Annotated in this window: 48 protein-coding genes (1 of these 48 cut by a window edge); 28 read left to right on the top strand and 20 right to left on the bottom strand. The window is 65.0% G+C overall.

Going from position 1 to position 56,795, the window contains the following annotated elements; translation table 11 throughout:
- From ACZ1JC_RS05995 to ACZ1JC_RS05980, 4 genes are all read left to right on the top strand, one after another.
- A protein-coding gene (locus tag ACZ1JC_RS05995) for a glycosyl hydrolase 115 family protein (RefSeq protein ID WP_465138843.1) crosses the window boundary here: on the top strand, window positions 1–201 show its final stretch. Its footprint begins 2,226 nt before the window's first position; the window shows 201 of its 2,427 coding nt (coding positions 2,227–2,427); its start codon lies off the left edge, out of view; it ends in the stop codon at window positions 199–201.
- 52 nt (window positions 202–253) lie between these two features.
- Window positions 254–1,831 carry an MFS transporter gene (locus tag ACZ1JC_RS05990; protein WP_465138844.1) on the top strand — a complete coding sequence of 526 codons (1,578 nt, stop codon included), beginning with the start codon at window positions 254–256 and terminating at the stop codon, window positions 1,829–1,831.
- A 137-nt stretch (window positions 1,832–1,968) separates the two neighbouring features.
- Window positions 1,969–2,283, top strand: a complete 315-nt coding sequence (locus ACZ1JC_RS05985; protein ID WP_465138845.1) for a hypothetical protein — start codon at window positions 1,969–1,971, stop codon at window positions 2,281–2,283.
- Between the two features lie 48 nt (window positions 2,284–2,331).
- Window positions 2,332–2,622 (top strand): hypothetical protein, encoded by a 291-nt coding sequence (locus ACZ1JC_RS05980; protein ID WP_465138846.1) that lies wholly within the window; start codon window positions 2,332–2,334, stop codon window positions 2,620–2,622.
- Window positions 2,623–2,714: 92 nt separating this feature from the next.
- Here the strand turns inward: ACZ1JC_RS05980 and ACZ1JC_RS05975 are convergent, their stop codons facing one another.
- Window positions 2,715–3,497: an IclR family transcriptional regulator gene (locus ACZ1JC_RS05975; RefSeq protein WP_465138847.1), complete on the bottom strand. Its 783-nt coding sequence runs from the start codon at window positions 3,495–3,497 to the stop codon at window positions 2,715–2,717.
- Between the two features lie 349 nt (window positions 3,498–3,846).
- On the opposite strand from ACZ1JC_RS05975, the gene ACZ1JC_RS05970 reads away from it, so the two are divergent.
- Both ACZ1JC_RS05970 and ACZ1JC_RS05965 read left to right on the top strand, forming a co-directional pair.
- Window positions 3,847–5,418, top strand: a complete 1,572-nt coding sequence (locus tag ACZ1JC_RS05970; RefSeq protein ID WP_465138848.1) for a GH39 family glycosyl hydrolase — start codon at window positions 3,847–3,849, stop codon at window positions 5,416–5,418.
- Between the two features lie 17 nt (window positions 5,419–5,435).
- Window positions 5,436–7,061, top strand: a complete 1,626-nt coding sequence (locus tag ACZ1JC_RS05965) for a family 43 glycosylhydrolase (RefSeq protein ID WP_465138849.1) — start codon at window positions 5,436–5,438, stop codon at window positions 7,059–7,061.
- Window positions 7,062–7,065: 4 nt separating this feature from the next.
- On the opposite strand, the gene ACZ1JC_RS05960 is transcribed toward ACZ1JC_RS05965, so the two are convergent.
- A complete protein-coding gene (locus ACZ1JC_RS05960) occupies window positions 7,066–7,989 on the bottom strand; it encodes an SMP-30/gluconolactonase/LRE family protein (protein ID WP_465138850.1) in 924 nt (307 codons plus the stop codon).
- A 169-nt stretch (window positions 7,990–8,158) separates the two neighbouring features.
- Between ACZ1JC_RS05960 and ACZ1JC_RS05955 the strand changes: the two genes are divergently transcribed.
- From ACZ1JC_RS05955 to ACZ1JC_RS05935, 5 genes are all read left to right on the top strand, one after another.
- Window positions 8,159–9,139, top strand: a complete 981-nt coding sequence (locus tag ACZ1JC_RS05955) for a hydroxyacid dehydrogenase (RefSeq protein ID WP_465138851.1) — start codon at window positions 8,159–8,161, stop codon at window positions 9,137–9,139.
- A complete protein-coding gene (locus tag ACZ1JC_RS05950; protein ID WP_465138852.1) occupies window positions 9,112–9,846 on the top strand; it encodes a 4-carboxy-4-hydroxy-2-oxoadipate aldolase/oxaloacetate decarboxylase in 735 nt (244 codons plus the stop codon). Before ACZ1JC_RS05955 ends, ACZ1JC_RS05950 begins: the two co-directional genes overlap by 28 nt.
- 113 nt (window positions 9,847–9,959) lie before the next feature.
- Window positions 9,960–11,282 (top strand): NtaA/DmoA family FMN-dependent monooxygenase, encoded by a 1,323-nt coding sequence (locus ACZ1JC_RS05945; protein ID WP_465138853.1) that lies wholly within the window; start codon window positions 9,960–9,962, stop codon window positions 11,280–11,282.
- Entirely contained in the window at window positions 11,282–12,457 is a 1,176-nt protein-coding gene (locus ACZ1JC_RS05940) for an alpha-hydroxy acid oxidase (protein ID WP_465138854.1), read from the top strand. The genes ACZ1JC_RS05945 and ACZ1JC_RS05940 overlap by 1 nt, the downstream gene beginning before the upstream one ends.
- Window positions 12,454–13,131: a GntR family transcriptional regulator gene (locus ACZ1JC_RS05935; RefSeq protein ID WP_465138855.1), complete on the top strand. Its 678-nt coding sequence runs from the start codon at window positions 12,454–12,456 to the stop codon at window positions 13,129–13,131. Before ACZ1JC_RS05940 ends, ACZ1JC_RS05935 begins: the two co-directional genes overlap by 4 nt.
- Before the next feature lie 53 nt (window positions 13,132–13,184).
- On the opposite strand, the gene ACZ1JC_RS05930 is transcribed toward ACZ1JC_RS05935, so the two are convergent.
- Both ACZ1JC_RS05930 and ACZ1JC_RS05925 read right to left on the bottom strand, forming a co-directional pair.
- The gene (locus tag ACZ1JC_RS05930; protein WP_465138856.1) at window positions 13,185–13,835 is read right to left on the bottom strand and encodes a twin-arginine translocation pathway signal protein; all 651 of its coding nucleotides are present in this window, start codon (window positions 13,833–13,835) and stop codon (window positions 13,185–13,187) included.
- A gap of 200 nt (window positions 13,836–14,035) precedes the next feature.
- Window positions 14,036–15,142 carry an acyltransferase family protein gene (locus ACZ1JC_RS05925; RefSeq protein ID WP_465138857.1) on the bottom strand — a complete coding sequence of 369 codons (1,107 nt, stop codon included), beginning with the start codon at window positions 15,140–15,142 and terminating at the stop codon, window positions 14,036–14,038.
- 442 nt (window positions 15,143–15,584) lie between these two features.
- Between ACZ1JC_RS05925 and ACZ1JC_RS05920 the strand changes: the two genes are divergently transcribed.
- The 6 genes from ACZ1JC_RS05920 to ACZ1JC_RS05895 all read left to right on the top strand — a co-directional run bounded on the left by ACZ1JC_RS05920 (window position 15,585) and on the right by ACZ1JC_RS05895 (window position 24,932).
- Complete coding sequence (locus ACZ1JC_RS05920; RefSeq protein WP_465140282.1) at window positions 15,585–16,730, top strand: AAA family ATPase; 1,146 nt, start codon at window positions 15,585–15,587, stop codon at window positions 16,728–16,730.
- A 145-nt stretch (window positions 16,731–16,875) separates the two neighbouring features.
- Window positions 16,876–17,940 carry a ParB/RepB/Spo0J family partition protein gene (locus ACZ1JC_RS05915; protein ID WP_465138858.1) on the top strand — a complete coding sequence of 355 codons (1,065 nt, stop codon included), beginning with the start codon at window positions 16,876–16,878 and terminating at the stop codon, window positions 17,938–17,940.
- Between the two features lie 622 nt (window positions 17,941–18,562).
- Entirely contained in the window at window positions 18,563–19,867 is a 1,305-nt protein-coding gene (locus ACZ1JC_RS05910) for a replication initiator protein A (RefSeq protein ID WP_465138859.1), read from the top strand.
- Window positions 19,868–21,578: 1,711 nt separating this feature from the next.
- Window positions 21,579–22,568, top strand: coding sequence for a KpsF/GutQ family sugar-phosphate isomerase (locus tag ACZ1JC_RS05905; RefSeq protein ID WP_465169047.1), 990 nt, complete (start codon window positions 21,579–21,581; stop codon window positions 22,566–22,568).
- A 35-nt stretch (window positions 22,569–22,603) separates the two neighbouring features.
- Complete coding sequence (locus ACZ1JC_RS05900; protein WP_465140283.1) at window positions 22,604–23,425, top strand: 3-deoxy-manno-octulosonate cytidylyltransferase; 822 nt, start codon at window positions 22,604–22,606, stop codon at window positions 23,423–23,425.
- 214 nt (window positions 23,426–23,639) lie between these two features.
- The gene (locus ACZ1JC_RS05895; RefSeq protein WP_465138861.1) at window positions 23,640–24,932 is read left to right on the top strand and encodes an MlaA family lipoprotein; all 1,293 of its coding nucleotides are present in this window, start codon (window positions 23,640–23,642) and stop codon (window positions 24,930–24,932) included.
- Between the two features lie 38 nt (window positions 24,933–24,970).
- Here the strand turns inward: ACZ1JC_RS05895 and ACZ1JC_RS05890 are convergent, their stop codons facing one another.
- Window positions 24,971–26,422 (bottom strand): CYTH and CHAD domain-containing protein, encoded by a 1,452-nt coding sequence (locus ACZ1JC_RS05890; protein ID WP_465138862.1) that lies wholly within the window; start codon window positions 26,420–26,422, stop codon window positions 24,971–24,973.
- A gap of 117 nt (window positions 26,423–26,539) precedes the next feature.
- Window positions 26,540–27,820 carry a Xaa-Pro dipeptidase gene (locus ACZ1JC_RS05885; protein WP_465138863.1) on the bottom strand — a complete coding sequence of 427 codons (1,281 nt, stop codon included), beginning with the start codon at window positions 27,818–27,820 and terminating at the stop codon, window positions 26,540–26,542.
- A gap of 533 nt (window positions 27,821–28,353) precedes the next feature.
- On the opposite strand from ACZ1JC_RS05885, the gene ACZ1JC_RS05880 reads away from it, so the two are divergent.
- From ACZ1JC_RS05880 to ACZ1JC_RS05870, 3 genes are read left to right on the top strand one after another with little or no spacing between them, the layout of a single operon-like run.
- Window positions 28,354–30,150: a hypothetical protein gene (locus ACZ1JC_RS05880; RefSeq protein WP_465138864.1), complete on the top strand. Its 1,797-nt coding sequence runs from the start codon at window positions 28,354–28,356 to the stop codon at window positions 30,148–30,150.
- Window positions 30,147–30,527, top strand: coding sequence for a hypothetical protein (locus ACZ1JC_RS05875; RefSeq protein WP_465138865.1), 381 nt, complete (start codon window positions 30,147–30,149; stop codon window positions 30,525–30,527). The genes ACZ1JC_RS05880 and ACZ1JC_RS05875 overlap by 4 nt, the downstream gene beginning before the upstream one ends.
- A gap of 1 nt (window position 30,528) precedes the next feature.
- A complete protein-coding gene (locus tag ACZ1JC_RS05870) occupies window positions 30,529–33,051 on the top strand; it encodes an Hsp70 family protein (protein WP_465138866.1) in 2,523 nt (840 codons plus the stop codon).
- 53 nt (window positions 33,052–33,104) lie between these two features.
- On the opposite strand, the gene ACZ1JC_RS05865 is transcribed toward ACZ1JC_RS05870, so the two are convergent.
- The 6 genes from ACZ1JC_RS05865 to ACZ1JC_RS05840 all read right to left on the bottom strand — a co-directional run bounded on the left by ACZ1JC_RS05865 (window position 33,105) and on the right by ACZ1JC_RS05840 (window position 38,888).
- Window positions 33,105–33,959, bottom strand: coding sequence for an acid phosphatase (locus ACZ1JC_RS05865; protein WP_465138867.1), 855 nt, complete (start codon window positions 33,957–33,959; stop codon window positions 33,105–33,107).
- Between the two features lie 3 nt (window positions 33,960–33,962).
- The gene (locus tag ACZ1JC_RS05860) at window positions 33,963–35,507 is read right to left on the bottom strand and encodes an arylsulfatase (RefSeq protein WP_465138868.1); all 1,545 of its coding nucleotides are present in this window, start codon (window positions 35,505–35,507) and stop codon (window positions 33,963–33,965) included.
- Between the two features lie 99 nt (window positions 35,508–35,606).
- On the bottom strand, window positions 35,607–36,698 hold the full coding sequence (locus tag ACZ1JC_RS05855; protein WP_465138869.1) for an AI-2E family transporter: 1,092 nt from the start codon (window positions 36,696–36,698) through the stop codon (window positions 35,607–35,609).
- Window positions 36,695–37,615: a formylglycine-generating enzyme family protein gene (locus tag ACZ1JC_RS05850; protein ID WP_465140284.1), complete on the bottom strand. Its 921-nt coding sequence runs from the start codon at window positions 37,613–37,615 to the stop codon at window positions 36,695–36,697. The genes ACZ1JC_RS05855 and ACZ1JC_RS05850 overlap by 4 nt, the downstream gene beginning before the upstream one ends.
- A 74-nt stretch (window positions 37,616–37,689) precedes the next feature.
- The gene (locus tag ACZ1JC_RS05845) at window positions 37,690–38,352 is read right to left on the bottom strand and encodes a YidH family protein (protein ID WP_465138870.1); all 663 of its coding nucleotides are present in this window, start codon (window positions 38,350–38,352) and stop codon (window positions 37,690–37,692) included.
- Window positions 38,352–38,888: a DUF4136 domain-containing protein gene (locus ACZ1JC_RS05840; protein ID WP_465138871.1), complete on the bottom strand. Its 537-nt coding sequence runs from the start codon at window positions 38,886–38,888 to the stop codon at window positions 38,352–38,354. The genes ACZ1JC_RS05845 and ACZ1JC_RS05840 overlap by 1 nt, the downstream gene beginning before the upstream one ends.
- A gap of 267 nt (window positions 38,889–39,155) precedes the next feature.
- Here ACZ1JC_RS05840 and ACZ1JC_RS05835 point away from each other — a divergent pair, with 267 nt between their 5' ends.
- Together ACZ1JC_RS05835 and ACZ1JC_RS05830 are read left to right on the top strand one after the other, a co-directional pair.
- The gene (locus tag ACZ1JC_RS05835) at window positions 39,156–39,968 is read left to right on the top strand and encodes a DUF2092 domain-containing protein (protein WP_465138872.1); all 813 of its coding nucleotides are present in this window, start codon (window positions 39,156–39,158) and stop codon (window positions 39,966–39,968) included.
- A gap of 1 nt (window position 39,969) precedes the next feature.
- Window positions 39,970–40,704 carry a hypothetical protein gene (locus ACZ1JC_RS05830; RefSeq protein ID WP_465138873.1) on the top strand — a complete coding sequence of 245 codons (735 nt, stop codon included), beginning with the start codon at window positions 39,970–39,972 and terminating at the stop codon, window positions 40,702–40,704.
- A gap of 234 nt (window positions 40,705–40,938) precedes the next feature.
- Here ACZ1JC_RS05830 and ACZ1JC_RS05825 read toward each other — a convergent pair whose 3' ends face one another.
- On the bottom strand, window positions 40,939–41,700 hold the full coding sequence (locus ACZ1JC_RS05825) for an EF-hand domain-containing protein (RefSeq protein WP_465138874.1): 762 nt from the start codon (window positions 41,698–41,700) through the stop codon (window positions 40,939–40,941).
- A 125-nt stretch (window positions 41,701–41,825) separates the two neighbouring features.
- On the opposite strand from ACZ1JC_RS05825, the gene ACZ1JC_RS05820 reads away from it, so the two are divergent.
- Window positions 41,826–42,476: a response regulator gene (locus ACZ1JC_RS05820; protein ID WP_465138875.1), complete on the top strand. Its 651-nt coding sequence runs from the start codon at window positions 41,826–41,828 to the stop codon at window positions 42,474–42,476.
- Here ACZ1JC_RS05820 and ACZ1JC_RS05815 read toward each other — a convergent pair.
- Complete coding sequence (locus ACZ1JC_RS05815) at window positions 42,418–43,503, bottom strand: sensor histidine kinase (RefSeq protein WP_465138876.1); 1,086 nt, start codon at window positions 43,501–43,503, stop codon at window positions 42,418–42,420. The genes ACZ1JC_RS05820 and ACZ1JC_RS05815 overlap by 59 nt on opposite strands.
- A 725-nt stretch (window positions 43,504–44,228) precedes the next feature.
- Between ACZ1JC_RS05815 and ACZ1JC_RS05810 the strand changes: the two genes are divergently transcribed.
- On the top strand, window positions 44,229–44,891 hold the full coding sequence (locus ACZ1JC_RS05810) for a M24 family metallopeptidase (protein ID WP_465138877.1): 663 nt from the start codon (window positions 44,229–44,231) through the stop codon (window positions 44,889–44,891).
- A 127-nt stretch (window positions 44,892–45,018) separates the two neighbouring features.
- On the opposite strand, the gene ACZ1JC_RS05805 is transcribed toward ACZ1JC_RS05810, so the two are convergent.
- The 5 genes from ACZ1JC_RS05805 to ACZ1JC_RS05785 form a co-directional block, all read right to left on the bottom strand.
- Entirely contained in the window at window positions 45,019–45,876 is an 858-nt protein-coding gene (locus ACZ1JC_RS05805) for a Na+-dependent transporter (RefSeq protein WP_465138878.1), read from the bottom strand.
- Between the two features lie 117 nt (window positions 45,877–45,993).
- On the bottom strand, window positions 45,994–47,220 hold the full coding sequence (locus ACZ1JC_RS05800) for a BamA/TamA family outer membrane protein (RefSeq protein WP_465138879.1): 1,227 nt from the start codon (window positions 47,218–47,220) through the stop codon (window positions 45,994–45,996).
- Window positions 47,221–47,321: 101 nt separating this feature from the next.
- Window positions 47,322–48,347, bottom strand: a complete 1,026-nt coding sequence (locus ACZ1JC_RS05795) for a SphA family protein (RefSeq protein WP_465138880.1) — start codon at window positions 48,345–48,347, stop codon at window positions 47,322–47,324.
- Window positions 48,348–48,460: 113 nt separating this feature from the next.
- Complete coding sequence (locus ACZ1JC_RS05790; protein ID WP_465138881.1) at window positions 48,461–49,111, bottom strand: response regulator; 651 nt, start codon at window positions 49,109–49,111, stop codon at window positions 48,461–48,463.
- Between the two features lie 334 nt (window positions 49,112–49,445).
- On the bottom strand, window positions 49,446–51,767 hold the full coding sequence (locus ACZ1JC_RS05785; RefSeq protein WP_465138882.1) for an arylsulfatase: 2,322 nt from the start codon (window positions 51,765–51,767) through the stop codon (window positions 49,446–49,448).
- Window positions 51,768–52,125: 358 nt separating this feature from the next.
- On the opposite strand from ACZ1JC_RS05785, the gene ACZ1JC_RS05780 reads away from it, so the two are divergent.
- The 4 genes from ACZ1JC_RS05780 (at window position 52,126) to ACZ1JC_RS05765 (ending at window position 55,569) form a co-directional block, all read left to right on the top strand.
- The gene (locus tag ACZ1JC_RS05780) at window positions 52,126–53,010 is read left to right on the top strand and encodes a hypothetical protein (RefSeq protein WP_465138883.1); all 885 of its coding nucleotides are present in this window, start codon (window positions 52,126–52,128) and stop codon (window positions 53,008–53,010) included.
- 174 nt (window positions 53,011–53,184) lie between these two features.
- Window positions 53,185–53,991 (top strand): DUF2092 domain-containing protein, encoded by an 807-nt coding sequence (locus tag ACZ1JC_RS05775; RefSeq protein WP_465138884.1) that lies wholly within the window; start codon window positions 53,185–53,187, stop codon window positions 53,989–53,991.
- Window positions 53,988–54,605, top strand: a complete 618-nt coding sequence (locus tag ACZ1JC_RS05770) for a hypothetical protein (protein ID WP_465138885.1) — start codon at window positions 53,988–53,990, stop codon at window positions 54,603–54,605. The genes ACZ1JC_RS05775 and ACZ1JC_RS05770 overlap by 4 nt, the downstream gene beginning before the upstream one ends.
- 106 nt (window positions 54,606–54,711) lie before the next feature.
- The gene (locus tag ACZ1JC_RS05765) at window positions 54,712–55,569 is read left to right on the top strand and encodes a hypothetical protein (protein WP_465138886.1); all 858 of its coding nucleotides are present in this window, start codon (window positions 54,712–54,714) and stop codon (window positions 55,567–55,569) included.
- 93 nt (window positions 55,570–55,662) lie between these two features.
- Here the strand turns inward: ACZ1JC_RS05765 and ACZ1JC_RS05760 are convergent, their stop codons facing one another.
- Window positions 55,663–56,529, bottom strand: coding sequence for a YfaZ family protein (locus ACZ1JC_RS05760; RefSeq protein WP_465138887.1), 867 nt, complete (start codon window positions 56,527–56,529; stop codon window positions 55,663–55,665).
- Window positions 56,530–56,795 lie beyond the last annotated feature (266 nt).

The following is a 56,795-nucleotide window of genomic DNA, read 5'->3' as shown; positions in this document are numbered from 1 at the left end:
GCGGTGCAGACGCTCGAAATTCCGCGCCATACCGGCGACCATACATGGGCGCTCGCCGTGCTCGACAACCGCATTTCCATCCCGCTGTCCGGCTCGCTGGCTGGCGGACGCCACCAGTTCACCCTCGAATCCGGCGATCCTGCCGTGATGGTCGAGGCCATCCGTTTCTTGCCTGCTGACAAGTCAATTACTCCGACATAATAATCGCGCGACGAGGCTGCCCACGAAGGCAGCCCGCACAAGAACATATACGGTGAAGGATCCTGTAGTGCCCGAAAGCCAGCAAGTGGCCGTGCGCCCCGTGCGCCTGAGAAACTACCTCGCCTATGGCTCGAACGATGTGCTCGGGGCCGGGTCGATGGCGGTCATCTCCGGCTGGGTGCTGATCTTCTACACCCAGTTCTGCGGGCTTTCGGCGGCGCAGGCGGCCATGATCTTCGCAGTGGCGCGCGTGCTGGACGCTTTCGCATCGCCGATGATCGGGTACATCTCCGACCACTTCGGCACCACCGCACTCGGCCGCAGGTTCGGGCGGCGGCGCTTCTTCATCCTTGCCGCGATTCCGCTGTTGCCCAGCTTCGCCCTGATGTGGCTGCCGGGGCAGAGCTTCTGGTATTACCTTGTCAGCTACGTGCTGTTCGAACTGGTCTATGCGATGGAGATCATCCCGTTCGAAACGCTCGCCGCCGAAATGTCGAGCGACTATCGCACCAAGGCCAAGTTCGCCGGATCGCGCATCCTGTTCGGGCAGGCATCCGCGATCCTCGCCGGTTTCCTGCCGCTCTGGCTGATCGAGGCGCTGGGGCGGGATAGCGCCGATACCTTCTTCTACATGGGCCTGATCTTCGCCGCGCTGTTCATGGTGACGGCGGCGATGCTCTATCTGTTCAGCTGGGAGCGGCATATGCCGGGCGGAGCGCCGCCACCCGCCGAACAGCGCCATTCCGCCGGCCCGCTGGAGGCCCTGAAAGCGCTCTACCGCAACCTGTTCTCCACGATGCGCATCCGCGCGTTTCGCCTGCACCTTGGCATGTATCTGGGCGGCTACATCAGCCAGGACGTGTTCAATGCGGCTTTCACCTTCTTCGTGATCTTCGCGCTGGCGGGCACCACCGCCGTCGCCTCCGGCCTGCTGGGGACGATGTACATCGTCCAGTTCGTGGCGGTGATCGTCGCCATCAACATGGCCCTGCGCGCCTCACCCAGTCGCGCCTACCAGATCGCCGCCGCCAGCTTCGGCGCCGGCGCGCTGACGCTGATCGGCCTGTGGACCTTCGGGATCACCGCCACCAGCCCCATGATCTGGCTGCCCATCGCATTGGCCGGCCTTGGTCGCGGTGCGCTCAACTACATCCCCTGGGCGACCTACAACTACATGGCCGACGTGGACGAGATCGTCACCGGCCGCCGCCGGGAGGGCGCCTTTGCCGGCGTCATGACCTTCGTGCGCAAGGCCACGCAGGCCGCCGCCGTCGCCGGAGTCGGCTTCGTCATGCAGGCGGGCGGGTTCGTTTCCGGCGCCCCGCAGCAATCGCATGGCGCGATCCTCACCATCGCCGTCCTGCTGGGCCTCGGCACCGTGGGCATGTTGCTGTTCGGCGTGCTGGTATCGCGCCGCTTCCGCCTCTCCCCCGCCACCCACGCCGTGCTGATGCGCGAGATCGAACACTTGCGCTCCGGCGCCCGCACCCCAAGCAGCCCCGAAGCCGGCGCGATCGTGGAAGACCTGTCCGGCTGGCGCTACGACCAGCTCTGGGGCCGCAATCCGCTGGTCGAACAGGAAGAGCGCAACGGCGGCGATCTGGGCAATCCGGTCAATGCGGGCCACTGAGTGGGTTTGCGCGCTAGAGCAGTTGATCCGATTGCATCGGATCAACTGCTCCAAGTTTTTGGTTGGCCGCATTTTCCGAGTCATCAGATGATTCCATCTGATTAGAAAATGCTCCAAGACCTGCTACGCATGCTGCCATGAGCAACAAGTCAGCCGGTATCGTTGAGGTCGATGGACTTCACTATGAATGGGAACTGCGGAGCGAGCCGCAGTGGGGTGATGCCGATGGCTGGAGGGGCATGACGATCGCCTTGCTGCAGAAGCACACCCAGCGCGGGGCCCTGTTGGAGTTTCCCCCGCCAAAGCGTTTGCTGAAAGGCATGCAGCGCGGGCGTCTTCAGATCAGCGACCCGGTCATAGCGCGGGGGATCCGGGCGGCGCTGGCGGCCGGCTGGGAGCCTGCTTCGCGCGGAAAACCGATGGTTTTTACCGTCGATGCGGATGGTAACTAGGCCACATCCGGGCGAGCACCCTGCATTGCCTCATGCGCAGGAAAGCTTATGGCAACGACAACACATCGACAGGCGGATACAATGACAGCACCTTCCATCGACGAGCGACGCGAGCATTTTGCCTATTGCGTCCAACTTTTCGGCGGCACCACGGCATTCTCGCGGCGCCTTGGCATAGACGAGCGGGCGATCCGGCGTTTCATCAATGGCGAGCGCCCGCTTGGCGACGGCCTTCTGGAAGATACGGCGAAGGCCCTGCGTCAGCTTGCCACTGAAGCGACTGCCGCCGAAAAAGAGATCGCAGCGACCTTGAGCGCTGGACCGAACAGTCCGTCATAAGGCGCAGAGGGGCACACGAACGAGCGGATAAGGGCCCGTGATCTGCCACGGGCATCCCGCCTCCTTCCGGTGATCGTGCCCGCCCAGCGCCCTTACCGCCGCGGCGCGCGGTAGCCCACAGCCTCACCGATCTCCCCCGCCGTCGCGACGATGGCGGCGACAAGATCATCGACGATGTCGTCGGTCAGGTAATGGGCGGCGCTGGCGATGGAGAGGGCGATGCAGATCTGGCGGCGCGCGTCGCGGATCGGCGCCGCGATGGAACGGACGCCGTCGCCCAGTTCGCTGTCGTGAAGCACATAGCCGCGCGCCTTGTGCTCGCGCATCTGGGCGACATATTCCTTCATCGCCTTGGCCGAAACCTTGCCGCCATTGGCCTGGCGGTAGAGTTCTTCCCAAACCTCTTCCGGCTCATCCAGCAGCAGTGCCTTGCCAAGGCCGGTCTCGGCGATAGGGCGGCGGTCGCCCGGAGCCGTGGCCACGCGCAGGCGCTGGCGGCCGGTCACGCGGTCCAGGTGGCGGGACCAGTCGCCCTCCCGCTTGCCGACGAAGACGCAGAAACCGGTCTCGTCCGACAGTTTTTCCATGAACGGGCGCGCCACGCGCACATAGTCGATCTGTTCGGTGGCCATCACCCCCAGTTCCAGCAGCTTGGGGCCAAGCCCGAAGCCGTCGCTGGTCACCGAAAGATAGCCACGCGATTTCAGCGCCTGCGCCAGACGGTGCGCCGTCGTCTTGCTCATGCCCAGTTTGCGGGCGAGATCGGCGGCCCGGATCGGCCCGTCGATCACCTCGTCCATGATGTCGAGCGCGCGCATCAGCGTCTGCGTGCCCTTCACTTCGACATCGGCCTTTTCTTCGCGCAGTGCCGTCATTGTCAGCAATCCGTTCTCGCGCCCCACTTAGAGGGACGCATACCCACCTGTCCCACCGATCTATAGTCTGCCGGGCCAAGGTCAACTCAATTGCGATCTCATCGAAGCCCCGTTCCCGTGGCCGAGAATAGGTCGATCCTTCTTCGATTGAAGACAGCCATGCGCCCTGCCCGGCCACGAGGAGTGGTGTCCGGGAGAGGTTCAGCGTGCGTCCAACCGCTTTTTCCGGGGCTTCGCATGGTTTCGCAGCGCCTGCGAAAACTTCTTTTCGACCCTCTTGCGGGGAAAAATGTTTGCGCTACCATAAAGCGGTAAACGGCGCCGCGAAGGATGCCGGGAGGGGAAAATCGTGAAATCCATCGGCCTGTCCGCCATCGCTCTGGCCTTAGCCTGTTCCGCAGCCAGTTCCGCACGTGCCGAAGACGCTGCCTCCCCGCGCAAGGTCCGTATCGACGCCGCCGCTTCGACGGGCCCGGTCGATCGCTTCTTCGATCTTTCGGTGGGCTCCGACTTTCCCGGCACCCTGAAGCGCGCCGACAGTCAGGCGCAGCTGAAGATCGCGGCCGACGAACTGGGCTTTCGCTACATCCGCTTTCACGACGTGTTTCATGACGTGCTCGGCACCGTGCGCAAGGTGGACGGCAAGATCGTCTATGACTGGAGCGGGATAGACGCGCTCTACGATGCGCTGCTGGCCAAGAAGATTCGGCCTTTCGTGGAACTGGGCTGGACGCCGGCGGCCATCCGCACATCGGACCAGCAGCTGTTCTACTGGAAGGGCAACACTTCCCACCCCGATCCGGCCCAATGGCGCGATCTGGTCCATGCCTTCGTCACCCACATGCGCGCGCGCTACGGGGCGGAGGAAGTGCGCAGCTGGTATTTCGAGCTGTGGAACGAGCCCAATCTGGACGGCTTCTGGGAAGGCGCGGACCAGGGCGCCTATTTCAGCCTCTATGCCGACACCGTCCGGACCATCAAGGCCATCGATCCGCGCCTGCGCGTGGGCGGCCCGGCCACGGCGGGCGCGGCGTGGGTGCCGGAATTCCTGGCCTATGCCGCCAAGAACACGCTGCCAGTCGATTTCGTGACGACGCATACTTACGGCGTCGAAGGCGGGTTTCTGGACGAACAGGGCAAGCAGGACACCAAGCTCTCCCCCTCCCCCGATGCGGTGATCGGCGACGTGCGGCATGTGCGGGAGCAGATAGAGGCCTCCGCCTATCCCGGCATTCCGCTCTATTTCACCGAGTGGAGCACTAGCTACACCCCGCGCGACTTCGTGCACGACAGCTATGTCAGCGCGCCCTACATCCTCACCAAGCTGAAGAAGACCGGCGGGCTGGCCCAGGGCATGAGCTACTGGACTTATACCGACCTGTTCGAGGAACCCGGCCCGCCGCCCACGCCGTTTCATGGCGGCTTCGGCCTGATGAACCGTGAAGGCATCCGCAAGCCGGCGTGGTTCGCCTACAAGTACCTCCACGCGCTTCGGGGCCGGACGATTCCGGTCACCGACGAATTCACGCTGGCCGCGCGGGAGGGGAAGGCGGTTTCCGCCGTGGTGTGGGACTGGCACCAGCCCACCCAGACGCTGAGCAACAAGCCGTTCTACACCCGCCTCCAGCCCGCGCGCGCCAGTGCGCCGCTCGATATCCGGTTCGACCACCTTGTGCCCGGCAAGTACCGGGTGGAAACGCGGCGAACCGGCTATCGGCACAACGATCCGCTCTCGCTCTATATCGACATGGGCATGCCCGATGCGGCCAATGAGGCGCAGCTTGCGCAGTTGCGTGCCGAAACCGAAGACAAGCCGGAAGCGGCGAAGTTCATCACCGTGGGCCGCGACGGCACGGCGGCGCTGACCGTGCCGATGCAGACGAACGATGTCGTGCTGGTGACGCTGAAGCCCGCATCATGACCAAAGAAGGAACCACCATGAGCCTTACGCGCCGCACCGTGTTCAAGGGCGCGCTTGCCGGGGCGGCGCTGCCTGCCCTGCCCGCCTTGGCCGCGCCGCTTGCCACGCGCGAGACCGGCTCTGCCGCCGCCGCGAACTGGGGCGAAGGCGCAGAGGGCCAGCGCAAGGCCGATCTGGGCAACGGCACGTATCGCAACCCGATCCTGTCCGGCGATCATCCCGACCCGACGATCCTGAAGGATGGCGACGTCTATTACATGACGTTCTCCTCCTTCGACTATTATCCCGGCCTGGTGATCTGGCAGTCGCGCGATCTGGTGAACTGGTCGCCGATCGGGCCGGCGCTGCAGCACAATCTGGGCAGCGTCTGGGCCGTAGATCTGGTGAAGCACAAGGGGCGCTATTTCATCTACCTGCCCGCGGCGCCGGACGGAAAGCCCTGGGGCATCTACGTGATCTGGGCGGACGACATTTGCGGGCCGTGGAGCGATCCGGTGGACCTGAACATCCCGGGCTGCATCGATCCGGGCCACGTGGTGGGTGAGGATGGGCGCCGCTATCTCTTCACCAACGGCATCCGCAAGGTGCGCCTGACCGACGACGGCCTCGCCACCGATGGCCCGGTGGAAAAGGCCTACGATCCCTGGCGCTATCCCGACGACTGGATCGTCGAGAACTTCGCGCCGGAGGGCCCCAAGCTGCTTCGGCACAACGGCTGGTTCTACCTCGTCACCGCGATCGGCGGCACGGCGGGGCCGGTGACGGGGCACATGGTGATCGCCGCGCGATCCCGATCGGTGAACGGGCCGTGGGAGCATTGCCCGCACAACCCCATCGTGCGTACCCAGAGCACCGCAGAACCCTGGTGGTCGCGCGGCCATGCCACGCTGGTGGAAGGTCCGGCCGGGGACTGGTGGATGGTCTATCACGGCTATGAGAACGGCATGCGCACACTGGGCCGGCAGACCCTGCTGGAGCCGATCGAATGGACGGCGGACGGCTGGTTCCGGGCCAAGGGCGGCGATCTCTCCCGCCCGCTGCCCATGCCTGCGGGTGGCAAGCCCTCCCCTTCCACGCCTGCGCTTTCCGACGATTTCTCGAAAGACCGGATGGGGGTGCAATGGACCTTCTTCGCGCCGGAAGCGGGCGCGCCGCGCGCTGCCTACCGCCCCGGCGGGCTGGTGCTGACGGCTGCGGGCACCTCCCCCGCCGACTCCGCGCCGCTCACCTGCATCGCCGGGGACCGCCGCTATCAGGCGGAAGTGTCGCTGGACCTGCTGGGTGACGAGGCCGAGGCGGGGCTGCTGCTGTTCTACAACCACAAGGCCTATGTCGGCCTTGGCTTCACGCCGTCGGTGCTGAAGATCTTCGAATATTCGGAGGAGCTGAAGTGGGCCGGGATCGCGCACCAGACGCGCAGCATTCGCCTGCGGCTGACCAGCGACGAGAACGTGATCACCTGGCACTACTCGCACGACGACGGCCGCACGTGGAAGCGGCACGACACGCGCATGGAAGTCTCCGGCCTGCATCACAATACGTTCGGCGGCTTCCTCAGCCTGCGCCTCGGCATCTATGCCGCGGGCAAGGGCGAAGTGCGGCTGCGCGATTTCCGCTATCGCGCCAATGGCGCGATAGTGTGAAGGCTCAAATGCTGGCTGAGTAGATAGGTCTTCCCGGCACCGGCATCTCTACGCGGTAGACGGTGCCGGTGCTCGATTCCGTGAAGTAGAGCCAGCGGTTGTCCGGCCCGCCATAGGCGGCGTTGGTGGTGTAGCGCCCCTCCGGCACATCGATGCGCAAGATCGGCTCGCCCCGGTTGCTGAACAGCCAGACCGCCCCGAAGCCGACGTGGCAGACGACAAGATTGTCGTCCTCATCGATAGTCAGCCCGTCCGGGCCGGAGCCGCCCGACATCTGGATATAAGTGCCGACCTTGCTGACGACCTCTCCGTCCTCCACCAGCGGGCAGCGCCAGACGGCATTGGCGCGGGTGACGGCCAGGAACAGCGCGGTTTCGGCCTTGTTGAGCACCAGTCCATTGGGGCTGGGGATGCTGCCAAGCAGCAGTTCGAGCCGCCCCGTACCGGCACGCACGCGAAACAGGCGGCCATTGGGGTTCTGCCAGCCGGACTGGCCCTGATCGGTGAAGTAGATGTCTCCATTGCGGGCGATGGTCAGGTCGTTGCAGCCCAAAAACGGCTCCAGCAGATAGCGGTCGAACCAGACTTCCGACTTCCCACTGGCAGGGTCGCAGATCACCATGCCCTTGTGATGGTCCGCCACCAGCAGGCGCCCGTCGGAGAGGAATTTCATGCCGTTGGGTTGGCCGTCATATTCGAAGCCGACCTCGCAAGTGCCGTCCGGCGCGATGCGAAACAGGCGGCCCCAGGGGATATCCGTCACCCACAAGTTGCCCGCCGCATCGAACACCGGCCCTTCAAGGAATACCGGCGCCGGGGCACCGTGAAGCTGCACGCGCGCCCATTCGCTGCTTTCGCCGAAGCGGCGGAATTCATCGGGAATGCGGCAGAAAACTTCCGCCATGACGGCGGGCGGCGCAGCGAACATCTCTCTCTCCTCATCCCGCCCCGCTCTTCGCAGGGCATCGCTCTGACGGCATTCGATGCCTGCCGGGCGCCCCACAGACCTATTGCCCATTGACCGTTCTGAAAAGAGGCTTCACCACTCGAACAGCCCATGAAAGTATACATAACGGGCGAGGAGAGGCGAAATCCCCATGAGTTCTGGCGAACTCGTATGCATTATCGACCCTATCCATCCCCTCGGCGTGGAGCGGATGGCGGGGGCGCACGATATCATCGCTCCGGCGAACTGGCGGGACGACCCCCGGCTGGCCGAAACCAGTGTGATCGTGATCCGCACCAGCCCGCTCGGCCTCGAGGTTTTCGGGGCGATGCCCCGCCTGAAGGCGATCGTGAAGCACGGCGCCGGGGTGGACAATATCGACATTCCCGCCGCCACCGCGCGCGGCGTGCTGGTGGCCAATACGCCGGGCGGCAACAACGCCTCCGCCGTCGCCGAAGGGGCCGTCTCGATGATGCTGGCGCTGCTGCGCCGCACGCGCGAGATGGATACACTTGTGCGCCGCAATCGCTGGGACGAGCGCTGGGGCGTGCGACTGGGAGACCTGACCGGCGCGCGCGTGGGCCTGATCGGCTTCGGCCGCATCGCCCGCTGCGTGGCGCGGATATGCGGCGCGGGTTTCGGCGCCGAAGTGGCCGCCTTCGATCCCATGGTCGCGGATGAGGACATGCGCGCCGCCGGCGTCGAACCGCTGCCGCTGGCGGACGTGCTGAAGCGCGACGTCATCTCCATCCACACGCCTCTAACCGAAGGCACGCGCAATCTGATCGATACCGTGGAACTGGGCCTGATGGCGCCCCACGCCATCCTCGTGAACTGTTCGCGCGGCGGCATCGTCAATGAGGCGGCGCTGGCGGAAGCGCTCAAGTCCGGCCAGATCGCCGGTGCCGGGATCGACGTGTTCGATGCCGAGCCCCCTTCCCCTGACAATCCGCTGTTCGCGCTGCCGAACTGCCTGCTCTCCCCCCATGTCGCCGGCGTTACCGAGGCCGGAATGCGCGACATGGCGCTGAATGTCGCCCGCGTGGTCGATCTGGTCAGCCGCGGGGAGCGGCCGGACACCCTGCTCAATCCGGAGATTTTCGCATGCCCCCCTCCCTGCCCGCCCCGTTAAAGTCGGTGATCTATCGCCGCATCCCCCGCCCCGATCCCGCACTGGTTTCCCGCGCCGCCAAGTTCGGCGTCGCCGACCTGCACGAAGGACTGGGCGAGATCGCCGGACGCATGGGCCTGATGAGCCCGGCGATGGTGCCGATCGCTCCCGGGCAGAAGCTGTGCGGCCCCGCCGTCACCGCCTGGAACTTTCCCGGCGACAACCTGGCGATCCACGCCGCGCTCTGGGTGGCGGAAGCGGGCGACGTTCTGGTGCTCACCAATGGCGGCGGCCATCAGGGCGCACTCTGGGGCGACGTTGCCTGTACTTACGCGAAGCAGAAGGGGCTGGCCGGCACGGTCGTCCACGGGGCCATGCGCGATGTCGACGCGATCCGGGAACTGGGCTTTCCGGTCTGGTCCACCGCCGTCTCTGTCGAGCATCCCAAGAAGCGCGGACCGGCCGCCGTCAACGTGCCCGTGGTGGCCGACGGCGTGCGGGTGGAGCCGGGCGATCTGGTGGTGGGCGATTCCGACGGCGTGCTGGTGATCCCGCGCGCGCTGATCGAACAGACCGTCGCCAGGGCCGAAACGCGCGCCGCCGCCGAAGTCGAATTCCGCCGCCGCATCGGCGAGGGCGAAGTGCTGTTCGAAATCCTCGGCATGGACAAGATCGTCGCCGATCTGGGCATCGAAATTCACGACTGCACCTGGGGAGGGGACCGCTAGCGGTCCAAGCAGGGACGACCGGGCCGGCATCCCCCGCGGGCCCGGTCGTATCCCCGGGGAAACAATCGCACCGGCCGAATTCCGGGCGTTCGAGAGGAAGCAAGGAGAGGAACATGGGCGCAATTACGCCGGACAGGCAGATGCATCTGGTCAGTTTCCAGATCCATTCCCCGATCAATCACACCGTGCTCAGCTGGGCCGCCCCCGGCGACAACCGACTGGCGGCAATGGCCGACCTGAAGGCATGGCAGGATCTTGTCCGCACGCTGGAGCGCGGCAAGTTCGACGGGCTGTTCTTCGCCGATACCCCCGGCGTGTTCGACCGCTATCGCGACAGCCACGAGGATGCGGTGAAGTACGGCATCTGCTGGCCCAACCACGATCCGGTCGTGCTGCTATCCGCGCTGGCCGCCGCGACCGAGCATCTGGGCCTTGCCACGACGATGTCCACCAGTTCGTACCGCCCGTGGTCGATCGTGCGCCAGCTATCCACGCTGGATTATCTCTCTGGCGGCCGTGTGGGCTGGAACATCGTCACCGGCCATCTGCGCGGCGAACATCGCGCGCTGGGCCATGAACAACAGGAGCATGACCGCCGCTACGACGCCGCCGACGAGTACATGGAAATCTGCTACCGCCTGTGGGATTCCATCGGCGAAGGCGCGATTCTGGCCGATCGCGAGGCGGGCGTCTACGCCGATCCTTCCAAGGTTCAGTTCGTCGATTTCCAGGGCGAGTTTCACAAGTGCCAGACGGTGGGGCCGGTCCTCCCCTCCCCCCAGAAGCGGCCGGTGCTGTTTCAGGCAGGGGCATCGGGGCGCGGCCTGCGCTTCGGGATCGAGCATGGCGATGTGGTCTTCGCGATCCAGCCCAACCTGCCGGGAATGCAGCGCTACATGGGGCAGCTGCGCGAAACCGCCGCCAGCCTTGGCCGCAAGGCGCCCGGCGTGCTGTTTGGCGTGCAGCCGATCCTTGGCGGCACCGAGGAGGAAGCGCAGCGCCATCTGGACGACCTGATCGAGCGCCTGCCGCTCGACGGCTGTCTGGCGCGGCTATCCGGGACGATGGGCGTCGATTTCTCCGGCATAGAACTCGATCAGCCGATGCAGGAACAGGCGACGCAGGCCTCTCAGGGGCTGATGAAGGCCTTCACCTCGGTTCTTGGCGACCGGCCCTTCACCTTGCGCGAAGTGGCCATCAAGTGGGGCCTGTCGGTCGGCATGCCGCAGATCGTCGGCACACCCGAGCAAGTGGCGGACCAGTTGGAGACAATCTGGCGCGAAACCGGCTGCCATGGCTACAACCTGACGCCCACGGTCATGGCCTCCTCCGTCACCCACTTCGTCGATGAGGTCGTGCCGATCCTGCAAAAGCGCGGCGTGTTCCGCACTGAATACGAAGGCACGACATTCGCCGCCAATCTCGGCCTCACCTGATGGCGATAGCCGGGAAAGCCCACAATATCGCCCAATTGCGCGCCCTCGCCCACCGGCGGCTGCCGCGCGCGATCTGGGAATTCATGGAGCGCGGCACGGAGGACGACCTGCTGATCGGGCGCAATGTCGCCGCCCTGCAATCGCTCCACCTCACCCCGCGCGCGCTGCGTGACGTTTCCGCGCGCTCTGCCGAGATCACGCTGTTCGGCCGCCGCCAGCCCCTGCCGCTGGTGATCGCGCCCACCGGCATTGCCGACCTGATGTGGCATCATGGCGAGCGCGCCATCGCCTCGGCCGCTGCCGCTGCCGGCATTCCCTTCACCCAGACCACCAGTTCCACCACCAGCTTCGCCGATATCGCCAAAGTCGCGACTGCCGGCCACTGGATGCAGATGTACTTGTGGGAACGACGCGACCTGTCCTGGCAGGTGGTCGACGCCGCACGCGAAAACGGTGCCGACGTGCTGGTGCTGACGGTCGACACGCCGGTCTGGCCCCTGCGCGAATTCAACCGCCGCGCCGGCATGTCCAACCCGATCCGGCCCAATGCCCGCCTTGTCGGTGATTTCCTGCGCCGCCCGCGCTGGCTGGCCTCGGTGATGGGGCGCTACATGCTGTCGGGCGGCTTGCCGCAGTTCGCCAATTATCCGGCCGAGGTGGGCGGGAAAGTCACCGGCAAAGTGGCGCGCGTCGCCAATTCCGCCTCGGTCGACTGGAAGGACGTGGACGAGTTGCGCCGCCGCTGGCCGGGCAAGCTGGTGGTGAAAGGCCTGCTCCACCCCGACGACGCGCGACGCGCCATCGATCACGGGGTAGACGGCATCGCCGTTTCCAATCACGGCGGCCGCAATTTCGATTCCGCGCCCCCCGCCATCCAGGTGCTGCCCGCCATGGTCGATGCCGTGGCGGGCCGGGCGACCGTTCTGTTCGACAGCGGCGTGCGCCGCGGGGCGGACCTGCTAAAGGCGATCGCGCTGGGCGCCGATGCGGTGATGATCGGCCGCGCGACACTCTATGGCTGCGCGGCCGGGGGGCAGGCAGGCGCCGCTCATGCCCTCGCCCTGCTCGCGCAGGAGATCGATGTGGCGATGGCCATGCTGGGGATCACCCGGCTGGGCGAACTCGACCGCACTTTCCTCCAGCCCGTGGCCAAGGCTATGCAGGACCACGCATGACCACGCCGCCCTCCGACCCGACTTCATCTGGCGCCGCCAGCCAGCGCATTGCCGACATCCTCGCCGAACGCATCCTTGCGGGCGACCTCGCCCCCGGCGCGCGGATCAAGCAGGACGAACTGGCCGCCGAACTGGACACGAGCCGCATCCCCGTGCGCGACGCGCTGCGGATGCTGGAGGCGCGCGGCCTCGTCGTCATGCGCCCCAATGCCGGTGCGCGCGTCGCCAGCCTGACCATGCGCGATCTGGAGATTTCCTACGAAATCCGCGAGCGGATCGAACCGCTACTACTCGCCGAAAGCATGCCGCGCCTGACCGAGGCCGATTTCGCCGACCTCAAGACAGTGATGGAGCGTAACGAGCAAGTCACCGATATCGATGAGGCCATCGCGCTGGGCCGCGAATTCCACTGGATCACCTATCGCCGGCATGAGACCCCCCTGCTCGCCCAGATCGTCGAGCGCGTCTGGGATACGACGCAAAGCTATCGCCGCGCCTACCTGAAACTCGCCTTCGCCAGCGGCAGCCGCACGCACGATGTGGAGCACCAGTTGCTCTACGACGCGGTGGTGCGCGGCGAAGTCGAAACCGCACAGGCCGCGCTGGTGCTGCATATCCGCCGCACGCGGATCGGCCTGCAGCGCCATGCGCATCGGCTCAGCCAGACGCGCTAGAGCATTTTCCGAGTCATCAGGTGATTCCACCTGATTAGAAATGCTTTAATCCGCTATTCCGGCGTTGCTTTCCCGGCCTTCTGGGCCGCGACCATGGCATCCCACTTGCCCCATTCGATCGCATGGCCGGGATAGGCGACTTTGGCAAAGGGCCAGTCCTTGCGGATCCAGTCGTTCACCCACTGGTAAAGCTCGGCCTCGAAACCGGCGTCGTAGTCGGCCTTGGTCACCCACATCGTGACCACCGCATCGTAGCCGTCCACCCGGCTGGGCCGAACGTAGACGCAGCCGCGCTCCCGCTTTCCGTCGGGCGTCAGGACCGCATAGGCAAAGGATTGCCGGTTCGCAAATCTGGCCTGTTCGGTTTCCATGTCGCGCATGGCCTCGGCATCGGAAATACCTTCATGGGGCCAGGCGGTGCTGCGGCTGAAGGTCTTCTGCAAATGCGCGATAGAGGACATGTAGGCGTCGAAATCGAGCCTTACCAACTTGGGGCCGAGCGGCTCGATCCTGAAATTGCCGGTTTCGACCAGCGTCGGAACGGCGAAATCGGCAGGGACAAGCGCCCTGCTCGGCGTTTGCCTGATGGGCGCAGACACCGCCGCCTGCGGCGCGCTCGCGGTCGGCACTTCGGCGGCGGATGCGGCCGATGCGGCCATGATCAGGATTGTCAACGTCACGCCGCGTGCGGCCCGGGTGGTCATATCTTTGCTCCGTTTCCAGAGCCGCATAGAGCGCAGAACGGCCATCCGGGCCTAGATGCCCTGCAACCATGGGCCGCATAGACGGGATCTATGAGTGCGGGGGAAAAGGCATCATACTTTGCCGCAGTGACAGCTTCCCTGAACGCTCATGACCTCATTTTATTGCCGCCCGGCATCGTCTGCAATGGCGGGCGTCTTCGTTACCCCGCCATCGCCTCTCGCGGCGTTCGGAACAGCCGTCTCGCCAGTCCGTGGCTGGGCCTCTCGACCGCGTGGTGGAACAGCACCGCCGCCAGCAGGCAAACCCCCAGCGTGGCCACGGCGGCGATCCAGGTCGCGAGGGGCGGCCCGTCGATCCTGCGCCACAATGCGGTGCAGACTTCCAGTACCGGATCGTGGACGAGGTAAAGCGAATAGCTGATGGTCCCCAGCCCCGCCAGCCAGCCCGGCAGCGGCACGGCCAGACTGTCGGTGCGGGCCGCCACGAACAGCAGCAGCGCGGTGAGCGCGGCGGGCATGTCGAACACCGCCGGATTGTTCTCCGCCCCCCAGGCCATCGCCATCACCAGCAGGATCAGCGGCACCGCGCTTCCCCCCCGGCGCCCGGCCCAATAGGCGCAGAGCCCGGCCATGAAGGCGTGCCAGAGCGTCACGAACAGCCCGTGCGGGGCCCATTCGCGATTGAGCGCGGAATAGAGCGCCAGCAGATAGAGCATCCCCCAGATCGGCTGTTTCGACGCCGGAAACCGGTGGGTCGCCAGCAGCACGCCCGCCGTCACCAGATAGAACTGCACTTCGTAGGTCAGCGTCCAGTAGACGAACTGGATTTCCGCCGCTCCGGCCAGTTCCTGCAGATAGAGCATGTGAAGCCCGATCTGCCCCGCCGTGAACTGGCGATGCGCCAGCGTGCCTACCGCCACTGCCAGCACCATCGATGCCCAGTACGGCGGATCGAGCCGCGCCGACCGGCGAACGACGAACTGGCCGAACGCGGTCGGCGTCATCTGCCGGCGGGCCAGATTGTGGGCGATGACAAAGCCGGAAATCACGAAGAACATCGCCACCCCCGCCGAACCGTAGCCGAACAGCACATAACGCAGGCCCGCGGGCAGCAGGCTCAGCGCGCGGTCGAACGCGGTGCTCTTGTCGAAGTGGAACAGCAGCACCCAGGACGCCGCGATCCCGCGCAGCGCGTGGACAAGGGTGAAGTATTCCCCGCCGGCAGCGGCCGGGTCTGATGCCCTGCCCCGGCGATGCCCGTTCGCTGCCCCGGATCGCCGCGCTCCTTCGAATTGCGTTCCAGACATGGCTGACATCATCCGCGTGACGGCGCGGGGCGGCGCTTCGCCGCACCGGCTGCGCTTCCCTACCGTGCCCCCCGACAATGTCCCGACTATGCCCGCCAAATGCGGTAGCCGGCACTGGGCGGGTACCCCTGGTGATTCTCCCTTGGGGGTATACCTAGCCATAGGGATTGCAGATTCGCACCAGCACGCTTTTCAGCCCGATTTTGGCACCGCGAAACCCTGCCGCGACCAGTCTGGCGGAAGAGGTCCAGAACCCGCCGAACGCAAGATATTGCGCTCACCCCGCGCCAATACGACTACAAGTAGCAATAGCCTTCATCTCATTGCCAGATTGAATGAAATTGGCTATTGTTGCCGCAAAAGTGCTTCAATGGAGTTCCGCGTGGCTGAATCGAATGCCGTCTTTTCGCAGATCGGCGATCTTGCCGACGCCGGCGAGAAAATGATCGAGCGTCTGCGCCGCAAGGCCTTTCTGCCCGAAAGCCGCAAGGGGCTCAATGTCCGCACCGGAATTGCCGAAGCGGCGCAATTGCTCGGCTGTTCGACCAACCGTATCCGCATGGCAGAGGACGACGGCCGCCTGCCCCCGCCTCCGGCCGGCGAAAACGGCCGGCGCCTCGGCTATTCGGTCGAGGAAATGCTGCACATGCGCGAAGTGCTGGGCGCCTCGCCCGCGCGCGCGCCGCTGGATATTCCGGCGATGATCGCCGTCCAGAACTTCAAGGGCGGCGTCGGCAAGTCCACCGTGACCACGCATCTTGCGCATTATTTCGCAGTGCACGGCTACAAGGTGCTGGTGGTCGATTGCGACAGCCAGGCCACCACCACCACGCTGTTCGGCTTCAACCCGCACTTCAACATCACCCGCGAAGAGACGCTTTACCCCTATCTGTCGATCGACCCGACGCAGGCGGACCTGCTCTACGCGGTGAAGCGCACGCCCTGGCCGAATGTGGACCTGATCCCGTCGAACCTTGAGCTGTTCGACGTGGAATACGAACTGGCGGCGGCCGGATCGGACGGTCAATCGGTGCTCGCGGCGCGATTCCGCAAGCTGAAGAAGGGCCTGATGGATCTCGCCCGCAATTACGACGTGGTGATCCTCGATCCGCCGCCGGCGCTGGGCACGATCAGCCTGGCGGTCATGCAGGCGGCCAATTCGCTGTTGGTGCCGCTGGCGGCGACCACTCCCGACTTCTGCTCCACCGTGCAGTTCCTTTCGATGATGGACCAGGTGCTGGAGCAGCTGACCGGCGCCGGGATCGAGGTGGACTATTCGTTCGTGCGCCTGATCTGTTCGAAGTTCGACGGCAACGATCCCAGCCACGACATGGTCCGCACGATCATGGAACAGACCTTCGGCCCGGCCCTGCTGCCGGTTCCGATCCTGGAAAGCGCCGAAATCAGCCATGCCGCGATGCGGATGATGACCGTCTACGAACTGGAAAAGCCGATCGGCACGGCCCGCACGCACAAGCGCTGCCGCGCCAATCTGGACGAAGCGCTGGGCCAGATCGAACAGCTGGTGCGCACCGGCTGGGGCCGCAGCACCCAGAAGGTGGATGAGGATATGCTGGTCAATGGATGACAGCCGGCACCCCGGCCGCGCAAGAACCGCCCCATCAGGCGCTCCTGCGGGCATCGTTCTTTCGGGAACGCGGCCGGATTTTATAGTTCCTGATATGTTCTTTTCTGAATATCCTTCTTTTCCAGTGCGTTCTCCGAGGTAAGCCATGGCCCGCAAGCAATCAGACTATCTCGCCGCGCTGCTCTCCGACGACGAGATCGAGACCGGAGCGACCACCACGGACGAGGCGGCCAGCCCCCCTCCCCCGCCGGCGCCACGGGCGGAACGTTCGCGCGGCACCACTCTGCTGGGCCGCGAAAGCGCGCTGGCCCGGGTTGCCAGCGGTGAGGTTCGGCAGGTCACGCAGCTGCTGCTGGACCCGGCGCGCGTCCGCCCCTGGCCGGGGAACGCCCGCAGCTATGCCCACCTTTCGGAAGAATCCTGCCGCGAACTGATCGATTCGATGATCGCCGAGGGTGGCCAGAAGGTCCCCGCGGTGGTCCGCCGCATCGAAGGCGATCCGGATCACGATTTCGAGGTCATCGCCGGCACTCGCCGCCACTGGTCGGTCGCCTGGCTGCGTGCCCATTCCTATCCGGACATGCATTTCGTGGCCCAGGTCGTCCAGCTGGATGACGAAGCCGCGTTCCGCCTGGCCGATCTGGAGAACCGCGCGCGCAAGGACGTGTCCGACCTGGAACGCGCGCGCAATTATGCCGAGGCGCTGAAGCAGCATTACGGCAACCACATGACGCGCATGGCCGAACGGCTGAAGCTGTCCAAGGGCTGGCTGTCGAAAATGCTCAAGGTCGCGGCGATCCCGGATTCGGTGCTGGATGCTTTCGCCTCCCCTGCCGATGTACAGTTGAAGCCCGCCTACCCGCTGGCACAGGCGCTGGACGATTCCGGAAAGGCGCCGGCGATCCGCAAGGAAGCGCAGCGTCTGGCGAGGGAACAGGCAAGCCGCCGGTCGGGTGGTCGTCCCGGCGTGGCGGCGGCCGATGTGATCAAGGCGCTGCTCGCCGCCCCCGAAGCCGGCCGCGTCCGTCCGGAACCGAAGTCGGTCCTGTCCAGCCATGGGCGTCCGGTCGCCTCGGTTCAGTCCAGCAACCGCCAGGGCGTGACGATGCGCCTTCATGCCGGTTCGGGGGCTCGACGTGACGAAGTGCTCGAAGCGGTGCGCAATCTGCTTGATCTTCTCGAAGAGGAAGGTCGCGGCTTGCGTCCGTAATGACCCAGGCCGGGAGGCCTGGATGCTGTGAGATGGTAGCCACGGGGCGGGGATGAAAATCTCCGCCCTTTTTCGTGCGCGGCAAGCAGCGTGCAGTCGGTCCCTTTGTTTCCCCGGGGAAACACTCCGGCGAAGCAAGGGGCAGAGATGACGCTTGCACCTTTGATCCAGTTCGCTAGCAGAAACTGAACCGGGCGAAATGCGCGCGAAGAGCTTTCTCGGCGCTCCGTTTTGCAAGTGCGGCTTGCGATTTTGAGGCCCCTCCCCTGCCGTCTTCTTCGGTAGCTACCTTTGGGCCTATCGCCCCTTCCTCCGGCCCCGCTGTTTCCCCGGGGAAACCGCCGCTTATCCGGCAAAGTAGCGAACAGGCACGTCCGGTTTCGTACGCCTCCACCCGCCCCCCGATCGCGGCTTGGACAAGGCAAGGTTCGCGTCATGGCGATGGGCCCGGCGGAGTTCTTCACAGGCGTAGTGGCCGCCGATTTGCTCTCCCCTGCCCCACCCTGCCATGATGGCGGGAATCACCAGGATTGCCGGCGCCTGCGTTTCCCCGGGGAAACGAGGGGGAAGGCACGCCCTGACCATTCGTAATGTCCCAGTTCTATCCAGTCGGAACCCGATCATGAGCCGCCAAAAATCGGAGACGGCCTCCGAACAATTCGACATGTTCCTGCCCTACATCGCGGAGCTGCCGCTGCGCGATCAGCGCGAGATGATGGAACGCCCCTTCTTCAGCCTGGCGAAGTCGAAACGCGTGAAGGCGATCGACTATACCAGCCCTGACGGCAAGCTGTGGGTCCACGTCAGCGCCAATCCCGATTACGGCATGGCGACGATCTGGGATGCCGACATCCTGATCTATTGCGCCAGCATGCTGGCCGACATGGCGCGGCGCGGCGCCAACGACGTTCCGCGCAAGCTGAACATCATGCCCTATGACCTGCTGCGCGCGATCGGCCGTCCGACCACCGGCCGCGCCTACGAATTGCTGGGCCAGGCGCTGGACCGGCTGGTTTCCACCACCATCAAGACCAATATCCGTGCGGAGAACCGGCGCGAGGCGACGTTCTCCTGGCTCGATGGCTGGACCCAGCTGGTGGACGAGAAGACCGAGCGTTCGCGCGGGATGACGCTGGAACTGTCCAACTGGTTCTGGGAAGGCGTGATGATGAAGGGCGGCGTCCTTTCCATCGATCGCGCCTACTTCGATATCACCGGCGGCCGCGAACGCTGGCTCTACCGCGTCGCGCGTAAACATGCCGGCGGGGCAGGGGAGGCAGGCTTCGCGATCTCCATGCCGGTGCTGTTCGAGAAGTCCGGTGCCGAGGGGCAGTACCGCCGCTTCAAGTTCGAGATGCTCAAGCTCGCCGAAAAGGACGAACTGCCCGGCTATGCCCTCGCGGTAGAAACCGCCAAGGACGGCGAGCCGCTGCTGCGCATGCGCCGCGTGGACGGGAAGGGCGGGGCAGGGGCAGTGCTGCCCGAAGGTGCCGGCAAGTCCGAAGCCGCCGCACAGGTCGCAGCCCAATCCGATACGGCGGAAACCACCGCGGCGCTTTCCGCCCGGCCCGTTTCCCCAGGGAAACGGACCGCCTTGCCCAAGGCTGCACTGCCGCCGCGCCGGGCCGTCCCGCAGGCCCTGGGCGACGAGGAAGAGGCCGATCCCGAACATGTGGTCGATGCCCGCAAGCTGATCCGTTCGACCATCGTCGGCCTGTCCGATGCCGCCACGCGCGGGTTCATGACCGACGAGACCATGGCCCTGCTCCGCCGCGAATGTCCGGGCTGGGATCTCCACGCGCTTCATGCCGATTTCGAACGCTGGGTTGGCGCCAGCCCCGATCGGACGCCGGCCGACTGGCAGCGCGCGTTCGTCGGCTGGGTCCGCCGCCATCACGAAAAGCACGGCCGCACGCTGCGCGGATGATGGGAGGAAGATGCCGTTCCCGAAGTGTCGCGTCGGACCAGGAGAGCAAGTTTCACGGGTTACCCGCGGCGAAGGCGAAGTTGGAATTTGAACCTTCTTCGCCGGGCAATCCAACAAAGTGTTTCAACAAAGTCCGAAAAATTGCCGGTTTTGCTGGTCCTTCGACACAACGGGAACCGTCATACCCGCATCTTCGACCCTTCGGGAACACATGTTCGACACTCCGGGAACGCCATCATCGACACTCCGGGAACGCATTGACGGCATATCGGGAACGGCACTTTTTCGCGACTCAGCGGAAATGCAGGGCTGATCGCGGTCAAACCGGCGCGTAACCTTGTAACAGAATCTATAAAAAGGATTCTAACCGCACAGAAGCTTCAGGTTTTGCTGGATAATCTGGAAGGGGTTACAGGCCCGCGCGGGATACACCGCACCGGCCAGTTTGGACTGCCAGCAATGGCTGGGTGCAAGTGGAGATCTAGCCCCGAGGTTCGTTCCGGGCGCCATAGGAAGCCTACGAGGACCGGCCCCGATCCAACATAGCAAAGCGTTTGATAGGACATTCCAAGCGCCTCGCCCGGCACCGCAGCGACGAGAACACATCCACACCGCCTCCTGACGGCGGCGCCCGAACTGCAGGCCACGGACGTGTACGGCCGGGCAGGGGAGGGCGTCGATTTGCTGCTGAGAGTTTTGGACAAGCATTGACGATGAAAGTTGCGGCTCTCGGATCGATGCCCCGCCATCGGACTTCTTGCCTCGCCGTCGAACCCGTGCACGGAGATCGCGACGCACCGGCCGACTGCATTTCGAGACGATAACTGGAAGCCGGGGAGACTATCGCCCAACTTTCGCCTCGGTCGAACAGCGCCGAGGTGGATACTCGCTCCGAGCTGGCGTTCGAGGGACGGAAACCGAACGAATGGGCCTGAAAACTTGGTTCGAGCAGGAAAACCCAGAATTTCGGTTTTTCCGGCGAGGAACAAAACGGGAAAAGCTGGATTTTCGATTTTAAGGCCCCTTAGAGGCCGTGAACCGCCCGGATGACCTACCAGTCCAAGTGGTGACAAAAAGGCTCTGTATGAAGCCCTGAAGCTGCCTAATATTTGGGCAAAAATCGCGCAAATATTGCCGCCGAGAATCGCTTGCCGCAACCGGAGCCACCAAGGCTGCCACTCGCTCGCTCCGTCCATGGAACGGGGCCGGTCGCGCGAGGGGACGGCGCCCCGGCACTGCAACGGAGCGAACGGCGATGCAATGAGAGAGAATAACTTCCGCAGCTAACGCCGCGTGACTACCGCAGGCGATGCGTTTCCAGCGCATTTCGCTGCCAAGGCTTCGTAAACCCGATGGGTGCCGCGTGCCGATGGAGATGAAAATGCCGTCAGTACTGTGAAAATTCTGTCATTCTGACATCGGCGGCAAGGTAAACGCGGCGCTGCGTGCAAAATAGATCAACCGATTCAGCGTGTTGAAATTTTTTCACTCAACGTTTTCACCGCGGGAACGGCTTGCGGCATTTACATGCTGCATTGCGAGAGATAACGCGTAGAGCGTTGAAAATTATGCCGACGCGAAGAGTTAGTCAGGTGAGGTGCAGCTTCGGTGCGAGAAGCTCGCAAATGGCTGGGTCTTCGTTCACGGGCAAGGGGAGTTCGTTTTGGCATCGTCAGTAGTGCTTAAGGCCGTTGGAGCAAGCGAAGGGGTTTTGGCGCGGGCGCGCGACGTTATCGGGATCGAGGCGCGGACGCTTGACGATCTGGCGGCGTCGCTGGACCGCAACTTCGTTTCCGCGTGCGAACTGCTGGGCCTAGCCACCGGGCGCATCGTGGTCGCCGGGATCGGCAAGTCCGGCCATGTCGGACGCAAGATCGCCGCGACCTTCGCGGCTACCGGCTCTCCCGCCATCTACCTCCATCCCGGCGAGGCCGCGCATGGCGATCTCGGCATGCTGGTGGAAGGCGACGTCGTTCTGGCGTTTTCCAATTCGGGCAATACCGCCGAATTCCAGGTGCTGTTCGATCATGCCGACCGGCGCGGCATTCCGGTTGTGGGGGTGACTTCGGGCGAAGGCTCGATGATGCAGCGCCGCTCCACCGTCTGCATTCTGGTGCCGCAGGCGCAGGAAGCCTGCAGTTCGAACATCGCGCCGACCAGTTCGACGACCCAGCAACTGGCGCTGGGCGACGCGCTGGCCATGGTGCTGATGGATGCCAGCGGTTTTTCGCGCGACGGCTTCAGGGAATTGCACCCCGGCGGTACGATCGGCCTGCGCCTCGCTTCGGTGGGCCAGCTCATGCACGGCCGGGACAAGCTGCCGCTGGTCGATCGCGAGATGCCGATGGAAGAGGTCATCTCGCAGATGACGTCGATGGGCTTCGGTATCGCCGGCGTCGTCGATCCGGCGGGCAGACTGGTCGGGATCATTACCGACGGCGATCTTCGCCGCCATTTCCGCGACCTTGGCCAGCTTCGCGCGCGCGATGTGATGACGCGGCGGCCCAAGGTCGTGCGCGCCGGCATGATGGCGGAAGATGCCCTGCGCTTCCTCAACGATTCCAAGATCACCTGCGCCTTCGTCGTTGCCGATGACGAAGCCGCCTGCGTGGCGATCAATGACGAGGCGATGGTGACCGGGAACCAGCTGCCCGTCGGCATCATCCACTTGCACGACTTCCTGCGCATGGGCCTGGCGTGAACTCCGACACGATAGCCGGCAAGGTGGCGGACACGATGGTCGACATGGGGGCCAATTCCAGTTTCGCGATCATTATTCCCGCCCGCTATGCGTCCACCCGCTACCCGGGAAAGCCGCTGGTCAAGCTGACCGGCGCGACCGGCGAGGCGCGCAGCCTGATCCGCCGCAGCTGGGACTGCGCGATGGCGGTCGAAGGCGCGGCGGGCGTGTGGGTCGCCACCGACGATTCGCGCATTGCCGACGAAGTGGAAAGCTTCGGCGGGCAGGTGGTCATGACCTCTCCCGATTGCGCCAATGGTACCGAGCGCTGCGCGGAAGCCGTGGCCAAGCTTGGCCCGGTGGCCGACGTCATCGTCAATCTGCAGGGCGATGCGCCGCTATCGCCGGCAAGCGTGATCCCGGGGCTGGTGGCGCAATTGGCGCGCGATCCCGGCGCGGTCATGGCCACGCCGGCGGTGCGGGCATCGCGCACGGTCTATGCCCATCTCACCCAGGACCAGGCCGAGGGCAGGGTGGGTGGCACCACCGTGGTGGTCGATGGGCGCGGCCGCGCACTCTATTTCTCCAAGCGGGTGGTGCCGCATCTGCCGCCGGAAGCGGCGGCGCTGGAATTTCCGCCCGTACACCTCCATCTGGGCCTCTATGCCTATCGTCCGGCCGCGCTGGCGCGCTATGCGGCCGAGCCCGCCTGCGCGCTGGAACAGTTGGAGGGTCTGGAGCAGTTGCGCTTCCTTGACCTTGGCCTGCCGATCACCGTCGTCCAGCTCGATCCGCTGGCGTGGGATGCGATCGAGCTGAACAATCCGGGCGACAAGCCGGTAATCGAAGCCATTCTGAAGGAAAGGGGCATTGCCTGAGCAGCTTGCGCGGCCCTTTGAAATGGCATCGCAGGCGCTGCTCCGGCTGCCGCACCAGCAAGTCATTCGCGTGCCGCGCAATTGACGAAAGCCGCAATCCCGCTTAGCCGCGATAATGTGCGCTCCAAATTCCCCCGCCAAAGGAGCCGCGTCCACGGACAGGCGTGGATGGCCGGCGTGTACATGACGTGCGCCGCCCGACAAGGATGATCGAATGAGCGTGACGGTTGCCGCTGTCGTGTTGATGATGGGTTCGCCGGTTCCCGACGCCGCGACCGCGACGATGGGCGCGAATCTGGCGCAGGCCACCGTCGAAAGTACCACGGCGCCGCAAGCCCCGGCGGGCGCTTCGGCTGAAGCTTCGGCCCAAACGTCGCCCACTCAGACGTCACCCGCTCAGGCGGCCCCGCTTCCCATCGTGCTGCCGACTTTCGGTAGCGCCGAGAGCGCGCCGCAACAGACCACTTTCGATCCGGCGACCTCTCTGCCGACGCTCGGATCCGCGCAGACCGGCGAAAATACGCCTGCCAACGACAATTCCGACCCGACGATGGCGGGCTCGGAAATCATCGTGCGCCACCGCCGGCCGTCGCCGGGTGATCCGCTGGAGCAGATCAACGTCGAATCGTTCAAGGCCGTGCAGGCGGTGGACAAGGCAGTGATCGAGCCGGTCGCCAAGATCTACAACAAGGGTATTCCGCGGCCGATCCGTCAGGGCCTGCGCAATTTCTTCAATAACTTCAATGAACCTGTGGTGTTCCTGGCCTACATGCTGCAGCTGAAGCCGGGCAAGGCGGCGGAAACGGCCGGGCGCTTCGTGATCAACACCACGCTGGGCGTCGCCGGTTTCGTCGATGTCGCCAAGCGCAAGCCGTTCAATCTGCCCTATCGCCCCAATGGGCTGGCCAACGTGATGGGCTTCTACGGCATCGGTCCGGGGCCCTACATGTATCTGCCGCTTGTCGGCCCGACCACCGTGCGCGATCTGATTGGCGATACGATCGACAATCTGGTGCTGGCGCCCACGCTGATCGGCAAGCCCTTCACCAAGCCCGAAGTGGCGCTGCCGATGAGCGTGGTGCGGCAATTGGGCGAGCGCGGCGCGTTCGACGAAGAGATCAACCGCATCCGCGCGACGGACGACCCCTATGCGACCTATCGCGAACTCTATCTGCGGCAGCGTCAGGCGGAAATCGACGCACTGCATGGCCGCGTGACGCCGAATGTCGTGCCGGTCTACGGGCCGGGCATGAAAACCCCCGGCAAGAAGAAGAAGAAGGACGAAGCCGCGCCAGAAGCGCAGCAGCCGGCCGCGGTTCCCGCTGATCCGGCGGCAGCAGCGCCTGCTGCAGCGCCCGCATCTGGGCCAAGCGCGGTTCCGGTAACGCCGCCCGTGCCGGCCGTGCCTGACGCGGCAGGGCAGGGCGGCACGCCCACCCAGACGCTGCCTGTTCAGCCGCAGTCACAGGCTCAGGGCAATCCGGCGCTACTCGAAACCCAGCCCTGATTGCCCGGCGGACGCAGGGGATATCCGCGGCGAGCCGCTTACCAGTAGCGCTTCGTTTCGCCGAAAGTGTCCATCGCGCGGGCCGCGGATTTGACGAGGCGGGGTTTGTCGCCGCGTGCGACAAGATCGCTCGCCCGGGGCAGGTCGCTCAGGCCTAGCCGCTCCACCACGGCCGGCGCGCTGGCCAGATCGTTGAGCACGCCCAGACGGTCCTGCAGCTTTTCCAGTTCGTCCACGAAATGGTCGCGGCGGCGGGCCTGCTTGCCGGTATAGAGCGCGGCGAAGAAGCCGGCCGCATAGCGCAGCTTCTTAGCCGCCTTGCGTGCCTCGTGCCGCGCTTCATCGTCCAGCGATGGCAGATCGCGGCCCCGTTTTTTCAATACCTTGCGCCGATGGCGCAGCGTTTTTGCAGCGAAGGCGCAGACCGGCTGGTCGCGTGTGTCGGCATGGGCGGGCTTTGCCGCCCAGTCGCCCAGCACGATCCATTCGGCCAGATCCAGCATCAGCGCGCGGGTGCGTTTGGACCGCAAGGTGATGCCGACCCCGGCATAGGCGCGGGTGCGTGCGGCGGTCAGCCGGGCAAGCAGATCGGCATCCCGCGCATCGGCAATCACCACGTCCACTTCGCGCGCGGCTCCCAGTTTTCCGGCCAGCCAGCGCAGTTCGCGGCCGATTCTGGCGGCCACGCGATCTTCGGCCAGCATCGCCTTGTAGATCGTCAGTGCCGAGCGCAGGCGGCGGATCGCGACGCGGGCCTGATGCAGCGCGGCGGCATCGTCATGGTCCAGGATCGCCGGCAGGTTGCGATGGAACTGGCCGATGCAGGCGCCGACGATGGCCCGGAATGCCTCGCCCGCCGTCATCTCGGCGGTCAGGTCGATCGGCAGGGCTTTCACGGCGCGCGCGGCCGGGCCCAGCAGGCGATAGCCGCGCTCCGCTTTGCTGAGCACATTGATCCGCGCCGGCGCCACGGCGTCGATCTTGCGGGCAAGGTCGAACAGGGCGGAAAGATCGCCGCCCTTGCGCTCCAGTTCCACTTCGCAGATCGGCGTGAAGCGGTCGCCGGCGACGATCCGGCCCCGGTCGAGCGCCACTTCCACGCCGTTCACCACCCAGATCCGCCGCTGGTTCTCCACCGTGAACACGGGCGAGAGCGTGGCGGTCTGCGGCCCCAGCAGCGCGGCGACCGGGCTATCCGCGTCGAGGATAGGGTAGTCGCCGGAAACCTCGCACTCCCATTCCGAGCGGACCAGCAGGCCGGCGGCGGAGCGATCGGCCTTCACCGTCTGCACCCGGCGCCTGCCGCTGCGGCGGATGCGCAGCGACAGCCCGGCCTGCGAAAGCGCGTGGTCGGGCGTGTCGAAATACGTCGATTCCTGCTGGACCGCCGTGGGCGAAGACGCGAACAGGCCCGCGCCTTCCAGCGCATCGGCACCTTCCGGCGTCAGTTCAAGCTTCAGTTCCTCTTCGTCAGCCGCGCTCGCAGTCATCCCGGATCTCCGCCCTCTTGACGGAAATCATAGGGGAAACTGGTGCTTGTTGACAGTCCCGTGACGAAAGGGGCTCCCGTTCGCCGTTGGCCCCTTCGTCACGACTGGATGCACCGGTCAGGAGGCGGGTTTTTCCACTTTGCCGGCCTTCATCACGAAAGCCACGTGCTGCAGCAGGCGCACGTCCTGCAGGGGATCGCCGTCCACCGCGATGATATCGCCATAACGGCCGGGGGCGATGGCGCCGAGGTCGGCGGTGCGGTCCAGCGCCTCTGCCGCGTTGCGGGTGGCGGCCTGGATCGCCTCCATCGGCGTCATGCCCCATTCCACCATCTTGGCGAACTGCAGGGCGTTGTCGCCATTGGGATAGACGCCGCCGTCGGTGCCGAACAGCATCTTCACCCCGGCCGCGTGGGCGGCGCGGAAGGTCTGGCGCTGCTTCAGGCCGATCGCCTTTTCCTTGGCGAGGCTTTCGGCGAAGACGCCGTTCTTCGCGCCTTCGGCCAGGATGTAGTCATCGTCATAGATGTCCATATCGAACCAGGCGCCGTGGTCCTTGGCCAGCTTGAAGCTGGTTTCGTCCGCCAGGCTGGCGTGTTCGATGGTGTCCACCCCGGCGCGCAGGGCGGTGTTGATGCCTTCGGTGCCGTGGGCGTGGACGGCCACGCGCATGCCCAGCATGTGCGCCTCATCCACGATCGCCTTGATCTCTTCATAGCTCAGCTGCTGCGCGCCCACCGAGTCCGTCTTCGACAGCACGCCGCCGGTCATGCAGACCTTGATGACTTCGGCGCCATACTTGCGGTTGCGGCGCACGGCGGCGCGGAAACCGTCGGGCGTGTTGGCGATCTGGGGGGAGGGCACCTGCACCGAGGGCGGGAATTCGGTGCTGTCGCAGTGGCCGCCGGTCACGCCCAGCGCGTAAGTGGCGGGCACGATGCGCGGGCCGGGGACATAGCCCTTTTCGATGCCCTGCTTCAGCGCGACGTCGTCATAGTTGGACGAGCCGACATTGCGCACGGTGGTGAAGCCGGCGTCCAGCGTGCGCTTGGCATTGGCGACGCCTACGACCGTCCAGAAATTGTCGGTATATTCAAGGCCGTTATAGCCCGAAATCGTCGGGTCCGAGGTCAGGTGGACGTGCATGTCGATCAGGCCCGGCACCAGCGTGCGATCGCCCAGATCGATGCGCTTGGCATCCTGCGGAACGGCATCGCCCTGACGGCCGACGCTGACGATGCGGCCATCGGTGACGACCACTTGCGGCTTGTCGACCGACTTGCCGGCCAGCACGTCCACCATGCGCGCGGCGGTCAGCACCACGGTCTCTGCATGAACCGCCGTGGACATCGCAACCGAGGCCAGCAGGGCAGCCACAGACAAACGCAAGCGCATCATCGTTCTCCGAAGAATGGGAAAAACACAAAGGATGGAAGCGCACGGCGCGCGCGACTTGCGCCCCGAAACAATACCCCCGCTGCCGATAGAGCACAGACCGGCAGGGCCCGGCAAGAGCCCCGCCTGACCGCGGTGCCGGGCTGGTGCTAGGGGTAGGGCGGAGAGCGGAGATCGGGACTTTCGAGAGCAAGATGCTGTCACAGTTGTTCCCAAGATGTGGCCAGTAATTCTACCGGATGCCGTCAATCGTTTGCAGATCGCCTGTCTGTGTACACAAGTGATCGGTCCAACCGCGTTCTCCGCTATTGCTCACGATGAAAGCCCTTATTTACCAATTGTTGCGCATACTCTCGGTGGCGGAATTTGGCGGTGGGCAAGTGGGGATGCGTACATTTGGCAAGCGATTGCCTGGAACGGTTGGAGTGCCATCGGTTTCCCCGGCGGCTTCGCAGCCAATTGCGGGGGCGATTGCTGGGCCGATTGCGGGAAAGACTTCGCAAGCGGCTGGCGTCTCGGAACGGCGGCCTGCTCCTTTGTCGAGTTCGGCGCCTATTCCGGCCGCACCGGTAGACGCCGCGTTCCGGCCGCTTTCGGGCAATGCCTTTGCCGTGTTGGGGCTGCCACTGGATGCCAGTCAGGACCGCGTCTCGCAGCGGGTGGACGATCTGGCTTTCGAGGAAGGGCAGGATGAGGCCGCGTTGCAGGCGGCACGGGCCAGCCTGTTTTCGGCGCGGGACCGGCTGGGGCAGGAAATCGGCTGGCTGCCCGAATGCACGCCGGACCAGCAGCAGGCCGCGATTGCCGCCATCGCGCGCGGCGATGCGGCGGCGCTGCTGCACTTGTCCGGCCGGACGGCGGGACTGGCCGCGATCAACCTGGCCGAAGCCGGGGCGGACTTGCGCGCTATAGACGTGCAGCCGGCGTTCGACCTGATCGAGATCATCGCCCGGTGGCAGCCGGAAACCACGCTGAACCTGCTGGACGAGGCGCGCGGGCGCGGCGGCTATCGCCCGATCGACGTGGACCAGTGGGAGCGGGCCGTGGCCGGGCGGCTGGGCGATGCGGCGGCGCGGCTGGGCCCGCTGATCGCCGCCTCTCCCGAAGGCCGCGCGCGCCTGACCGGCACCGTGCATCGTTCCGCCAGGCCGGGATCGACGCTGGCCGCGTTTCTCGAAGCCTTGCAAACCGCTTACGCCGCCGCGATCCAGGAACCGCTGGGGCGGCTGGAGATGCGCATCCAGACCAGCGTGGCGCTGATCGATGCCGATCCCGCCAATGCGATGCAGATCAACAGCCTGATCGCCGCGCTCAACCAGTGGTCCGCTTATCGCCGGCCGATCCAGGTGATGGAAGCGGCGCGCGCGCTGGACGATGGGGAATCCGCGCGGATCTTCGATTCGCTGCTGGGGCTGACGGTCAAGATCGCCAATACGCATGACCAGCATGGCGTCGCGCTGCGGCTGGCGGAGGCGCTGCTGGATGCCTTCGCCCACCTGCCGCAGCAGCGCAAGCGGCTGGAGCAGCAGATGCCGGTGCTGTTGGGCAACGTCGCGGTCCAGCGCCTGACCGAGTTGGGCGATCGCATTGCCAAGCAGCGCAGCCGTTTCGTTGCTCAGGTGAAGAGCGGCCGCATGGGCCCGAAGGCCAAGGGCCTGGCTGCCGAGCTTATCGAATGCTTCGAAGCCACACTGGAAGCCGCCGAAGGCAAGCGGGTGGCCCCTTTCCAGTTGGCCCGTGCGATCATCATCGCGACGTATAATAAAACGCGCGACCGCCAGTGCGCGAGGATCCTGTTCAGATGGTTGCTGGACGAAGACCCGCCCGAGACGGTCCGCGACCAGCTGAAACGCGATCTGAACCAGCTGAACGCCGGGTTTGCCGGATGGGCTCTGGGCATTTCCAGCATCGTCCTGCTGCTGATGCGCTGCGGCGGGCACCATGATGCGCCCCGGCACCGGGAACCGTCGGCGCAATCTTCGTCGGCCCAGTCATCGGCCCTTTCATCAGGCGCTTCGGCGCGCGAACCGGCGCGAGAGACGTCGCCATCCGCTGCCGAGGCGCAGGCCAGCGCGCGGGCGCAGGAACTGGCCCGCATGCGGGAGGAAATCCGCCAGTCGAATGCCGAAGCAGAGCGCATCCGCGCCGCGAACGACGCCCAGCGGGCGCAAGGGATGCGCCGCGAATGGGAAGAGCCGCGGCCTCGGCCGACATGGGGCAGAGGCTATGGCGGCTACCCGCCAGCCAATGGCGCACCGCCATCCCCGCCAACATACTCGGGCCCGACATATTCAGGGGCCACGGGCGCTGCCATGCAGGGAGCCAAGCCATGACCGACTTGTCCGCCGAAATGCCGGCTCAGGCCGCCGACGACAGCCGCCGCACGCTGGCCGAAGTGGCCAGCCTGGCCTGGAAGCTGGCCGATGCGCTGGCGGGGGAGCTTGCTCAGGCCCCGCCCTCCCGCACCCAGGCCGGGCAGGCCATGCTGCGCTTTGCCGCGCGCCGGCTGGATACGCTGCTGGCGCAGGGCGACTTGCGGCTGGTCACGTTCGACGGCCAGGACTGGGGCGCCCAGATCCCGGCCAATCCGATCAATCCCGACGAAGTGGAAGGCTGCGAAAACGTGGCCGTGGACCGCACCGTCGAACCTACCGTCCTGTGCGGGACCGATGTCGTGCTGCCCGGCCGGATACTCCTGAGGAAAGCCTGACATGTATCTGGGAATCGATCTCGGCACGTCCAATTCGGCCATCGTCGGCCATCAGGAGGGGCGGCTGACGCTGTTCAAGTCCGTCAGCGGGGAGGATGTGCTGCCTTCGGTGGTGATGCGCGACCGCACCGGCAGCCGCTATGTGGGCAAGCGCGCCTACGATCAGCTTCAGGTCTCTCCGCAAGGGATCGCCGCGCGCTTCAAGCGGCTCTTGGGCACCGATACCGCGCTGCCGTTCGGCACCGAGGACGAAACCATCACGCCCGAGGATGCCAGCGCCGAAGTGCTGCGCCAGTTGGTGAAGCAGGCGCGGATGCGGGTGGGCGATGCGGCGGTGGAGGGCACCGTGATCGCCGTGCCGGCGGCGTTCAACCAGATGCAGTCCGAAGCGACGATCCGCGCCGCGCGGGCCGCCGGGCTCGATCGGGTGGGGCTGTTGCAGGAACCGATCGCCGCCGCGCTCGCCTGTCTGGAGCGGCCGGGTACGCGCAGCGGGCTGTTCCTGATCTACGATCTGGGCGGCGGCACGTTCGACGTGGCGCTGGTGCGCGCGGTGGAGGGTTCGGTCTCCATCGAGGCGCATGAGGGCATCAACATGCTGGGCGGCAGCGATTTCGACCGCACGCTGGTCGACCGCGTGGTGCGCCCTTGGCTGCTCGCCAATTTCACGCTGCCGGAAGACTTTCACCGCCGCCCCGAATTTCGCCGCCTGCTGGCGCTGGCGACGGCCAATGCCGAACTCGCCAAGATCGAACTGTCGTTTGCCGAGCAGGCGATCATCTTCGTTTCCGACCATGACGCGCGTACCAACGACCTTGAGGGGCGGCCGATCTATCTGGAGATCGTGATCTCGCGCGCCGAACTGGAAGCGCTGGTGGCCGAGCGGATTGAGCGATCGGTCGAGCTTTGCCGCAAGGTCGTGGCGGACAATGGCTATGCGCCTTCGGACATCGACCGGGTGGTGCTGATCGGCGGGCCTTCGCGCATGCCGATCGTGCGCCGACTGGTTCCGGCCGGGCTGGGCATTGCCGCCGATCTGGAAATCGATCCGATGACGGCCGTGGCGCGCGGCGCGGCGATCTATGCCGAAGGGCGCGACTGGTCCGGCGCGGACGGAGCGGGCAGTGGCTCCGGCGGAAAGCAGGGGCGCCTGCAGGAAGCGGCGGGCGCGGCGGTATCCTACGACTACGAAGCGCGCACTTTGCGCGATCGCGGCCGCATTCGCGTCACGGCGCGGGCCGATGGGGCGGAGGGCCTGCGCGTCTCCGCACTGGCCAGCGACGGGCGCGACTATGGCGAGCGGCTGGTGAGCGAGAGCCCGGTCTTCTCGGTCCAGTTGGGCGAAGGCGAAACCCGCGTGCGGATGACCGTGACCGACGCGGCTGGTCGGCCGGTGGAAGATGCCTGCCGCGAGCTGACGATCACCCGCGTGGTCGCCGTGGCCGCCGGTGCACCCTGCACCAGCACCATCGCCGTGAAAGTGGAGGACAGCGACGGCGTGCGCACGATCAACGTGCTGGAACCGCTGGTGACCAAGGGCGAGACGCTGCCGCGCCAGGGCACCAAAGTCCTGCGCGCCGCGCGCAAGATCGATCCGGGCACGGCCGAATGGATCGACGTCGAACTGTTCGAACAGGCAGAGGGCGTGCCGGAGCCGGAGGCGAACCTGCTGGTGGGCGCGTTCCGCCTTTCCGGAGAGGATTTGCCTGCCTATAGCCGCCCGCTGGCCCCCGGCGAGCAAGTGGTGCTGCACTGGTCGGTGGATGACAGCCAGTTGATCCGCTGCTCCATCGAATTGCCCGACCACGGGCTGCACTTGCGCGATCACAGCTTCTATATCGAGGATCTGGCCCGCATCGATTTCGCCACGGGTGGCCGCGCCTATGCGACCGAGGCGATGGCCGGCGTCCACATGCGGATCGATCAGGCGCGCGATGTGCTGACGCGCCATGCGCCGGGCGAACTGAGCGACCTCTATGCCCGCATCGGCGAACAGTTCGACCGGCTGGAGATCACCGCCGATGCCGACGGTTTCCGCTCGATCGCGGAAGAGGCGCGGCTGATCGGGCAGAACCTTTCGCGCCTGCTGCATCGCCCGGAACTGCGCGCCGCGGTGCTGCGCCATGAACTGGAGGCGGCGGAACGACAGGTGCGAAACCTTTCCGCGATCCTCTCTCCGGGGGATATTTCGGAAGTGGCCAGCCATCGGGAAACCGCGCTGCGGGCGATTGCCGATGCCCGCTTCCAGATCGCGCGGCGCGCGATTGAGGCGATCGAAACGGTGCGCGGCCGCGCGCTGGTGGCGCAGCCCGAGTTCCTGGTCGGCCAGTTCCACTGGCTCTGCGGACAACGCCGCGCGGCGGTGGATGCCGTGCGCTTCGACCTCACCGCCCGCCGCGGAGAGGCGGCACTGGCGGCGAACGACCTGCAGGCCCTGCGTCAGGTGATCGGCGAGCTTTACGGCCTGCTGCCGGCCCGCGTGGAAGGCGGTGACGTTTCGGCGCTGGCCGGTTTGCGCCGCTAGCCGGGGCCGAGAGCAGGGGCCGATAGCAGGGCAGGCGGACCTGCCCGGCGCGGTCATTGCATGGCGAGCGAGGCGGCTTCCGCTGCGCAGGTCTCTGTTGGCGGCGGGGCGGGAAGGGCGTTGCCCGTCAGTTCGGTCCGCGCTGCCGCAAGGTCGGCCCGGAAGGTCGGATCCGCATGGAGCCGTGCCACTGCTGCCGCCGCGACCACGCGCCCGGCATCGACGTCGCTGGCCCAGTGCGCGTTGCAGACCAACCGGCTTTCCCCGAAATCGCGCCCGCGCTGGAGGATCGCGTCGGTCCGATCGGGGACCAGCTCGACAAGGATCAGCGCCCAGCCCCAGCCCAAAGCGCTATGGCCGGAGGGATAGGACCCATCCTGCCGCAGCGCTGCCTCGTCCGCCGGCAGGCATGTGCCGTTCCCGTGCGCGACGAAGGGGCGGACGCGCTGGTAATGCGTCTTCGCCTTGTAGGTCGAAAGGCCGATATCGATCATCGCCTTGCCCAGCAGCCGGTAGAGCACCGGCGTCCGCTTCGGGTCGGGCGTGACGCCGGCCGCGCAGGCGAAGGTCTGCAGGGCATGGGCGGGCTTCAGATCGGCATCGCTGGCCGCCTGAACGAAGCGGGGAGAGCCCGGATCGCGGGCACTGGCCTTGCTGACCTCCTCATCCCGCGCGAAGGCGGCCGACCCTGCCGGGGGCGGCGGGGGCAGCAGGGCAAGGCTGTCGGGCAACTGATCGGGCGGCAGATAGCCCTTGGGCATGTTTGCCGGCAGCTTGGCGGCAATGGACGGCGTTAGCGTGGGCGCCGTTCCTGTCGCGGGCTGATCGGCGGCCCCGGGCGCCGCCGCGATCATGAAGACCGCGACGGCGCCCAGCGCAACCGGCAGGGCCGGTTTACCGAGCCGCATCCGTCAGCTCGAACCGGCAGCGGCGTCGCCCATCTTGGCGATCGCGTCGTCGATGGTGAAGCTGTTGGGATGCTGGATCGGCGGGAAGTCCTTGAACGTCTCCGCGAACATCGCCGCGCCGGTTTGCGCGGCGTAGATGAAGTAGGCGTTGTACAGGAACCAGTCGTAGTAGGTATTCGACGTGATATCGGCGAACTCGTAAGGGTCCGTTCGCAGATTGAACAGCTTGGGCAAGCGTAGCCGCGTGAACGGTTCCGCCCAGACCTGCATGGTGCCCTTGCAGCGCTGTTCCAGGAAGACGAGCTTCCAGTTGTCGTAGCGCATGGCCAGGATGTCGCCATCGTCGCTGATGTAGAAGAAGAAGTTGCGCGGGCTCTTTTCTTCCTTGCCGGTGATATGGCCTAGCAGGCTTATGCCGTCGATGTGGTTCTTGTAGGTCCGCCCGATCGCCGGGTAGCCCTTTTTGACCTTCTCGACGATGTCTGGCTCACCGGCCATTTCCAGGAACGTCGGCAACCAGTCGTGGTGCTGGACGATGCCGTTCGACACTGATCCCGGCTCTACCTTGCCCGGCCAGCGGATGATGAGCGGAATGCGGAAGGCGCCTTCCCAGTTGGTGTTCTTTTCGCTGCGGAACGGGGTCATGCCGCCATCGGGCCAGGAATTGCGGTGCGGGCCGTTGTCGGTGGAATACATGACGAAGGTGTCGTCTGCGATGCCCATTTCGTCGAGCGCGTCGAGCACCTCGCCCACGTTCTTGTCATGATCGATCATGGTGTCGTGATAGGGCGACTGCCAGCGGCCGGCCTGGCCCAGGCTTTCCTTCTTCGTGTGCGTGAACATATGCATGTGCGTGGTGTTGATCCACACGAACCAGGGCTTGCCTTCGGCCTCCTGCTTTTTCATGAAAGCCAGCGCCGCCGCGACGAACTCGTCGTCGCAGGTTTCCATGCGTTCCTTGGTGAGCGGGCCGGTATCCTCGATCTTCTGCTTCCCCACCTTGCCCCAGCGCGGCATTTCGGTGGTGTCGTCGGTGTCCGTCGCCCAGCTGTGGATCACGCCGCGCGGCCCGAAACGGTCCTTGAAGTTCGGCATATCCGGCTCATGGGTCGGATAGTTGGCCATTTCCGGCTCTTCCTCGGCATTGAGGTGGTAGAGGTTGCCGAAGAATTCGTCGAACCCGTGGTTGGTGGGCAGCATGTGGTTCAGGTCGCCCAGGTGGTTCTTGCCGAACTGGCCGGTGGCATAGCCCTGTTCCTTCAGCAGCGCGGCGATGGTGACGATCTTCTCGCTCATGCCGATCGGCGCGGCGGGAATGCCCACTTTCGAAAGCCCGGTGCGCAGCACGCTCTGCCCGGTGATGAAGGAGGACCGGCCTGCCGTACAGCTCTGTTCGCCATAGCTGTCGGTGAACTTCATGCCTTCCTTGGCAAGGCGATCGATGTTCGGCGTTTTATAGCCCATCAGGCCGTCAGTATAGCAGCTGAGATTGCTGATCCCGATATCGTCACCCCAGATGACCAGGATGTTCGGCTTTCCATTCGGCATGGTAGAGTCCTTCCCATAAGTTCCCTTGCATGGTCGAAGTTCCGATCCGGATTATCTATCGGGGATTCCCCTAGGCCGACCTGGACAAATTCCGCATGGTCACGGCTGGTCGTCAGGAATGGACTGAGCGGGCGGCGCCGGCAGCAGCCACTGCCGCCAGATCAGCAGCAGCGCCGCCATCACCACAGGCCCCACGAACAGGCCGACGAGACCCATCTGCGCAAGGCCGCCGAACGCCCCGATCATCGCCAGCAGGAAAGGCAGCTTCACCGCTCTGCCCACCACCACAGGCTGCACGAAATTGTCGCCGATGGTCATGACCGCGGCGCCCAGCGCAAACAGCAGCACGCCGTCCAGCGTCGATCCTGAGGCGATCAGGATCAGGCTGGCCAGCCCGAACGCGGCCCATGCGCCGAACGGGATGAGCGCCAGCATGATCGTGAACGTGGCGAACAGGGTCGGCTGGGGAACCCCCGTCACCGCATAGCCCACACCGATGATCGCGCCTTCGATGAACGAGACCAGGATCGTGCCGGTAACGGTCGCGCGGGTCGCTTCCGCCAGCCGGGACAGGAAATCGCCGCCGAAGCTGCCGAACATGCGCACCGCGATCATGCGGCCCTGTTTGGCCAAAGCGTGTCCGTGCCAGAGCAGCCCGGCAAGCGCGACGGCGGTGATCACCACGGTTGCCGACCGGCGCACGATTTCAAGGCCGATCGCCTGCGTCCAACTGAGCAGCGAACTGGTGTTGAGGATATGCATCAGGTCATCCGCCAAACGCGGCCGGGCGAAATGATCTTGCCAGAAGCCCGCCGCGCGGCGGCCGAACAGCGGCAGTTCGGGCAGCCACGGCGGCATGGCGATGCCGGTCTGCTGCACGCGCGTGAACCAGTCGATCGCCGCCCGGCTTTCTTGCACCAGCGCGGCGGCGGCCAGCGACAGCGGCACCAGGATGAACAGCCCGGTGCCCAGCGCGAAGAGGATCGCCAGCGTGATCGGACGGTTCGGAAACCGCGCCACGGCGCGGCAGTAGAGCGGCCATTCCGCGATGGCCAGCACCGCCGCCCAGGTGAGCGGGGTCAGGAACGAAAATGCCACCCACAACGCCAGCGCCAGGATCAGCAGTGTCAGGACGATCTGGCGGGTATCGATCCGCATCCTGACGCCTTGCCCGTTTTCGTCGCCGGTCATGACCCCTTGGGCGGTCGGCGCACGCAGCGAAAGCCCACGTGCGAGGTGGAGGTATCCACCGGATGCGGGTGCCGCGCGGCCGGGCGGTAGCGCCGGCAATAGTTCGGGGCGCAGAGGTGCGATCCGCCCTTCAGCACGCGCCGGGCGATGCCGGCGGGGTCTTGCGGATCGATGCTGCCCGCCTGCGCGCGTTGCCGGGCGACGGTGCAGCAGCTGGGTCCGGGCGCTTTGCCCTGCACATTCTGGGACCACCAATCGGTCGTCCATTCCCAGGTGTTGCCGATCATGTCGAACAGGCCGAAGCCGTTGGCGGGATAGAGCCCCACCGGCGATGTCCGCACCCAGCCGTCTTCCGCCAGGTTGGCGTAAGGAAACAGGCCCTGCCAGACATTGGCGTGATGAACCCCGTCGGGCACGAGTTCGGTGCCCCAGGCGAATTCCTGCCCTTCGCGGCCGCCCCAGGCGGCATATTCCCACTCCGCCTCGGTCGGCAGGTCCAGCCCTGCCCAGGCCAGATAGGCCTCCACATCGACAAGGGCGACATGGACGACGGGATGGTCGAGAATATCCTCGATCGAACTGTCCGGCCCGGTGGGGTGGCGCCAGTCGGCGCCGGCGCGCAAGTCCCACCACTGACTGGCCGGGCCGCGCGCATCGACGGGGTGCCCGGGCGACTGGAAGACCAGCGAAGCAGGCACCAGCAGTTCGGGCAAGGCACCGGGATAGTCCGCCGCATCGGGTGCGATTTCCGAGAAAGTGCGGTATCCGGTGGCATCCACGAAGCGGGCGAACTCGGCATTGGTGACTGGGGTGCGATCGATCCAGAACCCATCCACCTCCACCGCGCGTTCAGGGCGTTCCTCGGGATAGTGCTGGTTGGACCCCATGGTGAAGCGCCCGCCGGGCAGCCAGACCATGTCGCGTTCGGCAATAACGGTTTCAGAAGTGGCTACGGCGGTCGCAGTGGTGCTTTCCATCGATTGCTTCCGTGTCAGTTCATGGCGGAGAAGTTGAAGGCGATTCCCGCGAAGGCGGCAACCCCCAACAGGCATAGGAAGATCGCGACGAGTAACGTGACCGAAACCGGGAAGGCGCTTTCCGCGTGGACCAGGCCTTCCTCGGCCATCGCCTTGCGCTCTGCGCGCAGTTCGGTGGCGAACTGCAGATGGCGGATGATGCCGCCTATCAGCAGCACCACGCCCAGCACGATCAGCGCCATGCCGAAATTGCGCGGGGCCTGGCTCTGCGCGATGACGTTGGCCTGATAGAGCTTGTTGAACGTCTGATAGATCGTGAAGCCGAAGCCGATCAGCGACAGCGCCGTGCGGATTTCCGACATCAGCGTGCGATCCGCGCTCATCCGCGTGCGCTGGAAGGACATTCCGGTGCGCCGCATCGACATCTCGGTCCGATGGTCCGACAGGTCGGTGCGATGCATGGAAAGATCGGTGCGGAATTCCGAAAGATCGGTACGATGTTCGGAAAGGCCGGTGCGGAATCGCGAGAGATTGCTGCGAAAGCGCGAGAACTGGGTGGAAGCCTGTTCGGCCTCCAGATTCTCTACATTGGGCAGATCCGGTACGGCGGGCAGGTCGATGCGTTCGGGTCGCACGCTCTTGCGCGGGTCGGTTTTCGTCTGGGGACTGGTGCTCATTACTTCGCTCCTGCGGGGGGCGGCGGGAATTTCGCGAGGACCGCGTTGACCGCGACGTCCACCTTCTCTTGCGAGATCTGGTCGGTGGTCACCTGCTGCGTGGCTTGCCCGTTCCAGACGGCCGCCTTGGTGGCGGTGTCGTAGACGTCGATCGTCAGCGTGCCGTCCGTCACATTGCGCACGTCCACCTGGTTGAAGCCGCCGCCCCAGCCGCCCCACGGGCGGAAATAGGGGCCATAGGCGCCCATGCTGGACACTTCGACGCGGTTGCGCGCGCCCAGCGTGAAGCCGATGGCGAAGTCGCCCGGATCGGCCTTGGTATAGCCGCGTGCCGCCAGCGCGTTGTCGATCGAAGTCCGCACCCGCTGGGTGAGCAGCGGATTGGTCCCCTGCGGCGCGATCGTATAGGCCCAGCTATAGGTCCGGAAGTGGGAGAAGTTGGCGTTCGGATCGGCATCAAAGCTGACTTGTGGCGTCGTGGTGCAGGATGCGGCGAGCATCGTGCAAAAGGCCAGGGTTACCGCGCGCGCTTTCATCGCTGCCTCCTTGCTGAAATTGCCTCGACTATCGTGGTGCGAAGCGCGATCATCTATCGGGAATCTCCCTGATCAGGCGCACCTGCCAACCCGGATCGCATGGGGCCGCAAAAGGGCGGAAGCGGCGGTCAATCCACGCTCGGCCCCCAGCACTGTCCCTCGCCCCGAACGGAGACAATTCCCCAGGCATCAAAGGGATTCTCCCGATGTGCCGCCTTGTCCAAACCTGTGAACGTGCCGGCCGATATTCCCCGCAGGAGAGACAAGATGCATCTTCTGAAGAACCGGTCCGTCGCCGGGGCGGTCGCGGTGACGCTGGCCCTGATCGTGCCGGCCGGGCCCCTAGCAGCCCAAACCCCGCCGGTTCAGACCGCCACTGCTGCTGCGGCCTCGGGCACGACCGCAAGCAGCACGCTGGATCCGGTGGCGCTGCAGGCGCTCACGGGCATGGGCAACTATCTGAAGACGCTGAAGACCTTCGAGGTCCGCAGCAATGCAACGATGGAAGCCGCGCTGGAGGATACCGATCTGGTGGTCCATCTGGGGTACGAGGGTACCTACCGCGTCCAGCGGCCCAATGCCTTCTACATCCAGCTGAAGTCCGACCGCGCGGTGCGGGAGTATTTCTACGACGGCAAGACGATGACCGTGAACGTGCCGCGCCAGAACTTCTACGCAACGGCGGCGGCCCCGCCGACGATCCGGCAGACGGTGGACAAGATCTACGCGGACTATGGCATCATGCTGCCGCTGGCGGACCTGTTCTACTGGTCGGAAAGCCCGATGACGGACGGCATCACTTCGGCCGTTCGGGTGGGGTTTGCACGGGTGAACGGGCAGGAGACCGATCAGTTCATCTATCGCGGCCCGGATCTGGACTGGCAGGTGTGGATCGCGCGCGGCTCGGCACCGTTGCCGCTGAAGATCGTGATCACCGATCGCAGCGATCCGCTTCGGCCGTCCTACAGCGCCGAACTGACCTGGAACACATCCCCGACGTTCACCGCGAAGGACTTCACGTTCACGCCGGATCCCAAGTCGACGGCGATCAAGATGGCCAGCCTCAAGGGAGGGCAGTGAGATGCGCGACAGGATGGTGAAGATCGCCGGGCTCGTTTCCGCGCTGACGCTTGTCGCCACCGCCGTCACCCCCGCAGAGGCGCAGCGCCGGTTCGGCGGTGGGGGATTCCGCGGCGGGGCGGCAGGCGGTGGCTTCCATGCCCGCGCGCCCGTCAATTTCCACGCGCCCGGCAGCGGCGGCGGCGGCATCCGCAATCCCGCCGTGCCGCGCGGTGGCGGTGGCGGTGGCGGTGGCGAAGGCCCCGGCCCGCGCCCCGGGCCCGGGCCTAATCCGGGACCTCATCCCGGACCCGGCCCCGGACCTGGCCCTGGCCCTGGCCCGAACCCGGGGCCGCATCCGGGCCCAGGACCCGGACCGGGACCGGGACCGGGCCCAGGACCTCATCCCGGACCTGGACCTGGACCTGGACCGGGGCCGCACCCCGGACCGCCACCTCCTCCCCCGCCGCCGGGATGGGGCTGGGGTTGGGGCTGGGACGACGATCCCTTCTGGGATGCCGCCGCCGTCGGCATCGTCGCGGGAACCACTGCGGCGGTAGTCGCCAGCGCTTCCCAGCCTCAGACGACGGTGGTTGTGCAAAGCACCGCGGTCGGCGCGACGGTCTATACTCTGCCGTCGGGATGCCCGAAGGTCGTGCGCGGCAGCGTCACCTACTTCAGCTGCGACAACATCTGGTACCTTCCGCAGTACCAGACTTCCGGCGTGACTTATCTGATCGTCAATCCGCCGGGCTGATCCGGATCGGCCGTCTTCCCTGCGCCCGTGGGCCCGGGGAAGACGGCGGGTTCGCCGGATCACTTGCCTGCGTATCGGGCCCTTGCATCAGGAACCCGCATCGCAGGCGAATGACCGGTGCGGGTACTGGCGGGCCACGCAGCGGGAGGGCACGATATGTCAGAGGCGGTTTGCACATTCGCGATGCGCGAATTTCGCAGCGCCGGTGCGGCAGGAAAAAATGGGCCCTTTCCTTCAGGACTTTTGCCGGGCGGTCCGCAGCCGCTCGATCTCCGCGCGGTCGATCACGCCATCGTGGTTGGCGTCGGCAAGGTTGAAAGTCCGATCATCGTTGTTCCGGAATTCCGCGTGGGTGATCGTGCCGTCATGGTTGGTGTCGGCAAAGCGGAACAGGCTATCGAATTTCGCTCCGTAACGCCGGCTGTTGGCCAGGCGCGGAAAGTCGGACTTCGTCAGCGCGCCGTCTCCGTTGCGGTCCATTTTCCCGAATTCCTGTTCCCGCGCGGCCCCGAATTCGGCGCGGGTGATCCGTCCATCGCCGTTCTGATCCGCGCGCTGAAACGCCGCGGCGCGGTCGGCGCCGGCCTGAGCGCCGGCCTGTCCACCCGCCTGCGCATTGGCCGCTTCGCCCGCTGCAAGGCACGACAGGAATGCGGATACGATAAGAATTTTCGGTCCCGTGCGCATGATGCGTCTCCCTGGTCCAAGTTTCACCGGAATGGCCGCCCCGGAAATAGCGCGCGCAACCGGTGGGCGGCCAGCCAGACTCCTACTGAGATGGATGGCGGAAAGTCGGTAGCCGATCGGATTTTGGCGCCGGCACGGCATCGAATCTGGGCGAATGCTTCGCAGACCCGATCCGGGATACGCCATCTTGAGGCAGGATCGCGGAATAGAGACCGGAGAATGCAGCAATGCATTCCAGGAATTCGGGCAGAGCGACCGGTATTGCTTGCCGATTACTGCATCATGCGGGTTTATTTCTGCCAGCCGCACCAATATTTCAAGGAGTTAGTTCGGTGCTCTAGGGAAAATCCCGATTGATCGGAAATATGGCGAGACGATGATGGTGAACCCAGCTTTGCGAACCTGAAAACAGACCATGAGAAAAGACGTTCGAAATGCGGCCAACCACTAGCAGGATCCTGATCGCCGACGATCACCAGGCCATGCGCCAGGGCGTACGGACCTTGCTGGAATCGCATGCGGGCTTCCAGGTCATCGGTGAAGCCGGTGACGGGCGAGAGGCGCTGAATCTGGCGATCGAGACTACGCCGGACATCGCCATCCTGGACTATTCGCTGCCGCTGATGAACGGGCTGGAACTGACGCGGGCGATCAAGCACGCGCTGCCGCGCACCGAGATCCTGATCTACACGATGCACGACCGCGAAAGCATCCTGATCGACGTGCTGCGCGCCGGCGCGCGGGGTTATGTGCTGAAGTCCGACAGCGGCACGCATCTGGTGGCCGCGGTGCGGGCACTGGCGAACCGCAAGCCCTATTTCTCGGGCGCGATCTCGGAAACGCTACTGGAACACTTCATCGAGAGCGATCATGAGGCCAATCGGGGCATCACCCTGACCGCGCGCGAGCGGGAGATCGTGCAGCTGATCGCGGAGGGCAAGCTGAACAAGCAGATCGCGCATATCCTGGAAATCAGCGTGAAGACGGTCGAGACGCACCGCGCCGCGAGCATGCACAAGCTGAAGATCAGGACGACTGCCGAGCTGGTACTTTACGCGGTTCGGAACAATATCGTTGAGCCGTGACGCGGCTCTTGGCTGTATCGTCGGTACGGCGCTGCGGGAAATAGGCGCCGATATGCGTGCCGTTCAGGCGGCGCTCCACGCAGAACATCCCGCCAAGCCCCTCCACCCTTTCGCGCATGCCGGCAAGGCCGACGCCGACCGCTTCGCGCATCCGGCCCTCTGCGATGTCCGCCGGGATACCGATCCCGTCGTCCTCTACCTCCAGGGCAAGATACTTGGCCACACTGCGCAGGCGTACTTCCACCGAGCTGGCGAAAGCATGCTTGCCGACATTGACCAGCGCCTCCTGCGCCACGCGGTACAGCGCCAGTTCCAAATCGGCCGAGGGGCGAAGATAGCCGGCCAGGTTGTGGAACCGCACGTTCAGCCCGGTCCGCCGCGCGAAGCCTTTCAGGAACGCGCCCAGCGCTTCGACGATGCCGCCGGCCGCCAGCTCGGGCGGATGCAGCACGTAGCTGAGCGTGCGCATCTGGTGCTGCGCGGTGCTGATCGCGCGCTCGATCTCCACGCAGGCCTGTTCGATCGTCTCGAACGTATGCGCCTTGCGCACGGTTTCCAGCGTGACTTGCGCCAGCGCCAGATATTGCGAGGTGCCATCGTGCAGATCGCGCGCGATGCGGCGGCGTTCCTCATCCTGCGCGCGGAGCAGTTTTGCCTGTTGCGCACGGCGGGAGCAGCGCTGGCCCGCGGCGTTCCGCTCTCCCTCCAGCGCGACGAGCATCTGCCCCATCGGCCCGGACATGCGGGTGGCATGGATCGTCACCACGTCGGGATCGGACGCCAGCAGGCGATAGGACCGCGTGGCGGACAGCACGCCGCCGTAGAGTACGCTTGTTAATTGATCGCGGACTTCCGCGCGGCTTGCCTCGTCGATCGGAAGGCGGTCCAGCGCAGCCTCGAAAGGGGCACCGACGATGGAATTTCGGTGATCCGGGCCCGCCAGAAACCGCATGGTGCGGGCAAGGTTCGCGGTTTGCACCCTGCCATCGCAGCCGACCGTGAAGATATCGATGGGAAGTGCGAGCATGAGTTGCTGCACCACTGCCACAAGTCCGGTATTTTCTTTTGAAATCCTGGCGAGGGGTAAATCGATTACGACGGATTCACTGCCAAAATTCGCATTCGTCATGCGTTGTGCCTCGTATCCGCACCCGCTTAGGGCAGTACATCTATTAGCAAATTCAAGTAAGGTACTCCACCGATATTGCATATACCTCCAAAGTCTATCGCCGTGCTGACGGATTCATCCTGCATCGCGGAGCATCGCATGGGTGCATTTTCTATGAACAATGCGATGTTAACTAACAAATGCTATGAAACCCCGCGGATTCGGGGGGTTCCACAGGCGCGAGTTAGCCTTGAAAAGGGATGTTGATCGCTTGTGCAGCGCAGCATGCAAAAGGTTGCTGTCGCCTAAATCAGATATCTTGCCTAATCCATTGAACGCGAAGTCTTCGCCAGAAAACGTTCATGACAATTTCTTTGCATGCTTTTGCGCGAATCGATTCGCGCAAATCGCGGCCTGACTGACATCTGCTTACGGCGTGGCATTCATTGATGCCTGTGCAACGGGATGGAGAATTTTTCTTTTCGGAATTGTTTCCGGTAGTTGCAAAATCTTCAGCTTAAAGAAAGATTCACCCTCTTGATCCCGCCGCAAGACATGCCTTCCGCAAATTTGCGGCCGTGGCTTGACGGATGTCCAATGGCGGCGGCAAACGGCGGTCCGTCCCCCGATCCGGAGAAGCCTGCATGTCCGCACCGCAGTCCCGCGAAGCCGTTGGCCCGCACTATTCGATCGCGGCGCTGCGCGAGGCGCAGGCCCTGTCGTGGCGCGCGCTGGAGGCGATCGCCGCGCAAGTCCGACCGGGCATGACGGAGGGTGAGGCGCAGGCCGCGGGTCTTGCCGTGCTGGAAGATCTGGGGATGGAGCGTTCGTGGCATCCGCTGCTGATCCGCTTTGGCAGCAATACGCTGAAGATCTTCAGCGACCGTTCTTCCGGCGATGCCGTGCTGGCCGAAGACGACATCTTCTTCATCGACATGGGCCCGGTGTTCCTGGGTCACGAAGGCGATGTCGGCGCGACGTTCACGGTGGGCGCCGATGCGGAGATGCAGGCCTGCGCCGAAGCGGTGCGCGTGCTGTTCGACCGGGTGCGCGCGATCTGGGACGGCGGCGCGGTATCCGGCCGCGCGCTTTACGAACGCGCGGCAGAAGAGGCGCAGGCGATGGGCTGGGTGCTCAACCTCGACATTCGCGGGCACCGCGTTAGCGACTATCCGCATTCGGTGCACAAGGGCGGCAATTTGGGCGATTTCGATGCCGTTCCGGGGACCGGGCTGTGGATTCTGGAAATGCAGATCCGCCATCCCACGCGGCCTTTCGGCGCGTTTCACGAGGATCTGCTCGTCTGAATGCGTTTTTGCGGCACCGGCCCTCTCCCCCACCCTGCCACCCAACGGTTGTATCCTGCGGGTGGCAGGGTGGGGGAGAGGGCCGGTGCCGTGCTGAAAATGCCCGGTGGGCATTTTTCAAACATCCTCAAGCACGCGCCGTCTTCCGCTTGATCCAGATCTGATAGGGGATCTGTACCAGCACGCCGTTCAGCAGGAACAGCAGAACGGCGGCGGAGATCGCCTTGTTGGCGTGGTTGGCGCCGGCCAGCGCCAAGGCGATGCCGGGATGGCGCATGGATGCGGCGAAGGCCAATGTCGAACGGTTGGCAAGCTCCGGCCCGCCCAGCAGATGCCCGCCGATCAGCGCGACCACGACCACGGCGCCCATGGCAAGCACCGTGCCGTCTCCCACCAGTTTCATCATGGCCGGGAACACCGCGATCAGCACTGGCACGAAGGCCAGTACCAGCATGACGTTCGCAATCATCGTCAAAGTGCGCGGCAGGGCGGGGGAAACGGTGTGCAGCACGGCGCGGCCCAGCAGTAGCCCGATGGCCAGCGGAATCGTCAGCCCGATCAGCAGATTGTGCGCCACCACCGCCATCGGGAACTGTGCCTGCACGTCGTAGAACCGCGCCCCCCAGGCGCCCAGCACCGGCACGAACACCAGCGCCAGCAGCGCGCCGGCTGCCTGCAGGCCGTAGACATAGCCCGCATGGCCGCCGAACTTCAGGGCCTTGCCCGGCACCAGCGGCGGCACGGGAGAAATGGCCATCAGGAAAATCGCCGCCTTGGCCGCGTAGGAGATCGGGCACAGCGCGATCACGATGACCGCGGCGATGACTGGAATGACGACAATCGCCAACATCGCCCGCCCCAGCAAGGCGGGCCGGGTGAGCACATAGGCGAAGTCTCCCCGCGAAGAGGCGATGCCCGCGGACATGACCAGCAGGGCGATACTGCCGGTAAGCAGCAGCGGAATCAGATGCCGGGCGATTTCCATCGGTCAATCCTCCCCTTGGGAATGCAGGTCATGATCGCCGTTTCGCGCGGCAATTTTCATCGGGGAAACCCCGGAGGCGGCAGGCGGATTGCAACCAGTGACCCTTGCCAGTGTCTCTCAGAACGCCTCGCCAATGCCGAAGTAGACGGCGTGCGAATCCTTCCCCATTGCGAAGTCCAGCCGCAAGTTGGTGCCCGTCTGCTGCGAAGCGCGGAACCGCAGACCCATGCCGGCGCTCGGCAAGATCTTGGTATTGCCGACATCGCCGAGACTGTCGGCAATTCCGCCCACGCCCGCGAAGAACACCGCCCCGAATTTCCCGCCCAGATGCTGGCGCCATTCGGCTTGCGTCGCCCATGAGGCGCCGTCGCGATAGCGGCCCATCTCGTACCCGCGCAGATCGCTGTTCTGGCCGTACATGCACAAGTCGTAGAACGGCCCGCCCTTCGATACCGCGCACATCCCCCCATGCAGCGCCAGCGTGCCGCCGGACGTCACCGGAAAGAACACATTCGCGGCGGCCTGCCACTTGTTGTAAGTGAAGTCGCTGCCCAGCCAGTCGGTATTGAACAGGCCGACCACCGTGACGTTCACCCCCTTGCGCGGGGCGAACTGATTGTCGCGGCTGTCGAAATCGATGGCGGGGCCAAGGCCGGAAATCTGGCTGTCCAGCACGCCTTTCGGCAGGTTCAGATCGGGAAACAGCGGATTTTCGCGTTCGATCCGCGAATTGATCTTCATCAGCTGAAAGCGGGGGCCGATGTAGAGATTCTTGGCCAGCCGGTACTGGCCTTGCGCCATCACCAGCGTGCCCTTGTCCTGCATGTCCACCGAAACGCCGCGCGCGCCGGCATTGGGGCCGATGCCGTAGAAGTTCACGTTGACGTTGGCATAGCCGCCGAACAGCAGGACTTTGAAGCGATCATGGTCCAGCGCCATGCTGTGCACCAGGCCGCCGCCCCAGCTCTTGTTGCTGGTGTAGAAGCCGCCACCGCCGGTGACCCAGGGCTGCTCCGATCCGTTGGGGTTGTAGAACATCACGCCGGCCAGCATCAGGCCGGCGCCCAATGTCGGGTTCGACATGGGGATGGGGACGACCAGCAGGTCGGGCTTCATCTTCTTCGTTTCGGCGGGATTAGCATCAGGCGCTGCGGCCTCATCCTTCCGGGCGGCCTTGTCGTTGCCCAGCGCCGTGCCGGCGGTGACGGCATCGGTCGCCACCTGCTGCACTTGCATCTGCTGCTGGGCGAGGGCGGGGAAAGACACGGAAAGGGCCAGAGAAGCGATCAGCGAGGCAGCGCGTAGCCGGCGGGAGGGCCGCTTGCCGGGGACGATTGAGGGCATGTCCGCTTCTCCCTTCGCTGTGCCCTTCCGTGCCAGGCTACTCAGCCATCGTTCTACCCGGCCATCGCGCTACTCAGCCATCGCTCTACTCAGCCATCGTTCTACTCGGTGGCCGCCGCCTGCGCGGCTTGCGGGGGCAGGTTCATCTTCAACGGCACGGTTACGCTGAACATGGCGACGGTGCCTTCCTGACGGCGCTTGGCGTCGAATTCCTGCAGCACGCGCAGGCGGAACGTCGTCGGGCTGCGGCCCAGCACGGTGTTGTAGGCCACGGTTCCGCCCAGTGCCGCCACCTCGCCCTCGAACGGCCCCAGCTTGGCGCCGGAACCGGTATCGGCGCTGATCTGCTTGAACCAGTAGCCCTGGATCCCGGCCGAGAACTTGGGCGAGAAAGTCTTCTCCACCGCGCCTTCCAGGTGGAACTCGTTGCCGCTGTTATAGTCGGTGTAGGTGTTGGTGCCGTTGAACGTCACCCCCGCCTTGGCGGAAAGGTCCCAGCCCGATTGGGTATCGTGCCAGCTCGCCGCCAGCGAGGCGTCGCCCGCCCAGCGGTGGAAGGAGATGTTTGCCAGCTGATCCTCGCGGTAATGGCCGACGGGAATGTTGACGAAGCTGCTGGCGGTCAGGTGAAACTTGTCCCAGGCCCAGCCCAGCGACGCGGTGGCGAGCGGATCGCCCACCGTCAGCGTGCTATCGCGGACCGAGCGGGTGATGCTGTTGCCCAGCGGCCCGGTTACCGTCAGATCGGCTTTGACCATGGGGGCCGCCACCGGCATCGTGCCGCCCAGCGCCACGGTGCCGCCCAGGAAATTGGTCGAAGGCACCCATAGCAGCGTGACGAACTGCGCGACGATCACCGAATCGAGCCCGGCCGCGACCTTACCGCCCACCACCAGGCTCTTGTCGGCATCGACGCCGCCATCGTAGTAATAATAGGTACTGTCGATGTAGACGCCTTCGACCGGCGGCTGCACCGCCGCCGCGGGCCCGCCCGAACCCAGCAGGTAGATGCTGGCGCCGCCCTCGGTCGCCAGCGCCGGCGTGGCGGCGGCGAACAGGCCGGCGGCCCCGGCGATAGAGATGAGATACGCAGTCTTGCGGCGATACTGAGAATTCAAGACGGCCATGGCCCGCTCCTGCCCTGTTTCCCCCCGATTGTGCAGGACCGGCAGCGCCGTCTGAATCGGGGTTTACCCCCGGTTTCGGCTACGCGCTTACCGGGGTGGCGGAGCGGAACCCTTTATGGTTCGACGATATTGTTGCGCACCGCGTAGAGCACGAGTTCGGCGGTGGTGCGGATCTTCAGCTTGTGCATGGCGGCGGCGCGGTGCGTTTCCACCGTTTTCACGCTGATTTCCAGGATATGCGCGATCTGCTTGTTCAGCTTGCCCTCGGCAATCAGCTGCACGATCTCCCGCTCGCGCGCGGTGAGGGTGATGGCCTTGTCCGGGCCGTGATCGCTTTCGATGAAGTGTTCCAGCAGCGTTTCGGAGATCGCGCCGGAGAAATAGGGTTTGCGCTTGGCCAGCGCCTTGACCGCGGTGACCAGATGCGTGCCGCTGTCGGATTTCAGCACATAGCCCCGCGCGCCGGCGCGCAGCACGTCGATCAGGATGCTTTCGCGGTCGTGCATCGTATAGATCAGGATCTCGGTACGCGGCAGCGCGTGCTTGATCGAGCGGGTGAGTTCCAGCCCGTTCATCAGCGGCAGCGAATAGTCGAGAATGGCGATGTCCGGCTTGGTTTCCATCGCAAGGTTCAGCGCTTCCCGCCCGTCGCCGGCTTCCGCAATGATCTGGAAGACGGGATCGGATTCGAGCAGGGTCCTTACGCCCTGACGCATCGCCTGATGATCGTCGGCGATGAGTATCCTGCTTGTGGGCTGATGCATGAGAACCCCCTTTCCCCTGTTTCGTGTTCAGGCGGTCCGTTCTCAAGGTCATGAGCGCGGACCCTCATCATCGTCGCACTACCGAGACGTTCAATCAGGGTTTTCCCTAGGATCGGGGAGCATATGTGTGAACCGTCCATGAAGGCCAGAAAGAAAGGCTATCCCTTTGTAATAATGCATATTAGTGACAACGATTGTCATGCGTAAAGGGCGTGAAGGCTACGATCCGGAAAAACAGGATAGGCCAAATGCGAAATGGGCCAAATGCGAAATGGGCAGGTGCCGAAGCACCCGCCCATCCTGCTGCCCACCGCCTCGCCTGCGGCAAGGGGGCTCAGTCAACCGCCATTGCGGCAGCGGCCAGCTTTTCGAGGTCGAGGTACTGTTCCTTTTCGACGGACACGCCCACACCGCGGATGGTTCCGTTCTTGAACTCGCCGGGCGAGGCATATTCCTCGCTGACGGCATCGCCGCTGTCGCGCCCGATGCAGAGACCGTCGCCGGAAAGCGTGAACTTGCCCAGCTGGGTCTTCATGTCGCCGGAATCGACGGCCTGCTCGTTGACGTAGAGCGTGGTCTTGCCGAGCGACTCTCCGTACTCACCGGCCTTTTCACGGATGAACTCCATGCCCAGCGAATAGGTGCCGGGGGCCAGCTTGTCCGAAGAGAACTTCTGTTCCGGCTTGATGCCGAGGAAGTTGTAGACGTAATGCAGCTTGCCGTCCTTGATGAACAGCGAGTGCCCGCCGAAGCGTGAGCCATGGGCGAAGATCACGCCTTCGGTGCTGTCGGTAATCTCGACATCGGCGATGATCTTGTACGAACGCCCGCGCACGTTGACGGCCACGCCTTCCGGAACCGGCGAAGTACCCGGATAGTAGATGTAGCGTTCGCGCGGCGCTTCGGTGGAGGGGCGTTCGGTGCCCAGCACTTCGGCGGCGCTGCGATCGTCGAGCGGGAGGACGTTGTTGGCGTCCGCTTCCTCGAACCACGCCTTGATCAGCGCTTCCAGCTTTTCGGGATGCTCCTTGGCAAGGTCGATCGATTCCGAGCGATCCTCATCGACATGGTAGAGTTCCCAGTCATCCTGGTCGAAATGGCCCTTGCTGGTGAGCGGCGCGTGGATGGCGGCGGCCTTCCAGCCGTCTTCCCAGATGCCGCGGGTGCCGAGCATGGCGTAGTACTGGCGCTTCTTCTGCGTCTTGCCGTCCGCTTCGAAGCTGTACTTCATCGACACGCCGGACAGCGGATGCTGCTTCACGCCGCGATAGGTATCGGGCATTTCGAGGCCGATGCATTCGAGCAGGGTGGGCACCAGATCCACTGCGTGGTGGTACTGGTTGCGCACTTCGCCCTTGGCCTTGATGCCCTTGGGCCAGTGGATGACCATCGGGCAAGCGGTGCCGCCGGCATATTCCGAATAGCGCTTGAACATCTTGTACGGCGCGGAGAACGCCGCCGCCCAGCCGGTGGGATAGTGGTTGTAGGTTTCCGGCCCGCCCAGCACGTCGAGATACTTGAGGTTTTCCTCGATCGAGTCGGGATAGTTGTTGAAGAACTTGTTTTCGTTGACCGAACCGTTCGGGCCGCCTTCGCCCGATGCGCCATTGTCCGCGCAGTAGAGGATGATGGTGTTGTCCAGCTGGCCGCTCTGTTCCAGATAGTCGATCAGCCGGCCGACCTGCACGTCGGTATATTCGGACATGCCGGCATAGACTTCGGCCATGCGCGAAAAGAGCCTCTTCTCCTCGGCGCTCAGTTCCTCCCACGGGCGGACATAGTCGGCCGGGTTGGCCTGATCCTCGCGAACCGGGTTGAAGTCTTCCAGCTTGGTGCCGGCGGGCAGCAGGCCCTTCTCGATCATCCGCGGCACGATCCACTTGCGATAGGCGTCGTAGCCGTCGTCGAACTTGCCCTTGTACTTGTCCGCATATTCCTTCGGCGCGTGGTGCGGGGCGTGGTTGGCGCCGGGGCAGAGCCAGGTGAACCAGGGCTTCGACGGGTTGCTGGCCTTCTGGTCGCGGATCATCTGCATGGCCTGATCGACGAGGTCCTTGGACAGGTGATAGCCGTCCTCGGGAAGATAGGGCTGGTCGATGAACTTGTTGTCCTCGGCCAGGTCGGGATACCAGTTGTTGGTCTCTCCGCCGAGGAAGCCGTAGTATCGGTCGAAGCCCTTCTGCAGCGGCCATTCGCTCTTCGGCCCGCCGGAACAGATATCCTGTTCGGGCACGTTGTGGTCCTTGCCCAGCCAGAACGTGCTGTAGCCGTTGTCCTGCAGCATCTGGCCGATGGTCATGCAGTTTTCGGGCACGCGGCCGCTCCAGCCCGGAAAGCCGTTCGATGCCTCGGTAATGCAGGACATGCCGTTCAGGTGATGGTTGCGGCCGGTCAGGAAACAGGAGCGCGTGGGCGAGCACAACGCGGTGGTGTGCCACTGGGTGTAGATCAGCCCGTTGTCGGCCAGCTTCTGCAGCGTGGGCATCTGGATGCCGCCGCCATAGGGCTGCCATGCCGCCTGGCCGGTATCGTCATAGAGGACGATCAGCACGTTCGGGGCGCCTTCGGGGGCCTTGGGCGGCAGGAACGGCTCCCAGTCCGCTTTCGAATCGCGAATATCGAGCTTGATGACGCCTTTGAATTCCTTCTGGGCCACTGCCAGTCTCCTTCGGTGTCGATAATCGTCGGCTGCGGCGGCCGCAGCGCGCAAATGCCGCCGGGAAATGTGTGACGCGCCGTGTTCAAGGACATCCGGCGGCTCGGCGACGCGCCACGGCTCTAGGAAGTAACCGGATCGCCGGGCGAGGCCATCGGGACTTCTCCCGAGGAAGCTGCCGAGATTCCCCGATGTGCAGTCGGACCGTCCCGCGAATGGAACGCGCAGCCGCCCACCCGCTCCGTCATCGGGAAAACCCCCAGGCGAACACAAGGAAATTGCCCATGGCCAAGGCCGAGGAGGGCAGGCGAGTCTCGCAGGATCTCGGCCGAAGCGCCGATGAGCGCAGGAGGACAAGATGAGGGGACTTCACACCTGTCGGAGACTGCTGCCGGCGGCAGCCCTGCTGGCTCTGACAGTATCGGTCGCTCCGCTGCGGGCGCAGGAGGCGGAACCGGCGGCGAATCCCTCCGCCGAACCCACTTTGAGCGATTCCGGCGGGGCCGGGGAGGGCGGCGCGTCCGAAGGGCAGGCGCTGGCGGACAAGCTGGCCAATCCGGTTTCCAGCCTGATCTCGGTGCCGTTCCAGTCGAACTATGACTGCTGCTACGGCCCGCGAGACGGGGATCGCTACACCCTGAACATCCAGCCGGTAATCCCCTTCGGCCTGTCGAAGGACTGGAACGTGATCGCCCGCACCATCGTGCCGATCATCAGCCAGGGCGAGACGCAGCCGGGCGAGGGCGGCGCCACCGGTTTCGGCGATGTGCTGCAAAGCTTCTTCTTCTCGCCCAAGACAGCAAAGAACGGGATCGTCTGGGGCGTGGGCCCGGCGATACTGTGGCCCACCGGCGCCTCCGAATTCAGTGCGCAGAAGTTCGGCGCCGGGCCGACGGCGGTGCTGCTGCGCCAGAAGAAGGGCATCACCGTGGGCATTCTGGCGAACCACATCTGGTCGTTCGCGGGCAAGTCTTCCTATCCCGATGTCAGCCAGACCTTCCTGCAGCCCTTCATCACCAAGACGCTGCCCGATTCCACCAGCTTCGCGCTCAATACCGAGACCAGCTACGACTGGAAGGCGAAGCAGTGGACGGTGCCGATCAACCTTTCGGTCAGCCACGTGGTGAAGTTCGGCAAGCAGCCGGTCAGCCTGGGCGTGGGCGGGCGCTATTATGCGGAAAGGCCCCAGTTCGGCCCCGAATGGGGCTTTCGCTTCGTGATGACGCTGCTGTTCCCCGAATGATCGGGGCAACGAAAGCGGCGGATAGAGGATCAATCCCGCCCGATCTCGGAAGTATTCCGGATGGGTCCGGCAATCGGAACAGTCGATACATGCAAGGACACCGGGGGGCCGTCCGCGCCCGCCCGGTAGAACCCACGCGCCGGCACCGGCCCGCTGCTTCAGGAGAGTGACTCTATGGGACGTTCCGCCTCATTCGGACTGGCAGCATTGGGCCTGGCGCTATGCGCCCCTGCGCTCATTCCCGCCGTCCATGCCCAATCCGCCACGCCGCCCGCGACGGCGGACGCCTCCAATCCCATCGATCCGGCGGCGATGCAGGCGATGGACAAGATGAGCGCGGCACTGCTGACGCTGAACGCCTTCCGGATCGATGCCGACGTCACGACCGAGCAGGTGTTGACGACCGGGCAGAAGATCCAGTTCGGCGGCACCGTGCAGATCCTGGCCCAGCGGCCGACCGCCTTCAAGATCGTGGCCGATTCCGACCTGCAACGGCGCGAGATGTTCTATGACGGGAAGACCTTCACGATCTTCGCGCCGCGGCTGGGCTATTACGCCAGCTTCCCCGCGCCGTCCTCGATCGGGCTGACGATCGACAAGGCGCGCAACGATTTCGGTATCGAGCTGCCGCTGGCCGACCTTTTCACCTGGGGGACCGACCAGACCTTCCGGTCGCGCGTGAAGGAGGCCATGGTGATTCGGCCCGAGACCATCGGCGACCGGAAATGCATGCACTATGCCTTCCGGCAGGAGAAAGTGGACTGGCAATTGTGGGTGGAGGACGGCGCGATGCCGCTGCCCTGCAAGATCGTGATCACCAGCAAGGAAGATCCGACGATGCCGCAATATACCGCAGTGCTGCGCTGGACCACGCAGCCGCCGCCGAGCGCGGCCGATCTGGCGTTCAATCCGCCGGCGGACGCCCATCGTATCACTATGGCGGACATCAAGACCGCCGCCGGTAAGGGAGATGCACAATGAGCGCGATCGTCAGTGCGCCTGTGGCGCTGGTAGCCGGGCTGGTGCTGGGATTGGATGGGCTATCCTTGCCCATGACCGTGGCGGCGCCGTTCTCCGATGCAACTCTCAGCGGATCGGGCGGCGAAGTGGCCTATGGCGCGCCACCCCATCGCGGCGGCGGCGGTGCGCGACCCGCAGGGCGACCGGCTGGCGGCGGCGGTGCCCGCGCCGGTGGTGCCCATGCCGGCGGGGCCCATCCAGGCGGGGCAGGCGGCCGGCCCGCTGTGCGCGGCGGGGCGCAGACCAACATCAACCACAACGCGAACGCCAACCGGAACGTCAATCGCAATGTGAACCGCGACGTGAACCGCAACGTCAACGTGGACGTCCACAACGACTATCACGGCCATGGCGGCTGGGACGACGATTGGGACGATCACTGGCATCCGGTGGCCACGGCGGCCGCCGTCACCGCGACGGCAGTCGTGGTGGGCTCCATCGTCCGGAGCATTCCGCCCAGCTGCTCCACCGTGGTGGTCAATGGCGTCAGCTATTCGCAGTGCGGCAGCACCTGGTACCAGCCGCAATATGCCGGATCCTCGGTCCAGTATGTGGTCGTCAACCCGCCGCGTTGACATGGTCTGACCGGGCTGGCGCCGGGCTCCGGGCAAACGCCCGGCGTCCGGCGCTGCCGCGCAATGTGACGGGGTACTTCCGGTGCAATAACGGGGAAGACGCGCGATGACTCTTGCCATGATTTTGAAGCTGCTGCTGGTGCTCAGCGTCGTGCTGATGGTGCTGGGGCTGGCGCTGCGCGCGAAGGCGGCGGATGCGCTCTATTTCGTCACGCACTGGCAACTGGGCCTGCGGGCCTTCGTGTCGATATTCGTGGTGGTGCCGTTGATCGCCATCGCCATGGCAAAACTGTTCGATCTCAATCCGGTGGTGAAGGCGGCGATGGTGGCGATCGCGCTCTCTCCGCTGCCGCCGATCCTGCCGGGCAAGATGATGCGCGCCGGCGGCCGGGCCTGCTATGTGACCGGCTTGCTGGTGAGCACGACGCTGCTGTCGATCGTGGTCACGCCGCTGGGGCTGATTCTGGCGGGCGACATCTTCGGGCTGGACGTCGGGATTTCCACCAAGCAGGTCGTCACCACCCTGGGCATGACGATCCTGTTGCCGCTGCTGGCCGGGTTCGGCGCCGCCGCCTTCCTGGGATCTTCCGTAGAGGCCGCCAGCCGGGTGATCAGCAAGCTCGGAACTGTGCTGCTGGTCGCCGTCGCGCTGGTGCTGCTGGTCAGGCTGGCGCCGGCGATGTTCGATGTGATCGGGCAGGGCACGCTGGTGGCGCTGCTGGCGATGAGCATCGCGGGGTTGGCCTCCGGTTATCTGCTGGCCGGCAGCGATCGGGGGGACAAGGTGACGCTGGCGCTGGCATCCGCCACCCGGCACCCCGGCGTCGCGCTGGCCATTCTGCTGCAGAATTTCCCGGATGCCCAGTTGGCGCCGGCCGCGATCGTGCTGTCGCTGCTGATCTCGCTGGTGATCTCGGTGCCGTTCATGCGGATGATGAAGGACAAGCCTTCCGCAAGCGTCTGACTTATTAGAGCATTTTCTAATCAGGTGGAATCACCTGATGACTCGGAAACCGCTCTAGGGAAATGCCCTGCCGGGCATTTCCCAACTTAGCCGTCAGAACGAAGCCTGCACCAGGATCGCCGGGCCGTGCAGCTTGTAGCGGACGCGGCCGTCCCAGCGGTCCTTGTCCACGCCCAGCCGATAGTCGACGTAGCGGTAGATCACGCCCAGCGCGATGTTCTTCACGATCGAATAGTTCACGCCGGCCTGGGCATTGAGCAGCCGGCCGTCGTACTGGTCGATCTTCAGCGAAAGATAGTCGGCGCGGGCATTCAACTGGACCCGCGGGGCGATCTTGTAGGTGCCGAACAGGCCAAGCGTTGGCAACGGTGCCAGCACGTCCCTGCGCTTGGATGAAATCTGGATGCCTTGATTGCCGCCCTGCGCCGCTATGCCCATGTCGAACTTGGTGGCGTGAAGGCCGATCGCCGCGCCCAGTTCCAGGTTCGGCTTCTGAACGATCGCGTATCCTACCGTGAGGCGATAGATGTCGCTGTCGAACGTGCTGCGGACCGCCGCGTTCAGCGGGTAGGTTTCGCCGTCGAAATTGATTTCCCGTCCCAGGTTGACGTTGCCGGTGCGGTTCAGCTTGAAATAGTCAGCACCTACGATCACCCGGCCGAAACGCGCGCCGGCCGAGACGGAGGGCAGGATCTTGTCGTTGTCCAGCCCCAGATCCTTTTCGAAGTCGATGTCCGTTGCCACTTCGGTCTGCGTCTTGGTGGCGACGCGCACGTTGGTGTCGATCTTCGGGAAATAGGCGGCGGCGTTGATCCAGTACTTGTTGTCCAGCGTCTGGGCATGGGCCGTGCCGCCCACGATCGTCGCGGCGGTCAGGATCAGCGGCAGGGCCCGCGCGGCAACCGGCAGGCGCCGACGTTCCGCCAGGCCTTCCTGCCCGGGACGGAAAATCGAATTCACGCGTGAAGCTCTCGATTCCATGGGTCACCTCCTGTTTGATACGGTCTGTCCGATGCGGCGGCAGGCCGCGTTGCAATATGCGAGTGGCGAACGCCGCAGCCCCTGCACGGAACGAACCGCCACATCGCTTGTCAGCCAGCCCATGGACGGGCGCGCGCCCACAATCTTAAGGAACACGGCTTTTGCGGTCTCCGAACCGGGATCCGCCGTTTCACCGCATTGTTCCAGAGCCAGATTGCGCACCGGGAAGTCTACCTAAGTCATGG

Source organism: Sphingomonas sp. BL-S-28 (assembly GCF_055521515.1).
The sequence above is the reverse complement of the archived record's forward strand: the minus strand, read 5'-3'. Positions and strand labels throughout refer to the sequence as shown.

Excerpts from the sequence above, each read along its gene's own strand:
- ACZ1JC_RS05985 (WP_465138845.1), top strand. The coding sequence starts at position 1,969 with ATGAGCAACAAGTCAGCCGGTATCGTTGAGGTCGATGGACTTCACTAT.
- ACZ1JC_RS05980 (WP_465138846.1), top strand. The coding sequence starts at position 2,332 with ATGGCAACGACAACACATCGACAGGCGGATACAATGACAGCACCTTCC.
- ACZ1JC_RS05975 (WP_465138847.1), bottom strand. The coding sequence starts at position 3,497 with ATGACGGCACTGCGCGAAGAAAAGGCCGATGTCGAAGTGAAGGGCACG.
- ACZ1JC_RS05965 (WP_465138849.1), top strand. The coding sequence starts at position 5,436 with ATGAGCCTTACGCGCCGCACCGTGTTCAAGGGCGCGCTTGCCGGGGCG.
- ACZ1JC_RS05960 (WP_465138850.1), bottom strand. The coding sequence starts at position 7,989 with ATGTTCGCTGCGCCGCCCGCCGTCATGGCGGAAGTTTTCTGCCGCATT.
- ACZ1JC_RS05955 (WP_465138851.1), top strand. The coding sequence starts at position 8,159 with ATGAGTTCTGGCGAACTCGTATGCATTATCGACCCTATCCATCCCCTC.
- ACZ1JC_RS05950 (WP_465138852.1), top strand. The coding sequence starts at position 9,112 with ATGCCCCCCTCCCTGCCCGCCCCGTTAAAGTCGGTGATCTATCGCCGC.
- ACZ1JC_RS05945 (WP_465138853.1), top strand. The coding sequence starts at position 9,960 with ATGGGCGCAATTACGCCGGACAGGCAGATGCATCTGGTCAGTTTCCAG.
- ACZ1JC_RS05940 (WP_465138854.1), top strand. The coding sequence starts at position 11,282 with ATGGCGATAGCCGGGAAAGCCCACAATATCGCCCAATTGCGCGCCCTC.
- ACZ1JC_RS05935 (WP_465138855.1), top strand. The coding sequence starts at position 12,454 with ATGACCACGCCGCCCTCCGACCCGACTTCATCTGGCGCCGCCAGCCAG.
- ACZ1JC_RS05930 (WP_465138856.1), bottom strand. The coding sequence starts at position 13,835 with ATGACCACCCGGGCCGCACGCGGCGTGACGTTGACAATCCTGATCATG.
- ACZ1JC_RS05925 (WP_465138857.1), bottom strand. The coding sequence starts at position 15,142 with ATGTCTGGAACGCAATTCGAAGGAGCGCGGCGATCCGGGGCAGCGAAC.
- ACZ1JC_RS05920 (WP_465140282.1), top strand. The coding sequence starts at position 15,585 with ATGATCGAGCGTCTGCGCCGCAAGGCCTTTCTGCCCGAAAGCCGCAAG.
- ACZ1JC_RS05915 (WP_465138858.1), top strand. The coding sequence starts at position 16,876 with ATGGCCCGCAAGCAATCAGACTATCTCGCCGCGCTGCTCTCCGACGAC.
- ACZ1JC_RS05910 (WP_465138859.1), top strand. The coding sequence starts at position 18,563 with ATGAGCCGCCAAAAATCGGAGACGGCCTCCGAACAATTCGACATGTTC.
- ACZ1JC_RS05900 (WP_465140283.1), top strand. The coding sequence starts at position 22,604 with ATGGTCGACATGGGGGCCAATTCCAGTTTCGCGATCATTATTCCCGCC.
- ACZ1JC_RS05895 (WP_465138861.1), top strand. The coding sequence starts at position 23,640 with ATGAGCGTGACGGTTGCCGCTGTCGTGTTGATGATGGGTTCGCCGGTT.
- ACZ1JC_RS05890 (WP_465138862.1), bottom strand. The coding sequence starts at position 26,422 with ATGACTGCGAGCGCGGCTGACGAAGAGGAACTGAAGCTTGAACTGACG.
- ACZ1JC_RS05885 (WP_465138863.1), bottom strand. The coding sequence starts at position 27,820 with ATGATGCGCTTGCGTTTGTCTGTGGCTGCCCTGCTGGCCTCGGTTGCG.
- ACZ1JC_RS05875 (WP_465138865.1), top strand. The coding sequence starts at position 30,147 with ATGACCGACTTGTCCGCCGAAATGCCGGCTCAGGCCGCCGACGACAGC.
- ACZ1JC_RS05870 (WP_465138866.1), top strand. The coding sequence starts at position 30,529 with ATGTATCTGGGAATCGATCTCGGCACGTCCAATTCGGCCATCGTCGGC.
- ACZ1JC_RS05865 (WP_465138867.1), bottom strand. The coding sequence starts at position 33,959 with ATGCGGCTCGGTAAACCGGCCCTGCCGGTTGCGCTGGGCGCCGTCGCG.
- ACZ1JC_RS05860 (WP_465138868.1), bottom strand. The coding sequence starts at position 35,507 with ATGCCGAATGGAAAGCCGAACATCCTGGTCATCTGGGGTGACGATATC.
- ACZ1JC_RS05855 (WP_465138869.1), bottom strand. The coding sequence starts at position 36,698 with ATGACCGGCGACGAAAACGGGCAAGGCGTCAGGATGCGGATCGATACC.
- ACZ1JC_RS05850 (WP_465140284.1), bottom strand. The coding sequence starts at position 37,615 with ATGGTCTGGCTGCCCGGCGGGCGCTTCACCATGGGGTCCAACCAGCAC.
- ACZ1JC_RS05845 (WP_465138870.1), bottom strand. The coding sequence starts at position 38,352 with ATGAGCACCAGTCCCCAGACGAAAACCGACCCGCGCAAGAGCGTGCGA.
- ACZ1JC_RS05840 (WP_465138871.1), bottom strand. The coding sequence starts at position 38,888 with ATGAAAGCGCGCGCGGTAACCCTGGCCTTTTGCACGATGCTCGCCGCA.
- ACZ1JC_RS05835 (WP_465138872.1), top strand. The coding sequence starts at position 39,156 with ATGCATCTTCTGAAGAACCGGTCCGTCGCCGGGGCGGTCGCGGTGACG.
- ACZ1JC_RS05830 (WP_465138873.1), top strand. The coding sequence starts at position 39,970 with ATGCGCGACAGGATGGTGAAGATCGCCGGGCTCGTTTCCGCGCTGACG.
- ACZ1JC_RS05820 (WP_465138875.1), top strand. The coding sequence starts at position 41,826 with ATGCGGCCAACCACTAGCAGGATCCTGATCGCCGACGATCACCAGGCC.
- ACZ1JC_RS05815 (WP_465138876.1), bottom strand. The coding sequence starts at position 43,503 with ATGCTCGCACTTCCCATCGATATCTTCACGGTCGGCTGCGATGGCAGG.
- ACZ1JC_RS05810 (WP_465138877.1), top strand. The coding sequence starts at position 44,229 with ATGTCCGCACCGCAGTCCCGCGAAGCCGTTGGCCCGCACTATTCGATC.
- ACZ1JC_RS05805 (WP_465138878.1), bottom strand. The coding sequence starts at position 45,876 with ATGGAAATCGCCCGGCATCTGATTCCGCTGCTGCTTACCGGCAGTATC.
- ACZ1JC_RS05800 (WP_465138879.1), bottom strand. The coding sequence starts at position 47,220 with ATGCCCTCAATCGTCCCCGGCAAGCGGCCCTCCCGCCGGCTACGCGCT.
- ACZ1JC_RS05795 (WP_465138880.1), bottom strand. The coding sequence starts at position 48,347 with ATGGCCGTCTTGAATTCTCAGTATCGCCGCAAGACTGCGTATCTCATC.
- ACZ1JC_RS05790 (WP_465138881.1), bottom strand. The coding sequence starts at position 49,111 with ATGCATCAGCCCACAAGCAGGATACTCATCGCCGACGATCATCAGGCG.
- ACZ1JC_RS05780 (WP_465138883.1), top strand. The coding sequence starts at position 52,126 with ATGAGGGGACTTCACACCTGTCGGAGACTGCTGCCGGCGGCAGCCCTG.
- ACZ1JC_RS05775 (WP_465138884.1), top strand. The coding sequence starts at position 53,185 with ATGGGACGTTCCGCCTCATTCGGACTGGCAGCATTGGGCCTGGCGCTA.
- ACZ1JC_RS05770 (WP_465138885.1), top strand. The coding sequence starts at position 53,988 with ATGAGCGCGATCGTCAGTGCGCCTGTGGCGCTGGTAGCCGGGCTGGTG.
- ACZ1JC_RS05765 (WP_465138886.1), top strand. The coding sequence starts at position 54,712 with ATGACTCTTGCCATGATTTTGAAGCTGCTGCTGGTGCTCAGCGTCGTG.